A 49,514-nucleotide genomic window follows, 5' to 3' on the forward strand; every position below is an offset into this window, starting at 1 on the left:
TAGAATAACCTCCCAATCTTATATGTTTATTCTAACAATAAAAAAATAAACTGCGAAGCAAGAGCCGTACGCTCTCTCACTTACACAGTTTATTTTACACTCCCGTATATTCTATAAATAGCTGATCCCACCGAAACAAAAGACCCCTTCCCCACAAGGAAGGAGTCTTATTTGAAATATGTTACATTATCCTATTCTTTTAAACTTAGTCTCTACCTTCCTAATTCTTTAGCACTTACTCCGCCAATTCCCCAATGAGTCTTCGGTACCTCCGTAACGAGCACTCTTACATTTTCTTCAGGTGCATCCAGCGTATCACTAACGGTTTCCGTCACATTTCTTATTAATGCACCTACTTTCTCTGGTGTTCTACCTTCCATCATTTGAATCTGAATAACTGGCAAAGCACGTCACCCCTTTAACATTACGGTAGTAGTTTATTTGACAAAAAATGATACTTCTCCTAACCCACCATACTTGGCACTTACATAATCTCCTCGGGAAAGCTCTACTGCTGCAGTAAGACCACCCGTTAAAATGGGTTCTCCGGCCTTAACCTTTTCTCCCTTTTTGCTCAACATATTTGCAAGTCTTGCTACAGAATTGGCTGGATGCCCCAATACAGCAGCTCCTGCCCCTAATGCCTTGATTTCGCCATTAACAGAGAGCGTAACTCCGATAACATCTAATTCCAATTCTTCTGGACGCCTCAAAGTGGTTCCAAATACAGCACCTGCTGCAGAGGTATTGTCTGCAATGACGTCTGGCAGTGTAAAGTTAAAGTTCTCATAGCGGCTGTCGATGATTTCAATTGCAGGAAATACATATTCTGTTGCCCGCAACACATCTAAAGCAGTAACCCCAGGTCCTTCTAAGTCCCGTTTTAAAATGATCCCAATTTCCGGTTCTACCTTTGGATGAATATAGTCATCTATTAAAACCGTTTCTCCTTCATCAACTACCATGTCATCAAATACATAACCATAAATGGGATCCGTTACGTTCATTTGTTTCATTTTTGCCTCACTTGTAATCCCCATCTTAGGACCAACAATCTTTTTACCTTCTTCTAACTTCTGGCTTACTAGTTCTTCTTGTACGAGATATGCATCTTCAATTGATAAATCTGGATATAACTCATGAGTAATTTTTATGATTTCCCTTTTTTCTCTTTCTGCGTTATGTGTGTAATTGGCAAGCTCTACTATAAGATTCTTATCCATTTTGTTCCTCCTGATTCCAATTAAACAGTTACTTGGTTTTTCTGTGCTAATTCAGCAGCTACATCAACGATCATATCTTCCTGGCCGCCAACTATTTCCCGCTTTCCAAGCTCAATTAATATATCCCTGGAATCAATATTAAATTTCTTGGCAGCCCGTTCAGCATGTAATCTGAAGCTCGAATAAACCCCAGCATAACCGAGCGTCAAGCTATCTTTTGTAATCTCTTGTGTCGTTTGCATAATTGGAGCTACAACCTCCTCCGCAAGATCCATCATCTTATAGAGGTCAATCCCAGTTTCAACCTCCATTTTTTCGAGGACAGCAACAAGTACTTCTGTCTGTGCATTACCGGCACCCGCTCCCAACGCACGGACACTTCCGTCAATTCTTGTTGCACCATGTTCAATTGCAGCAAGAGTATTACCTATTGCCAACCCTAAGTTGTTATGGGCATGATAACCAATATTGACCGTCAATGCATCACGTAATGCTTTAATTTTTTCAGACACTTCATACGGCAGCATCGCACCTGCAGAATCAACTGCATAAACCGTATCTGCACCATAGCTTTCCATAAGCTTCGCCTGCTCCACAAGCTTATCTACTGGAGCCATATGGCTCATCATTAAGAATCCGACCGTTTCCATCCCTAAATTTTTTGCTGTTTCCAAGTGTTGTTTGGCTACATCGGCTTCTGTCACATGGGTAGCAACTCGCACCATTTTTGCACCAATACGATGAGCCTCCTTCAAGTCTTGGATTGTCCCAATACCTGGAAGAAGTAAGACAGCTATTTTGGAAAAGTCAGCTTCTTCCACTGCTGCTTCGATCAATTTTAGCTCATCCGTTTTTGATAATCCGTACTGGATGGTGGAACCGCCAAGCCCGTCCCCATGGGCCACCTCAATATAAGGGACACGTGCGGCGTTTAAACCTTTTGTAATGTTTCTCACTTGTTCAACGGTATATTGATGACTCATCGCGTGGCTTCCATCTCTTAATGCCACTTCCGTTATCTTTAATTGTGTCATGATTGTCCCCCTCCTCTCATCAATTTACAGCTACTTTTGGAAGACTCGTTGCAAGTTCTTCAGCTACCTTCACCGCCGCAGACGTCATAATATCTAGATTACCCGCATACTTCGGTAGATAATGCCCTGCACCTTCCACTTCGATAAAAACGGTAACATGATTTCCATCAAAAATAGGTTCGGTACGTAACTTATAACCTGGTACATACTCTTGCACCTTAGCAACCATTTTTCTAACGGATGCAGTAATTTTCTCCTCAGCCATTGATCCTTCCTCCACAATTGCATATACCGTGTCCCTCATCATGATTGGTGGTTCAGCTGGGTTTAAAATGATAATCGCTTTGCCCCTTTTTGCACCGCCGACTTCTTCAATTCCTTTTGCCGTCGTTTCCGTAAACTCATCAATGTTTGCTCGAGTTCCCGGTCCTGCACTTTTACTGGAAATCGTCGCGACAATCTCCCCATATTCCACTGGTGCAACTTCGTTAATTGCATGGATAATCGGGATGGTTGCCTGGCCACCACAAGTAATCATGTTGATATTACCTGCATCCAAATGTTCCTCTATATTAACTGGTGGGACGACAGATGGTCCGATCGCTGCTGGAGTGAGATCGAGCATTTTCTTACCTAATTTCTTAGCAATTTCTGCATTATGAAGATGTGCCTTAGCGCTCGTTGCATCAAAAATAATATCGACAAGGTCCGGATTGTCCAATAATCCATCCACCCCATTATCAAATACAGTTAGACCGATTTCCTTCGCGTGTTGCATCCCCCTAGATGTAGCATCGATTCCCATCATGGTCGTAAGTTCCAACGTCTCAGATTTCCTTAGTTTTACCATAAGGTCTGAACCAATATTTCCAGACCCGATAATGCCTACCTTTACTTTACTCATGCGAACTTCCCCCCTTATTCTGTAAAATGAACGGTTACTTCGCCAAGTTCAGCGAATTTTGCACGGAAGTAATCGCCCGGCTCTGCATCCACTGCTGCGGATAGTGCACCAGATAAAATGACTTCCCCTGCTTTGAGTCGGATATCATACGTTGCAAGTTTATTGGCAAGCCAAGCTACACATTTCACTGGGTCACCCAATGCAGCAGCTCCGACTCCAGTATTCTGCAGTTCTTCATTTTTATAAAGCGCCATACCGACATGCTTTATATCCACATCGGTAATTTTTTTCGGATTACCTCCAAGTAGATAAAGTCCAGATGAAGCATTATCCGCAACTGTGTCCGCCAACGTGATCTTCCAATCTTTAACACGACTATCCACAATTTCCAATGCTGGGACGATGACATCGGTCGCTTTCAAAACGTCTAACGGCGTAATGTTCGGTCCAGCTAAATCTTCCTTTAAAATAAATGCAATTTCCCCTTCGACTTTTGGCTGAAGCACTTGTTTAAAAGAAATAGTGCCGCCATTTTCAACTTCCATCGCATCCGTGAGATGTCCATAATCCGGTTCGTCAACACCTAATAAATCTTGCATCGCCTTTGAAGTCAGACCAATTTTCTTTCCTGTAATTTTTTCACCGTTTTGTACATTTTCTTCAATGGTGTGGAGCTGAACAAAATACGCTTCGTCAATTGTGAGCTCAGGATCCAGCGTTGTTAACGGCTGGACCCCTTCTCCTTTTTCCCACGCACTACGTAAATGTTTCACATGACTTTCTATTTTGGAAGATTGTATTGTATTCATTTTAGATCCCCCTATAGTTTCAACGTTACGTTCGTTAATTCTGTATAGAAATCAATGCTGTGTGTACCACCTTCACGGCCGATTCCACTATGCTTCATCCCACCGAATGGAGTGCGTAGATCACGTAAGAACCAAGTGTTCACCCAAACCATTCCCGCTTCAATCTGAGCAGAGAATCTAGCAGCACGCTTTACATCTGTTGTCCAAACACTGGCGCTCAAACCGTAATGAGTATCATTCACTTGTTCCAGTACTTCTTCTTCCGTATCAAATGGAAGCACTGTAACGACTGGTCCAAAAATCTCTTCACGTACACAGCGGGAATCTGTCCCTAAGCCGGTTATGATTGTCGGCTCGATATAGAACCCTTTATCTTCAAATAATGTTTTACCGCCAAGCAGGAAGTTTCCACCCTCTTCTTTTGCGATATTGATATAACTGACGACTTTGTTATAATGCTCTTCACTTACCATAGCTCCAACTTTCGTTTCAGGATCGAACGGATCCCCAACTTTCAATTTCTTCGCTGCATCTACGAATCTATCTAAAAACTCATCATAAATTTGACGTTGAACGTAGATTCTTGAGCCACAGAGGCAAACTTCACCTTGGTTGATAAAGCTTGATTTCAATGTTGTCTCAATTACATCATCTAAATCGGCATCAGCAAAAATAATGTTCGGGTTTTTTCCGCCTAGTTCGAAAGATAATTTTTTAAGAGTTGGTGCTGCAGCCTTCATGATAGCTGTACCTGTAGTAGTTTCACCAGTGAATGCAATTGCATCTACATCTTCATGGGATGTGATTGCTGCACCAGTCTCACCAAGTCCATGGACTAAGTTGATGACACCATCTGGAACTCCCGCTTCCTTACATATTTCTACAAGTACAGTCGCTGTCATCGGTGTTACCTCTGATGGTTTCATCACAACAGTATTGCCGCCTGCAAGAGCTGGTGCCAATTTCCAAGTCAGAAGCAATAATGGCAGGTTCCAAGGATTAATGAGGCCAACTACTCCAACTGGTTTACGGACGGAATAGTGGATAGCGATATCATCTTGCTGATAAGATTCATTAGTCGTCGTTGTCATGTAATCGGCAAAAAAATGGAAATTGTTCGCCGCCCGGTCAATATCCACTTTTTTAGCTAGCCAAATTGGCTTCCCGGTATCTAGTGATTCTAAATGTGCTAATTCATCTAGTCTTTCTAATATAAGGTCTCCGATTTTGCGGATAATTTGTGATCGTTTCTTCAGGGGCATGCTTCCCCATTCGCCTTTTAACGCTTTTCGGGCAGCCTTGACCGCTAGATCGACCTCTTCTTTTCCTCCAATCTGTACCGTTCCTAACACTGCTTTTGTTGCCGGATTAATATTTTCAAAGGTTTCACCACTTTTTGACTGCACAAACTCTCCGTTGATATAATGGGAGCAATCGATTGTCTTCACCTTTGAGTTGTGTCTCGTAAGTTGCATGATTAATTCCTCCTTTATTTTTTGAAAACGGATTCATATTAATCATCCGTAATTTACACTAATTGATGAAATCTATTATCTGTTCGTTACGTTCATTCTAGATGCTATTGGTGAAATAAAAAAGCTCCCTGTTCCTCTATGTGGAACAAGAAGCGAATTTCTTTAATAATTTTTATTTATTCACGCTACTGTCGTTAATTTAAACATGACAGATTTGAAGGCCGAAGTATGAATGAAGTTTCCGTACCTCTGGTTTACCTGTTGAACACATCACCTAATGTTTGATCAGAATGTTCCCCTAATCTCGGAGCAACGGTACGGATGCTTCCTGGAGTTTTTGATAGTTTTATAGGAATTCCAATATGTTTTAACTTACCTCCTTGAGGATGTTTCGTCTCGATAATCATTTCCCTAGCTTGAACTTGGGGATCTTCGCTCAGTTCCTCCAAGCTTAATACTGGTGAGACACATGCCTCAACTTGACAAAACAACTGCATCCATTCATCCTGTGTTTTAGTGGAGATGATCTGCTGTATTTCATACATCAGCCGATACTGTTCCGTCCGCGGGGCATTCAATAACGGTATAAATTCCTCTTTTTCAATGACTTTACAAAACTCCCTCCAAAACTTTTCCTCCAGGGCTCCGACAGAAATAAATTTCCCATCTTTTGTTTCGTACACTTCATAACAAGCTTTCCCACCACTTAACATCAGCTCTCCACGGTTCTCCATTTGTCCGGAAGCAAAATAGTTAGGAAGCAACGTTTGCAGCCAGGATATCACACCGTCCATCATCGATATATCAACAAATTGCCCCTTCCCAGATTTCTGCTTTTCCAACAGCGCCAGTAGAATACCTACTGTTGCGGGAAACGCTCCGCCACCTAAATCGGCAATTTGGGCAGCAGGCACTGTCGGTTTACCACCTCTTCCTCCCATGAAATGAAGCAAACCTGCATAGCTGATATAATTGATATCGTGCCCCGGCATGGAAGCATACGGACCTGTCTGGCCATAACCTGTCACTGCACAGTAGACAATTCCAGGGTTCACTTTCTTCAAGGTTTCATAATCAAGGCCTAGCCGCTCCATTACTCCAGGACGGAAAGATTCAATGACAACATCTGCTTTTTCCACTAACTTTAAAAACTGTTCTTTCCCATCACTTTCTTTTAAGTTGAGGGCAACACTCTTCTTATTCCGATTTAAAGAATGAAAGAATGCACCATCACTATATACTTTAGGCTCCCAATTTCTACCGTAATCCCCTATGTTAGGCTCCTCAATCTTGATGACTTCCGCACCAAAATCCGCTAGAATCATTGTACAATATGGCCCTGGTAACAACCGGGTAAGATCCAACACCCGGATTGACTGAAGCGGCATACGTTTCCCTCCTTCTGGTTTTAATCCAATCTCTCTATAATCGTGGCATTTGCCATTCCATGTCCTTCACACATCGTCTGTAATCCATACCGGCCACCAGTACGTTCCAGTTCATTCATCATCGTAAGCATGAGACGTCCCCCACTTGCTCCCAAAGGATGTCCTAATGCAATTGCTCCACCATTCGGATTCAATTTTGCTGGATCGGCACCAGTTTCTTTTAACCAGGCAAGCGGAACAGACGCAAATGCTTCATTCACTTCAAAAATATCAATATCATCAATAGAAAGATTCGCCTTTTTTATAACCTTTTCTGTTGCTGGTATAGGCCCCGTTAACATCAGGGTCGGATCAGAGCCGACTACCGTCCGAGCAATAATCCGGAATCGCGGTTTCAAACCAAGCTCCTCCGCCTTATCTCGTGACATGATTAATAGAGCAGACGCACCATCGCTGATTTGCGAAGAATTTCCAGCAGTAATATTGCCATTTTCTTTAAAAGCAGGTTTTAAAGAAGCAAGCTTTTCTAAACTTGTATTCTCTCTTGGCCCCTCATCATGTTTCATCATCTTTTTACTGCCATCGGGCAACGTTACTTCAACAGGCATGATTTCCTTTTCAAATCTACCTTCGTTTCTTGCCATAATTGCTTTTTTATGACTTTCTAATGAAAATTCATCCATCTCTTCCCGGCTTATATTCCATTTATCAGCGACAAGCTCAGCTGATAATCCTTGATTGATTATTTTATATTTTGATGATAGTGCTTCACTTAATTTAGTTCCTTTCATGTTCGACATCATAGGAACCCGCGACATACTCTCAATGCCACCAGCAACTACTACATCCATATCTCCACTTATAATTGCCTGCGCTGCAAAATGAACAGCTTGTTGACTGGAACCACATTGCCTATCAATCGTTGTTCCTGGAACGTGGATCGGGTAACCAGCAATCAGTGCTGCTTGTCTTGCAATATCAAAGGCTTGTTCTGACACTTGGGTAACACATCCAAGTATGACATCTTCAATAAGTTCCGCCGGAATCCCCGTGCGATTGATTATCTCCGCCAACGGTTTTGCAGCTAATTCTTCAGCTCGGATTCCACTTAAAGTCCCTTGGAATTTTCCAGTCGGTGTTCGGACTCCATCAACTATTACCGCTTCACGCATCTTTTTCCCCTCCTAGTAAACTGACATATTCCAGACGTCCAAATAAATAGGTTGTTTTTTACTTAGGTTGCATCCTGATTGCCCCGTCCAGCCGTATAACTTCCCCATTCAGCATTGGGTTTTCGATGATGCTTTTTACAAGTTGTCCATATTCACTCGGTTTACCCAACCGCTTTGGAAACGGTGTCATTTGTCCCAACGACTGTATCGCTTTCTCGGGGAGGGAAGTAAATAAAGGAGTCTCAAATAAACCCGGTGCAATCGTCATCACACGTATGCCTAATGAAGCAAGATCTCGTGCAATCGGTAATGTCATTCCTACAATGCCGCCTTTCGAAGCACTGTATGCGGCCTGCCCCATCTGTCCATCAAATGCAGCCACGGATGCAGTGTTGATAATGACACCCCGTTCACCATCCAATGTGGGTTCATTAATACTCATCTGTTCTGCAGCAAGCCGAATGACATTAAATGTACCGATTAAGTTTACCTCGATGACTTTAGAGAAATCCTCCAAATTGTGGACTCCTTTCCTGCCTAGCGTTTTAGCGGCAAGTCCGATTCCTGCACAATTGACTACTGTGTTTATGTAACCAAAATGACTTACAGCTTGGTTTAATGCATGTTGCACAATTTCTTCATCAGTCACATCGGTTTTAAAGAATAGAGTATTGTCTTTACCTAGATCCTTTACGACTGTTTCAGCCCGTTCCTCTTGTAAATCTAAGATAACTCCCTTTCCGCCATTTTCAATAACTTTCCTTATCGTCGCTTCTCCCAAACCGGAGGCCCCACCGGTGACAACTGCAACCACATCTTTTACATTCATTCTTACTCGCTCCCTTCTTTATCTTCCACATTACTTAATTGATTAATTAGTTTAAATATTTTATATTTTAACATTACCAGCAAATAATCTTAAACGCAAATACTATTCGCACATATAAAACAGCCAACTAAAAAAGGTCATTTAAGGAATCTGTCCTTAAATGACCTCTCAGTTAATCTACTTATTTTCAAGTTTTTCAATACGGATTTCTAATTTTTCTTGATGTCGATATTGTTCAACCATCCGCTTAATAAGCTGCAATTCAGCTTGGGCGGTCATGACATGGTCCTGTGCATGAATCAGATGATAGGAAACTTCCTATCATACTATTATTATAGCAAATCCGGCTGGAACATACAGGAACCTTCCCTTTTCTCGATAATAAAAAGCCAATCAGATAAACACCGATCGGCTCACAAACTTCTTTATTAAAATAATTTACCAGGATTAAAGATACATTTTGGATCAAGCGCATTCTTTATTTTTCTCATCACTTCCAACTCAACCGGGTCACTCATCGTATTAAAGTAAGCTTTCTTCATGATGCCAATCCCGTGTTCAGCTGAAGGAAGCCCACCAAGTTCGGCGACTTTCCTATACAAATCATCCAGTAGAGCTTTTCGTCTAGTCTGCCAAGTCGAGTCGTCCAATTCTTCTTTCATTAAAACAGTATGAACATTTCCATCTCCTGCATGGCCAAAGTTGATTACTTTAATCCCATGTTTTTCCTGTAACTCTTTGGTGTAATTAATCATCTCGGCAAATTTATTGATCGGTACAACTTCATCCAGCATTTCATACTCTGTAAACTGCATTAATGCGACCAATATATTGTCTCGAAGCATCCAAGCTCTATCCTCTTCTTCTCCTTTTAATGGGATGATTTCAAGTGCTTCATCTGATAAAAGTTGTACAACGGTATTTACTTTTCGATTTATCGTGTCCTCTTCATTACTATCGATTGTCATCAGCAGATAAGCTTCGCCTTTTTGGCTCTGTAAAGAAAGGTTTGTAAACTTCTCACTGTAGGAGATTGTATCCCTTTCAAATAGCTCCAAAGCTGTCGGTTCAATACCATTTTTGAGAATGGTTAAAACGCCATTTGTCGCATCCGTCAGTGTAGAGAAAGCAAGTAAGATAGATTGTTTATGTTTCGGGAGCGGCAATACCTTCAATTTGATTTTCGTCGTTATCCCTAATGTGCCCTCTGAACCAATAAAGAGATTTTTCAAATCATAGCCGGAACTGTTCTTGATATTTAAGCTGCCAAGGGTCACATGTTTTCCATCCGGCAGAACCACTTCCATTTCTCTCACATAATCTCTCGTTGTGCCGTATTTTACTGCACGCATTCCACCAGCATTCGTGGCGATATTACCGCCGATGCTTGAGTGTTTCGAACCTGGGTCTGGTGGATAAAAATAACCCTTTTCTTCCACAAAAGCTTGAATATCCTTTAATAATACACCAGGTTCCACCGTCAATGTCATCGTCTCTTCGTCCAAACCGATGATGCGATTCATATGTTTCACATCAATAATCAGTTCTCCCCCATGGATGGGAACTTGGGAGCCGGCTACTCCTGTACCTGCTCCTCGAGCAATGATAGGTCTCGCTTCTTTATCTGCATACGTTACTAAAGATATCACTTCTTCTGTTGTTTTCGGAAGTGCAACAGCGAAAGCTTCAGCAACATTTTTATACGAATAATCCATTTTGTATTCTTCAGGTATGTCATCTTTTAGAAAAAGTCGGTCTCTATCAGTAATGATATCTTGTAATTCCACTGGAAATCCTCCTTCAATAATGCTGTCACTTATTCTATAACAATATGAAGCTAAGAAAGCCACTTCAGTTTGAACTTTTGATTCGCTTTAATCCATTGAAGTATAGGGAAATCCTCAGGTACTACCCTCCCAAGGACATTTACTCTTTCGTCAGCTGGCAGATCGGTTAATGTAATTTGAATTTCCCCTTGATATCTCCTGTACCTCTCATTATCTATCGTCACTGTTCCGGCAGGTCTCTCCACTGTATGTTTCGGTTGAACGATTACATTTCCATACTGCGCATAACTTCTTGATTCAACAGCCCGAATAACATCCCTTGCAGGATCTGCACGATTAGTAAAAGATTCTGATGCAGTTTTCACTAAATTTTCATCTGCCTCTGCAGATGGAGTTCCTCGTAGAATGAATTGCTTATTCTTGTACGCTTGGAATTGCTCCAGACTCTCCTCGCTCATCCCGATATCTCCAACTACAATTTTATCCACTTCAGCCACTAACAAATCTAGATAAGCGGCAAACGGAGAATAGGTGCGATGCTTTTCTAATGTCGGCAGTTTTTCATAAAGCGGACCTCTTAATTGATCATCACCGGGGATAAAAGCCATTACGGTAATTCCTGTCTCTTTCAATTCATTATTTTTTTGGATAAAATCACTTGACCCAAGTCCTGTCTCCGGACGCGGGTAATAATTATGCCACGCTTCTACATTTTTCATATGCAGACCTTTTGCTTTTAAACGTATTAATTCATCTGAAGTAATTGTACTTGCATTTAATGCAATCCGCATCTTATGTGATAGATCAATAATTATCTCTTCATCTATTCCATAATCGATTCTTAACCCAGAGAGTCCCCAATCCAATAATTGATCTGCTGTTTTCCAATCTAAACCAAGTGAATCCAATGAATGAGGTGAAATATCAGCCATGAGCTCCATATCCAGTTCTACTGCAACTTTCCCTAGTGCTTGAAGTTGTTCTCCATACATTGTCTGGTCATCTTCTGGGATATGGAGTGATGTGAAGATACACTGAAATCCATGTTCCCTCATTTTCCTAATATAAGGTACTTGTTCTTTAATTGGTTCATTTCCAAGATAAATTGAAATTCCTAGCACTTTTATTCCTCCAAGCTTTTAAATGGAGAAAAGGAGGTTCTCTAGTAAACCTCCCAATCTTCCTATCTATTAAATACCATCTGCCATACTTTCTTTAAAGCCAAATGTATAGGTGAATATGAAACCAAATGTATAGGATATGACAAGTCCTAAGAAATATGTTAAATATTGACCATTTGTAATTAGCGGGATTAAAGATAAACCTGAAACCCCTACTCCAGAAGATGCCGTACTCATGACTGCTTGGAACGCTCCTCCGACACTAGCACCCATACAAGCTGTAATAAACGGTCTTCCTAATGGTAAAGTGACCCCGTACATTAACGGTTCTCCAATACCTAAAAACCCAACCGGTGTACTACCTTTTATAATATTTCTTAAGCGATTATTTTTCGTTTTTACATAGATTGCTAGTGCCGCACCTACTTGACCAGCACCACCCATAGCTAAAATCGTCAACAGAGCAGTTTCACCGTAAACATTAATCAATTCTAAATGAATTGGTGTTAAGCCATGATGCAAACCAACCGTTACTAACGGAAGGAAGAATCCAGCCAGTACTGCACCTGCAATTATTCCACCAGTATCAATTAGCGCTAATAACCCTTTTGTAATGCCCTCGGTAAGGACTCCGGCAACAGGTACAATAACTAATAAAGATGTAAATCCTACAATAAGTAGTGTGAATAAAGGAGTAAAGATGATATCAACTGCACTTGGAACCACTTTCCTTACATGCTTTTCAACAAAGGTCATCAACCATGCTGCTAGGATGACACCAAACAATCCACCCTTGCCCGCAGTTAATTCTTCTCCAAAAAGTGTAATGTTCGCAAGTAAAGGACTAAATAATATCATTCCGGCAATGGCTCCTAATACAGGAGTGCCCCCAAACTCTTTCGCAGTATTCCAACCGACTAAAATACCTAACGAAGCAAAGATAACGCTTCCAAATAAAAGTAATATTTGCATCCATGTCTGTTCTCGATCCACCCCCGCATTTACTGCGAAGTTGGCTGCTCCATTAATGATCCCCGAGGCAACGAGTCCCGGAATTAAAGGTATAAATATATTCCCCAATTTGCGCAAAAAGTTCTTGAACGGGGTTCTATTTTTAGCTTTCATTCTTTCCCTATCTAATGCAGCTTTTTCTTCAAAGGTTAAATCTTCATCTCCTGGACCTGCATCTTCCCCGATAGCAAGGCCCGTGAGCTTACTCATCTCTCCAGCCACCTTATTAACTGTTCCTGGACCAATAACCACCTGAAGTGTCTCGTCATCTACAACACCTAACACACCATCTACTTGCTTCAGCTCATCAAATTTCACTTTTGCAGGATCTTTTACTGATAACCGGAGTCGTGTCATACAATGAGCAACGCGTTGAATATTTTCCTTACCACCAATCTCACCCAATATTTCATGGGCCATTTTCTCTTCTTTTCTCATAGTGAACCCTCCTTATTTATTTGGCAATTGCATCGCGAACGAATCCTTTAGAACTTTCAAGCTTTCTAACCGCCTCATCATACGAGCAATCCAGTAAAATCATGACAATCGCAACTTTCACCTGCTGCTTCGATTTCTCAAAATAACGATTGGCAGTTTCATAATCAACCCCCGTCACTTCCATAATATTCCGTTTGGAACGTTCTTCTAATTTTTCATTTGTGGGCTTCAAATCCACCATAAAGTTTTGATACACTTTACCGATTCCAACCATGGACGCGGTAGAAATCATATTCAATACGATTTTTTGGGAAGTTCCTGCTTTTAATCTAGTAGAACCAGTCAGTACTTCAGGTCCTGTCTCCAGTTCAATCGCCAGATCACCGTATTTACTCATTTCCGCATTATGATTACAAGAAATGCTCACTGTCTTTGCTTGAATAGAATTCGCATATTTTAGTGCCCCGATAACATAAGGTGTTCGACCACTTGCTGCAATTCCAATGACGGTATCTTTATCCGTCAACTGAATCCGCTTTAAATCATTTTCTCCTAATTCCGCATCGTCCTCTGCCCCTTCAACCGCTTCATAAATTGCCTGGTTTCCACCAGCAATCAATCCTTGAACCATCTCCGGATCCGTCCCAAAAGTAGGAACACATTCCACCGCATCGAGAATCCCTAACCTGCCGCTCGTTCCAGCACCAATATATATGAGTCTCCCATTATTATTGAATGATTCAATCACAAACTGTACGGCCTTTTCGATATTTGACAGTTGCTTATCTATCGCTTCTAAAACGCTTTCATCTTCTTGATTCATTGTTCGTAAAATATCTAAAGTAGACATTTCATCCAAGTTCATCGTTCGTGGATTTCGTAATTCTGTCGTCAATTTATCGAGCATGACATCAGCTCCTTCCTATTATTTACACTTCTATTATATTACTTTATGAAATTTAATGTCAATATATGATTATTTTTTTATGAAATAAAATTTCATAAAATAGATAAGGAATGACTACCTCCTTAATGTGATGACATAATCTCTTGCTTCTTGATATTCATCCAACACCTTTTCACCAATCAAGTTAAAGATACAAATATAGAGTGTATCGACAATCGTCAATTGTGTCATTCTTGAGGTAATGCTTCCGATACGAAAATCCTTCTCCACCACAGGTGTTGCCAAGCGAATATCCGCCTCCTTATAAAGTGGAGATTTGTTCATATTTGTAATGGCTATCACCTTTGCCCCTTTCTTTTGAGCAATCCGAGTTAACTCTAGGACATCTTTTGTTTCTCCAGACATGCTGATCGCTACGAAAACATCCAATTCATTAACAAAAGGCATTCTGGAAAGCATGTAATGAAAGTCTGTATTAAATTCCACTTCAAATCCTAATTTAGCAAATTTGTTAAGAGCATCCGTAGCTGCGATAGATGAACCACCTATTCCAAAAAAAACAATCTTTCTAGCATTTTTCAATGTGTCCACTGCTTTTTCCAGCTCTTTTTTATCCAACGATTCCATGGTAGACTCGATGGCATTTTTATTGACATGGACAACCTTTTGGAACATTTCATAGGGGGAGTCCTTCTTTTGCAATATGGAAAAATCAGTTATATAGTCTTCCTTGACTGCCAGTTCCTGTGCCAAAGAAATCTTGAACGTCTTGAAACTGCCTATTCCAATTTTCTTCGCAAATCGTATTACGCTTGCTTCACTTACACCGGCTTTAGTCGCCAATTCATTTGTCGTCATGTTTGGAATGAGTTCTGCATGATTAAGAATATAAGTAGAGACCTTCTTTTCCGTCTCGGAAAATTGGTTGTACTGTTCATTTATCCTGCCTAATAATGTGCCTGCCATGTTTCTTCCCCCTATACGTTTGTTGATGAATAATGTCTTTCGCAAAAATTAGTATATCAAAAATACATCAGAATGGACTAAAGCAGCTAACCCAAGTTTATGCGGCCATCAATTGAACATAAACCTGAACGACGATATAAAGGATGAGGGCATATTTCCAATTGAAGCCGATCCCATTTTTAAATCCACTTAACCCATTTACACTGCTCAACGTAATTATAGGCATAATCAGCGGCGACAAGAGGATGGAGATGGCACTACCGGATGTTACTGCTAAGACAATGACTTCCGGAGGATACGGAAGATCCAATCCACTTAGAATCCCACCCACTAGAACCATAACCGTAAGTGGACCCAATCCACAAAACCCTAAAATGACTACGATAAACGGCAAAAAATATAACAGATTCAAAAATGGCACAGCAGATTGTAAACTATAAATCCCTTCCACAACGTTCTTGGCAAAAGAAGTTTGATTTAAAGCGTAAATCAGCATTCCAGACCCAAGCATCATACAAAATTGATACGTTTCATGAAAGATGTCATTTTTAATATGTGATTTCAACTGTCTTGCAAGTTTTTGAGGCCGCTTCTTATATAAGTAATACAGGACAATCCATCCCGCGACGACAAGAGGAATCAGGATGAGCAAGTCCATTTCAATGAATGCCTGTAAAATGAATATCGTTCCAAACAATGATAGGAAGAGCAAACAAAATTCCTGAAAATCCCGCTTCACTCTTACCTGCCCATGATTTGCATCCAACACTTCAGCAAATTCACTTTGCACGCCTGCCGTTAAATCAACCCCGTATTTCTTCTCCTCCAAACGAGAGAAAAAAAGAGCGATCAACACACCGACAACCGCCATGCCGAACCCTTGCAAGATGGACAAATAGAGCGAGGCATCCATGATTTCCACAACGAAAACAAAGCTCGGGATGCTTACGACCCACAAAGTAGATAATGCAAAACCACGAAGCAACGCGGTGCCTTTAAAGTTTTCCCATGCTTCACCTTTCTCGTCTTTAAGAATTTCATTGATAAAATGATACACCATCTGTATCGAGCCAAATAGAAGGAAATAAGCGATGACTTGAACGAAGGAAATCGTACCGAGATAAAACCTTCTGCTCGTGTTCAAGAACTTATTCCCTAACGAAACGATTGCTTCCATATATGGCTCTTCCCGTAAGACCCAGCTGATTAATGGAACAAGGATCAAAAGACCGATCATGTTCCGCATTTGGAGAAAACCAGACATAATCCCATTACCTAGGGATGTGTCCGAATACATTAAGATAATTATACCAATGGATACGAGTACAATCGGCATTTTCATTCTTTTTACAGACAATATGATGACAGCAAAAATAATCATACTGATTCCACTAATAGATAGGAAAAATAATAATGACTCATTCTGATAGAAATAAGTAATGAAATGCAATAATCCATACAACGTAATGGATAAACTCAATCCCCACTTTGCCAAGGCCTTCATCAGTTAAACACCCTATTTCCTGAGATGCTTCTATTGTACCCCTCCAATATCTTACATTCAAACAGAAGAGCAAACGAAAAGTGACTTCACCAGAAATATGTTCTAATGAAGTCACTTCCCTTTTAATACATTTTACGTTTTTTACTGCGCCTCTCTAGAACCCAACGCTTTAAGAAGTAGTATCCCATGATGAAAGAAAGGACAATCCCTGTTATCGTAACGAACACGACAATCCATTCAAAGAAGGAGAATTCCATGAACTTACTCCAGTTAATATTCCCACTTAAATCATCAATTACGAGGTTCATTCCATAAATTCCGGAAATCACCGTATAGATGGTAAGAATCTGAAGCAGTGCATTGATCTGATTTCCTTCTAACTTTTCTTGCTTCTTGAACAATCTGGATAATGTCGCATCCACTTCACTATAGAGCCTTTCAATATTAAATGCATTACGCAATAAGTTCGCGATTTCACGACCAGATGTATTACTGCTCAACTCTGGAAAATAATATTTTGCGGAAAAATCACTAATCATTATCGTCAATAGGTTCACTTTGGAATGGTCTTTTTCAATTTCAATCTGCGAATGTTCATGATTCAATTTCAACAGCATGAGCCGATAATACCAAAGCATGAGTAAAGTATAAAAATAGTCGCCATACATTTCCCTCAACTTTCGCTCAGCTAAATTCCCCTGTTCTTTTGTAATACAGACAAAATGAGAATCTGTTGCCACATAAAACGTATTGCTTGCCCAACGGTCATAAACATAACTTTTATAATAACGCTTCACGTAATCTTCATTTGTTGCTCCGATATACTCCTCCCCATCCTGGTTATAACCATTCAACTCACCAGCACGGTATAAGTCTGTTTTTGAGATTTCATGTTCAGGGTCACTCTGGATATAACTGACAACAAACATCCGCTCGTCCATATAGAACGGTAAACTGCCATAGTAGGTTGGAAAATCAGGTGTATGATTTTCCATATACCTTTTAAAAGGCTTCAGCAAATTATTGAAAATAAAATCTTTCGCATGATCATGTGTATTTTCATCGCATTGAATGCTTATCTCCTTATTATGTTCATCCCTTGGCACCAGATTTCGAAATTTCTCAGAGAACGTATACACTTCATTATTAGTGAGATTACCAGGTATACGGACCCGTAAATTCACTAACCCGATATGATACGGAAAAATATAAACATCCATAGAATCAATGATAAAGTCAACTTCAAAATCAGCCGACTTCAATGTACACTTTTGATCTACCGCTTTTGAAAATCTCCGGACACTGTCGAAGGCTTCCAAAGATTTCGGGAACAAAATCGATTCGATATAAGGCATAAAATAGTTCTCCATCGCGCGATGAGAAAGTTTTGTATTTCCATAGAACCTATCTTGATAGTCGTCGTTTTCCAAGTCGAAAAACAGATAATCCTCCATTAATAATCGCTCAACCAACGATTCAATCTTACCTTCCTTCAGCAAAAAAGGAGAGAGGAATTGTTGTCTCGAATCCAATACTTGAAATTCATACATACCGTTTATGTCCCCCTCACCTGTTTGGGTGCTTTCACTTCTATTTCAGAATCTATACCCCGTTCTCTGAAAAATTGAACCTGGTTCAAAAAAGTTTTTCCTAGAGAAATAAAAAAGGCGGCACCGATAATCGGTACCACCTCTTGTTTATAAGCCAAGTAAGGTAGAAATGATCCAACTTGAACCATAATAAATCATAAACTGGACGCCAACTCCAACTCCTAGGAAACGGTTAAGCATCCCACCTACCATTGACATCGCAAAGGTGACAAAAATCCCAACGATACCTCCTTCATAAAATGAAAGGAGACAAACGATTCCAATAAACATGGCGATGATGGCTTCTTGGTTGATTCGTTTCAAAACAAACACGGTCGCCTTCCTTGCAAAGTTCATGGAAAACGGATAGGCGATGACTGAAGCAATGACCATCCCAATCAACCCATAGATGAGGAAGTCCATCGGTTCCAACAACGTATGTAAGTTATGAACCGGTTCCGTCGTATATACCGGTGGAGCGTTAAATAGAGCAAGTGCCGGTCCAATTGCCACCGGACTCAGCGGAATACCAAAAGCAATCAATGGAATGATTGTTTCTGCAACGTATGTCGATTCGGTGACTCCATTCATTGTAGAAAGACTCGTCGTAGCTTTTTTATATTGACCTTTCGTCCTTGTCCCTACAAGCTCACCCATAAGGGATGTCATCCCAACCGGACTGAGTGCAAATGTTAAAGAAGATATAAATGACGTGCCACCAACCGCAGCTGTTTGTTTTTTCGTCAACACTTTAAACGGGTTTGGAAAATATCCTGCCCATGATTTCTGCTCTGGTGCGAGCTTGTACTCATTCATTTTTTTCTGTTGAATTAATGGACGTGCACTATTCGACGTCGCGAGTAAAATATCTGTCAACATCGGTCCAATTGCTATCCCTAGAAAGAAACTGATGGTGAGATTCTTGTCCAGAATCGTCATACTTGCTAAGTTCAATCCTTGAATAACTAAAGCAAGCGGCACAATAAGCAAAATGCTCACCCAACGTCCCTTTGAGAAATAACCAATTAAAACTGCTGCTGCCGTAAAGATAATCCCTGCATTTTCTTGGAAAAATGTTCCGAATTGGCTGAGGAATACAGCAAACAACAAGGCAATCGGCAAGGCAATAAACGCACCGATGATCCCGCCTGAAATCATTTTCCGCAAAGCAATATGTGGGAGCCCGATCCGACGCATAAAGTTTGCATGTTCCAGCATTGGAGCAGCTGTCGTATCACCTGGCACACCCATCAATGCAGTCGGAATGGCATGAGTTAAATGCTTGGCTAGAACTGCCGACATAAAAAATGCAAACACTGCTTCTGGTGGAGCACCAAGCAAGATCACTATCAATGTTGCTGGTACCATTACTGCAGTCTCATCAGACCCTGAAATAAGTCCAATCAATGTAAAAATAACTCCCGCGACAACCGCGAGGATTATTGCAATGAATAACACATCCATCAGCGCTTGTCCTCCTGTTCATTCATAAACATGTCATAAATACCTTGTTCCTTCATTTCTTGAGCGATTACTGGATCATCTTTAATGGACTGTCGTTCTTCTTCGATATCCAATTGAAGCTGTCTATACACTTCACTTATCTCCTCACTCGTGCTTGGTGTTTCATTCAGTGTCCGCTTCGGCTTAAAAAGGAATGTGTTAGTAAGCAAGGCGATTAAGCTTCCAGCAATCCCGAGCAATAAAGAATAAGATTGTACCATTTGTTCTGGAGCAATTTTCGGGAATATTTGTTTCCCGATAAAAAAGCCAATGAGACTAAAAGCGATACTGATGGAAATTGTTGCAATCAAATGCTTACCATAAACTGTATCACCAATGACTTCGACATATGTCATTTCATTGTTATGTTGTTTTTCTGTCATTTTTTCTACCTCCTTCTATTCGAGAAATCGGGGTGTCCATGTTTTGATTTGTAACTTTTTTCTGTTCACTAATTATGCTAAACTATACAAGTTGTGATCATTGGATCACAGACTTTAAATATAGTACTTACATGGCTGTTTATAGTCTATCCGATATCCCCTTATCTCTTACCTCTTCTTTAAATGTTTGTAACGCCCTCCAATTACTCAACAATGTTGAATATTGCGAAACTTTGTTGAATAGATAATCTTATAACAATAGAACGCACGATATGATTATACATGTTTTTGTAGAAGAATGGGGAAATTTGACTTAAAAATAACAAAAATAGCGAGGGGCAATCTTCCCCTCGCTTCTCTATATACTATTTCGTATCACAATGACGCAATGAATCATGAAAACATTAATTCGATAATCCGATCAATGTGTATTTGTGTTGTGTTCAATTGCGGTAATTCCAAATCATCTTCTTTTATAATCATTGGCAACTCGGTGCATCCGAGAATGACTCCATCAATACCGTCCCGTTTCACCATATCTTCAATAATTGCTAAGTAATGTTCCTTTGTTTCTTCGTTTACAATTCCATTTTCCAGTTCAGCTACAATTTTTTCGTGAATATATTGTTGTTCTTTTTCTGTAGGTACGACAACTTCTTTGCCCCGGTCTTCAAACGGCTTTTTGAAAAAGTCATTCTCCATCGTAAATTTTGTTCCAATTAAACCGACTTTTTTGAGCCCTTGTTTTTCCGCTTCTCTTACAGTTTCTTCTACAATACTATACACCGGGATACTCACTCTTTGGTTTACTTCATCAAATACAATATGGGGTGTGTTGGCGGAAATAACTGCAAAGTCAGCCCCTACCTTCTCTAAAGTTTCAATTGCTTCGACGAGATAATTTGCTAATCCTTGTAAGTCATCCTTTGAAATAAACTCGAACACTCGATACATATTAATGCTGTTAATGAAGAGTTCTGGGAGAACTTCTTTACTCCCCATCTTTTCCTGATACTGAGTAATAATTGATTGATAATATTCCACTGTCGACTCTGGCCCCAAGCCACCTACCATACCTAATTTCTTCATAGAATCATTCCTCCATAGAGTTATTACAATTGGAATTGCTCAAGAAGTAAATAGTGTGCAAGCTTTATATATTCCGTTATCACTCGTTGAATATCTTCCCGATCTTGATACCAGCCTTTTGCTTCAAAAGGATCATAAGGCGTAGGCGAGGAGTAAATGGCAACATCCTGATCTTTTAAAGCTTTATTAAAAATAAGGTTTGCACGATAGGAGTGAAATTTAGATGTAGTTAGAATAACCGTATTTATATCGGGATTGTCCTTCAGGTACTCTTTCACTGTCACAGCCTCGTCCTTCGTGCTTTCGGCATGCCCGGGTAAGATCGTTATATCCTCTTGTGGTGCACCTAATTCAGTTAAAATATGCTTACTTAAGTCTGCGTCTCCTGGAATGGCAATGTCCCGTTCTCCTAATAACTCCTCACCTTCTATATGAGATTCGACTAATAAGATTTGATCGATATTTCCATTTTCGTAAAGTTCGTACGCTCCAAGTGCACGGTCACCGACACTGCCCATGAGAAGCACCAAAACTGCTTCTTCTATTTCTTCTATATTATCTTCCTTCACTAATAATTCTCCACCGAAACGAAAAAATAAAAGAATCATTAAAATGAATAAGACGATGACTGTTAATATGATATATCTCTTTCTCAACATGCTCCTCCTAGTCACTGGCACAGTCTCTCTGTCCCAGTACATCAATCAAGGGTAGATCCACCCAATTTACGGTTGATTTCTCTTATTTTATCATCAGATGGCAACAGGAAGGTGAGTAATCCGAGCAGTGGTAAAAAGGATACGATAACCATGGTTTGGGTTAAACCAATGGAATCAATAAGGCTTCCGAAAAATACGGATCCTACTGCTCCCATTCCAAAGGCGAGTCCAACGATCAAGCCAGACATCGTACCGATTTTACCTGGAACCATCTCCTGTGCGTATACAACTGCAACGGAGAAACTGGATAAAATAAGTATCCCTATCACACCAACTAAAATCATAGCCACATATGGACCTACATAAGGCAATAGGATGGTAAGTGGTGCTGGAGCAAGTAACGAAAGCATTATGATGACTCTTTTTCCAAATCGATCCGCAAGTGGCCCACCTACAAACGTTCCAACCGCCCCAGTTACAAGGAACACAAAAATGAAAATTTGTGATTCGGCAATACTGGCTCCATACTCTTGTATCGCATAAAAAGCGTAATAATTGGAAATTGCACTATGATACAACGAACGGGCAAAGACCACAAATATGAGTACAATGACAGAGTTCCGAATCAATTTTGGTAGCTTCACCTTTGTTTTTGCAGTTTGTTTCTTCTTTTTATTATTCTGTTTAAAAATATGAATTTGCTGTGCATACCATCTTGATATATATGTCAAAAACAGCACAGCGATAAACGCTACTGCAACAAACCAAATCGCACCAAATTGCCCCATTGGAACGAGCACAAGAGCAGTTATGACCGGAGCGAGAGCCTGACCACTATTCCCACCGACTTGATAAATTGACTGGGCCAGTCCTCGTTTATTACCGGCAGCAAGATATGCAATTCGTGAACCTTCCGGATGGAATACAGCGGAACCTAAACCAATTAAGACGACACTGATGAGGATCGTAGGCAGATTCGGTGCAAAGGCAAGACCAAGCATTCCAAACATACTCGATAATAATCCAATGGGCAGTGCATAAGCGAAGGGACGACGATCCGTATACATTCCAACGACAGGTTGCATCACTGAAGCAACCATATTCAAAGTAAACGTAATCAAGCCAAGCTGGGTGAAAGTCAACCCGAGGGAACGTTCCAGTATCGGAAACATAGCCGGAACGACTGCTTGCAATGAGTCATTCAATAAATGAGTCAAACCGATGATGAATAATATGCTATACATTGTCTTATTTTGTGTCTGCGAAGTGATATGTGATTGTTTCGCCAAGAGTTATCGCTACTTTCTATAATATTCATTCTATTTTTATTATAGCATAAAGAGTTACAATTCTTGGAAAATATTATATTTGATAGGTTGTAATCAGGAAAAAATAATTATTTACTGAAACACAATAGTAACTTTCCGAACAAATGATACTTCTGTTGTTTTGGGAAAATAAAACGAGATTATTTTCCCGAATAAAGAATATATCTGCTGCTTCGGGAAAGCAAACCACGGTTATTTTCCCGAATAAAATTTATATCTACTTCTTTGAGAAAGCAAACTACGGTTATTTTCCCGAATGAAATATATATCTACTTCTTTGGGAAAGTAAACCACGGTTATCTTCACTGATGAAAGGTATATCTACTTCTTCGGGAAAGTAAACCACGGTTATTCGTCCGAATGAAGGACACCTCCGTTGCTTCGGGAAAGTAATCCATGTTCAGTCACCAAAATAAATAGCATTTCCGCAACTTGGGGAAATAAAAAATAACTTAGGGTGCCATCGAGCACCCTGAATCTATTATCCATAACTTTTTTAGATCGTCTTAAGCAAAAGCTTCTTCAATAGCGGGGTAAAGTGTTCTGGAAGTTCAGCAACAGTTGGTACCATAATCCGCTCTTTACCATATATATTTTGCATCGTGAATTCTTCTTTTTCACCAATTTCACCTTCAGCTAAAAACATGCCGATGACATCAATTCCATTTTTACGTGCTTCCGAGACAGCCAAGTGTGTATCGACAATACCGTTCTGATCATATCCTGCCGCTGCCGGCTCACCATCCGAGAACACGAGTAGAAACTTATTTTTCTCCCGCCTCTTCCTGAGTTCCTCAGTTGCGACTCGAATACTGAAGCCGTCACGATTATCTTCTTCGGGCTCCAATTGAAGGATTTTTGCACCGTTATTTTCATAAAGAGAATCATTATGGGAATGTATGATGTGAAAATAGTTCGGCTGATAACCTTCCTTCACCTCATTGGCATCCTCCCAAAAGCCTATAATCGCATGTGGTATATTCAATTGCTTCAACACTTCATGGAATAGAACAATGCCCTTCCTCGTCTCTTCCATCTTTCCGACCATGGAAGCTGAACAGTCTACAAGCAGTGTAAAAACCGCATCAAATTCATTGGACTCCTCATTCTTTTTGTAAAAGATCCGCGGGTTTTCATCGAGCACAACGGAAAGCAGCTTTTTCGATAAACGGCCGACCAAAAGATCTTTTCTTGGATTTGTTTTCTTATGCTCCAAGGTCTTCTTTATCGTATTGGCGAGCAAACGTTGATATCGTTCAATTTCAGCAACATAGTCACGATACAACTCTTCCTCACTAAGCGTAGGCTTCTCTGCTTCCTTGATTATTTTCACTGCGTCTGTATTTTCTTCACCATACGCATAGTCGCTTCCACTTTTCTGGTCATTCATGCCGGACTGCTCTAATGCTTCCATTTTCGAATAATCCTGTTGTTTGCTCTCACCTGAAGACCCTTGAATACTGGCGAGGGCTTGGTCCGCATCTTCTGTTTCACGAACTCCACCGCCGAGCATACTTGTCTTCGTTCCCTGCTCCAGTTCAAACTGCAAGAAATTCTGCTTTCGATTTTCATTTTTATTTTCCCGATGCCAAGTGGAGAATGTTTCATCGAAGTACTCACTTTCTTCTTTATCTACTTCGTCCACATCATCATTTACAAGCTCATCAGTCCGAGTCAGTTCATCAAATAATGTGTTCTTTTCATAAGCATATAGTTCACCGACTGGAAAAATAAAATATTCATTAATGGAATCTGCATCGTATAATGATTCCAAATGAAAAGAAATTTGTTCGCAAACTCTTGTAATATCTTTTGTGCTTTTTGCCTCGTAAACTGAATATAACATTGGTTTTAGCTGTTCAAGATTCTTTCGCGCACGTTCATTCGAACGGGAAAAATCCGGATCCGGCCGATCGGACAGGAGTAAAAGATATATCAAACAAAAAAGTTCGTCCAATGCACGGCTGCGGATAACATTCGAGGCAAGCTGTTGAGTGAAGAAATGCTGAAAATACGTTTTCCTCACTTGAAAAACAGCAGTCGTCCCTGGACGCTCTCTTTTCACGATTTCTTCCAAGCGTAAATCCTCCAACAAAGCGAAAAGCTGACTGGAAAACTTCTGCAGTCTTGATTCCTGCATGATTTTCATATATGACTGCATTGTCGGCACATCGGAATGTTTCATTGTTCCCAACGCTCGTAAATAGACATCACTTTTCAGCCCTGCCTCTTTGGTTTCCTCGTCGAGCTTTTCCCAAAACCTGCTTGCAGTCAATTTCCGATTGATGACATCAATACTCGCGCCGAAACTAAATTCAAATTTCAATTCAGCATTACCAGCTAAAACAGTCGTTAAATCCTGCAGTTGCATGAAAAAGTCGGTTCGTACTCGAGAATCATGAAAACGATACATAGTACATGCTCCTTTTTAAAATAATGTTTCAGCTAGGTTTTTCACAAATTCTCGTTCTCTCTCTTCCTCGAGTTTATCAACGATAGCCCTCAGGATTGCCCGTTTTGGTTGTATGAACCCACTTAAGTCACAAGCATCAAGTAATGCCCGAATCGATGCTGCTTCCTCCGGCAATTTTCCCTGTTCGACAGCTGTTATCAAATCACCGGATAACCGTACAAATAAATCGATTGTCCTTTCATCAGTCAAACTGGTCGTATCCTGAATTAATTTTTTGAGCTGTTCCCCTTCGATATAAGGGACTTCAATGACGATGAAGCGGTTTTTCAACGCTTCATTCAATGGCACCGTACCAATATAGCCTACGTTAATGGCGGCAATAACACCGAATCCTTCATTCGCTGTAATGATTTCATTCGTAAACGGGTTCGTTATCGTACGACGATAATCCAGAACACCGTTGATCAACGGCAAGGTTTCTGGTTTTGCCATATTAATCTCATCAATATATAAGAAACTGCCATCTTTCATTGCATTCGTTACTGGACCAGGCACAAAGTCAATCACCTGCTTATCCCCTTCGTAAGCAAGTGTCTTGAACCCCATCAAACTTTCCGCATCAAGATCGACCGAGCAATTCACGCTGAACATCGGCTGTCTGAATAAATGGGACAGTGTTTCTGCGAATTTCGTTTTCCCAGCTCCCGTAGGACCTTTTAATAAAATATTTTTCCCCATGCTTAAAGCGATAATTGCATCAGCAAGCAAATCCATATGAGGTGGAACGTATCCACCTGGTCGGATCAAATATTCAAATGAACCAGGATCCGTTCTCCTTTTTAATTCCAATTGTTCTTTTACTTTTCCAGGTAAGTCATATTTCATCATTAATTTTTACCCCATTCAAGGCAGGATTCTATATCCGTTTATATAACAAAAATCATCATGTTTTATGTACATTTCCATTATAACTATTGTTGGAGCAGCATTGAAATTTTTGGGTCTGGCAAGTCAATAAGGAACGCTGAACACAAAAAATCTACCTTGATTTGTCTATTTCAATAAACACTACCCTAACCGGATTTCATTCAGTCTCCTAAACAGCTAAAGAAATTGATTCCACACGGGAGAGCAAGTCTGTGAAAGAAGTTGCTCTTGAAGCAGGACTTAAAATCTGGGACTAAGATGGTTTGATAATAAGGAAAAAAACACAAAACAACCGGCCTATTTGTTGAGGTAATGCCTCCACAAACAGGCCGGTCACTAGTTTTACATGGTAGAATTTGCTCATTTAACAGAGGTTGTACCTGGATGTAGATTCCACCCTTTTGTTGTTAATTGAATCAGCGTTTCCGCTACAAGTGCACACTTCTCAGGAAACAGGTCGAACTTCACATGCTCTGATCTTGCATGAGGTCCGCCTCCAGGTATACCTAACCCATCCAATGTCGGTATACCGATGGCTGATGTGAAATTCCCATCACTTCCTCCCCCCACGCTTGCAGCCTTTACTTCCATTCCCAACCTTCTGCCCGCTGCTTTTGCGACTTCAAATAAGGAAATATTCTCTTCTGTCCTTTCCAGTGGCGGTCGATTCAATCCACCTTCTATGAAAATATCAACCTCTGGGTTGCTCACCGTTAATGATTCAATAGAATATTGGACTCGCCTTGCTTCTTCCATATTCCTCACCCGAAAATCGACTTCAATCTCCGCCAATTCCGGAATGACATTACTTACCGATCCACCGTTGATTTTTCCAACATTGACAGTTGTACCTTTTTTATAATCCGTGAGCCCTTCCAATTGTTGAATGATTTTGGACATTTCCAGGATGGCACTTGCACCATCTTTATGATGATTTCCCGCATGGGCACTGATTCCAGTTGTTTTAATTTTATATTCTCCAACGCCTTTTCTTTCTATTTTAAGTGAGTAACTCCGTGCAGTCGGTGGTTCCATTACAAACACTGCATCACATGTACGAGCCACTCGTTCGATAATCTCTTTAGAAGTGGAACTCCCAATTTCTTCATCACCAGTGAATAAAAATACCGGCGAAAAAGGAAGACTTCCTTTTGTTTGCAATAAAGCTTTCACAGACCAGATGGAGCAAAGCAGACCAGCTTTCATATCAAAAATTCCTGGCCCATATATCCTTCCCTGCTTTTCCTTGATTGGTAATACCCCTTTATCCCAAACCGTATCATAATGGGATAAAAATAATATACGCGGTCCAGGTTGAGCAGGTATCTCATATTTGAAATGATTTCCGGTGTGCTCCATCGGGAACTGTTCTAATTCAAACAAATCCCCAAAATGTGTTGTAAAAATTCGTTTGATCGTTTGCTCACAATGAAACAACAAATCTTTATCATGGCTAGGCGACTCCGCTCTAACCAATTCCAATAACTCCTCCTTTATCCTTTCCTTATTTGCAGTCAGATAAGGTAATATGTCATACGTACTAATTGTCTCCACTTTCCTTCTTTTAGTATTTTTCATGTTGAGATATAATTCCCTTTCCCTCCTTGAGTGGATGATGGCATGCTGTAAAATGCCCGTCTCGTTTCTCCGTAAACTCAGGCTCCACTCGCTCGCAAAGTTCCGTTTTATAAGGACAACGGGTGTGGAATGCGCAACCGGTTGGTGGATTCACTGGATTTGGTATATCACCTTCTAACAATCTCCGCTCATCTTTCCTCGCTGTCGGGTCTGGAATCGGGATGGCTGACAATAGTCCTTCCGTATAGGGATGCATCGGATTTGTAAATAAATTTTCTTTCGTTGTAAGTTCAACGATTTTGCCCAAGTACATTACAGCGATCCGATCGCTAACATGTTTTACCGCTGGCAGCCCATGGGCGATGAAAATATACGTCAGCTGCAGCTCCTTTTGTAGTTTTTTAAGTAAATTTAAGATTTGTGACTGAATCGATACATCGAGGGCCGAAACCGGCTCGTCACAGATGATCAATTTTGGTTTGAGCGCGATTGCCCGAGCAATTCCTATTCGCTGCCTCTGTCCCCCACTGAATTCATGAGGGTAGCGGTTCAGATAGGAACGATTCAAACCTACTACATCCATTAATTGGAGTACTTCATGTTCAAGTTCTACTTTATTATATGAACCATGGGTCTTTAATGGCTCAGCGATTATATCAAAGACACGTTTCCTAGGGTTTAACGAGGAGAAAGGATCTTGGAAAACCATTTGAATATCTTCACGTTTTTTCCGCAATTGTTCTGGGGGTAGCTTGCGTAAATCCACACCATCAAATATGATCTCACCCTCTGTCGGCTCAAGCAGTTGGATAATTAAATTTCCAAGTGTAGATTTTCCACAGCCCGATTCACCGACAATACCTAACACCTCTCCTTTTTGTACGGAAAAGCTGACATCATTGACGGCATGTAAATACTGCTTTTTCCTTTTGATCAACCCCCTAGTAACATCAAAAGATTTCTTCAACCCTTTTACTTCAAGCAATTGGCTCATTCCAAGTCCACCACCTTCTCACTGTGTAGCCAGCACCTGACTTCCTGCCCTTTACGGATTTCTATCAAGGAAGGAATTTCTTCCTTACATTTATTCATCACATGCGGGCACCGGTCAGCAAACTTACACCCTATCGGAAATTCGAATGGACTAGGGACTGTACCTGGTATAGATACTAGTTCTTCGTTCCATTCATGTATTTTAGGTGAACTATCCATCAATCCTTTCGTATACGGATGCTTCGGTTCTTTAAATAATGTGAACACATCCGCCTTCTCCACAACTTGCCCACCATACATCACGACTACGGTATCCGCCATTTCGGCAACAACTCCAAGATCATGTGTGATTAATAGAATCGACGTATCCAATTCTTTTATTAAATCCCTCATTAATCTTAAGATTTGTGCCTGGATCGTTACATCAAGTGCCGTCGTCGGTTCGTCGGCAATCAACAGCTTCGGGCTGCATGACAAAGCCATCGCAATCATAACCCGTTGTCTCATTCCTCCGCTTAATGCATGCGGGTACTGATCGTAAACTTTATCCGGCCTTGCTATTCCCACTTTTCGCAGCATCTCGATACCTATTTCCCTTGCTTCTTTTTTACTTTTCTTTTGATGAAGCTTAATCGATTCCGCCAGTTGATTCCCGACCGTAAACACTGGATTTAAAGAGGTTAGCGGTTCTTGAAACACCATTGCTATTCTATTACCCCGAATTTCCCTCATTTTCATCCTTGGAACTTTATTTAAATTTATGCCTTCAAAGTTTATTTCACCACCGACAATTTTTCCTGGTTCCTCGATCAATCGCATGATGGAAAGAGAGGTAACACTTTTCCCTGAACCAGATTCTCCTACAATTGCTACGGTTTCACCTTTATGAATGTTAAAAGAGACATCATCAACTGCCGGTACAATACCATCTTCTGTAAAAAAATATGTTTTTAATTGTTTCACTTCTAGCAGTATATCGTTCATTGCCTCTCCCCCTTTACTTCACCGAGCGCGGATCCATCACATCCCGTAGCCAATCTCCTAAGAAAATGATTCCTAATACAGCAATCGTGATGGCAAGCCCAGGAAATGTCGCTAACCACCAGCTTGTCGCCAAGTAATCACGGCCATCGCTCAATATCGTTCCCCAGGATACTTGTGGCGGCTGAATGCCTAACCCTAAGAAGCTTAACGACGACTCAAGAATAATCGTGCTTGCAACACTTAAAGTCGCGACGACAATAAAAGAGGATATGACATTCGGATAAAGATGTGAAAAAATAATATTACGATTTTTAACACCGATGGTTTTCGCTGCCCTCACGAAGTCCCGCTCTTTAATAGACAACACTTCCCCACGAATAATCCGAGCATATTGCACCCAATTCGTGACACCGAGAACCAGAATTAAAGTCATCAATCCCGGGCCAAATACACCAAGCATCACTAAGGCCAATAGAATATTCGGGATCGCTAAAAATGAATCGGCAAGCCTCATGAAAAAGGCATCAAGGAATCCACCAAAATATCCCGCAAACAAACCGACCAAAACACCGATGACCCCGGCTAAAACAACAGATGAAATGCCGACTAACAAAGAAACTTGTGAACCATAGATAATCCGGCTTAATATATCCCGCCCTAAATTATCCGTTCCGAGAACATTTGCCATATCTCCCCCCTCCATCCAGAATGGAGGTTTATGGGTATTTAACGGATCGATGACACTATGTTCATACGGTGCAAGCCATGGAGCAAATATGGCAACGAACACAATGGTAAGTACAATCAATAACCCAACCGTTCCCGTTTTGCTGCGTAACAGAAGTTTCAGCCAACGTTTCCATTTTGAGTTTTTCACAAGATTATTTTGCATCGGCAGCGAATCCGGCATGTTACCCACCTCCTACTTATATCTGATCCGAGGGTCTAAGACTTGGTAGAGCAAATCAGCAATTAAATTCATGACGATGACAAAGAAAGCAATGACCATCACACATGCCTGAACGATTGCCATATCACGGGTATTCACCGCCTGGATAAGTAATTGGCCAATCCCCGGCCAGGCAAAGACCGTTTCTGTAATTAACGTTCCACCGATAAGCGTTGATGTTTGCAAGGCAATAATGGTAACGACAGGAACAAGCGTATTACGAAATGCATGTTTATAGACGACAATCCCGGTTCTTAAGCCTTTACTTTTCGCAGTACGGATATAATCCTGACTTAAAGTCTCCAGCATGCTCGAACGGATCAATCTCGTCATTTCAGCAGCAATCCCAGTACCTAGAGTAATCGCCGGCAATATCAAATGAGAAAAACTTCCCCTTCCCGAGACAGGAAGCATATCAAGTGTTACGGAAAATAATAAAATCAGCATGATACCGAGCCAAAAATTCGGCATCGCTTTTCCGAGGACCGCCGCTCCAGTAGCGACTAAATCAATGGATGAGTTCTTTTTTGTAGAAGACCAGATTCCCAAAGGTATCGCAATCATAATCGCAACCAAAATCGAGGCAATCGCAAGTTCCAACGTGGCGGGGAGCCGCTCCAACACAAGTGACATCGCATCTTGGCCGTATCGGAATGAATCTCCGAAATCTCCCTGCAGCATGTTGACAACATACCTGCCGTACTGCACATAAAAGGGGTCATCCAATCCTAAGGACGTTCGCAGTGTTTCTACGGCCTCTTCTGGTGCATCTTCCGGCAGCAACAATGCAACCGGGTCACCTGCTACAAACACGAGGACGAAGACGATGAATGAAATAATAAATAATACTGGGATGATTTCCAGAACTCTTTTGATAAAGTAATTCATAAGCTTATCCCCCTTTACGAATGGGAAAAAGTGAGGTTCCCCAAATGGATTTTCATTTTCGGGAAACCCACTTCGGATTATTTCTTTGTAATCGTCTCCACATAAATCATTTCGTCCATTGTCGGAGTATAGTTGATTCTTTCACTTACTCCAATATTAATCGACTCCTGGTGCAATACAATGTGTGCAACATCTTCGGCGATGATCTCCTGGGCGCGTACATACTGTTCACTTCTTTCCTTCGGGTCCATGTTGGACATTGCTGCAGCCAACAGTTCTTCCAATTCATCATTCCGGTAATCCGTTTCTCCCTCAAATCGTGTCGCACTATAATAATCAAGCGCATTCGCTGCATCGAACATGGAATTTCCTAGACCAAGTAAGTAAGCGTCTTTATTTTCTTTCGCATTTCGGAGCTCTACGAAGTTACTCCATTCCATAAATTCAATGTTTGCCGTCACGCCAATCTGGGCCCACATTCCAGCGACCATTTCTGCAATCTCAGCATCTTGCAAATAACGGCCCCGCGGAGAATGGAAAGTCATTTCAAAACCATCTGGATAGCCAGCTTCTTCAAGTAACTCTTTTGCCCGCTCTGGGTCATAGTTGTACGTATCATATAAATGTTCCGCAAATCCAAAGTTTCCAGGTGCTACTCTAGTAATCGTCGGTACGCCGGCTCCCCCAAGTAAACTTTCCACTATCGCTCCGTTATCTATGGCAAGGTCCAGTGCTTCACGGACACGTTGATCGGAAGTAGGGTAACCTTCTGTAGATCGTAAGAAAATCATTAATGTCCGATTCGATGTTTCCTGAGCTAAATACGTGCCTTCATGATTTTCAACTCGCTCCCAGTCAGCAGGTGGAACGTTCACCGCGATATCGACTCCACCTGTCAACAGTTCAGAGACTCTTGTGGAGTTTTCAGGAATAATCCGGAAAACTAATTTATCCCAATCCGGATTTTTTCCGCCAAAGTAATCGTCATATACTTCAAATACAATCCGGTCGTCCCTCACCCATTCCACGAACTGAAACGGACCCGTTCCGATAGGATTCTCTAAAAAGTGGTCAAATCCATTTTCCTCAATATATTTGGATGGTAAGATACCAGATGCAATACGGGAAATCCGATTAAGCAAGACAGGCTCTGGTTCATGGGTGATAATCCTGAATGTATAATCATCAATGATCTCCACTTCTTTAATCTGGTTATAATTCGTGTAATCCCGTAATTCTTCCCCGTAAGCGACCCGCTCAAGAGAGTACTTCACATCAGCTGATGTCAACTCGTCACCATTATGGAAAGTGACTCCTTCTTTCAATTTGAACTCCCATGTATAGTCATCGATGTTCTCGAAAGACTCGGCCAAATCAGGAACGATCTCACCAGTCTCATTATCGCGCTTCACTAAATAATTGAACATATTCACATGAATGGCCTCTGTAGATGTATTGATATGATCATGCACATCAAATGTCACCATATCCGCTCCAATGGCAATCGTGAGAGTCCTGTCATTTTCATCACCTGTCTCAGCTTTTCCAGGGTTGGTATCTTCTGCATCACCTTCGCTATCCTTATCGCTACAAGCAACAAAAATCAATAGGGCTAACATCAACAGACCAAATAACCAAAGCTTCTTCCCCATTCAATCCCTCCTTTGGATTCCCCTTGAAATTCTTCCTTCTATCTATATGCACTTCAGATCAAGGACAGACCGTGAAGAATTCATTTGTCGACCAGCCCCTAATATCCGTCATCTGAGAACAAATTATGCTAGACTAATAGAATAAGATAGTGTATTTAGGAGGATATCATGGAACGGTTTGCATACTTACTGTCATTCGCTTTATTTCTAGCATTTCCAGGTTTTAGCCATGTACAACTTATCCATACAAAAGCGGTCGATTATTTATTCTACGAGCCGACTGTTGTCGATACTCATAACGACACGATGATGCTCGCCATTGATGAATCTACTTGGTTGCCTAAGATAGACATTGGTGAAGAAACAGATTTTCACCTGGATATCCCAAAGGCAAAAGCTGGTGGACTTCATGTAGCATTTTTCGCAGCATACACTTCTGGTTTTTATGATAATAATGCTCGTTCCATTAGTAGAACACTCGCTTTATTGAATGCACTCTATTGGACAGAGCGTAACAATCCAGATACGTTTAAAATTGCTCAAAACAGTGCTGAAATAAAACAAACTGTGGGTGAAGGAAAACTCGCAGCAGTCCCTACCATCGAAGGTGCTTATTCACTGGAAGAGCATAATGCGATAGAATTGCTTCACCAATACAATGACCTTGGTGTAAAAGCAATTGGATTCAACTGGAATTATTCCAATGCACTTGGTGAAGGAGCTGATCGCGTTTATGGTGATCCGGCAAAAACACCTTCCAATGGCGGATTGACTGATTTAGGTGCGGAAGTCGTCAAAGAAATGAACCGACTAGGAATGGTGGTTGATGTCTCCCATATGTCCCGGGAAACATTTTGGGATGTAATCCAAGTCAGTGAAGCTCCAATTATTGCATCACACTCTGGCGTCTATGGATTAAAACAGCATCAGCGGAATTTGACAGATGATGAGATGCTCGCATTAAAAGAAAATGGCGGTGTACTCAGTATCGTATTTTTCCCAGCCTTTTTAACAAATAACTCAACTGGTTACGTTTCAGACATTGTCGATCATATTGATTATGCGGTAGATATCATGGGAATTGATCATGTTGGGATTGGGTCTGATTTCGACGGCGCACCGTTGCCTGAGGATTTACAATCCGCAGAAGATCTACCTTTAATTACGGATGAACTCGCTCATCGGGGGTATAGCCTAGAAGATATCGAAAAAATTCTAGGTGGAAATATTTTAAGATTGCTCGAAGAAGTGGAATCCATTGCGGATATTAATCAAGAGGTGAAAACCGCTGGACCTGTTATTGAACCTGAATATGAAATGGGAGAAATCATCCAAACTACCACACCAGTTCTACAGGCTAAGATTGAAGATTATACAGAGCTTGATTTGGAAAGTATCAGAATCATAGTGGATGGAATACCTTATGTACCTTCTTTTGATGAAGAAACTGCAACGCTGTCACTACAGCTCGAAGAAAAGCTCCAAGAGAAATTCCATGTCGTCACGTTTGAAGCAGCCAACAAAGCTGGTGATACCATACGGGAGACTAGGATATTCTATATCAATGATTAAACAAATACACCAACATTCAGATATAGTCTGTTTGTTGGTGTTCTCCATTCATTTTCCTTCTGCGTCGTCATCTTGCAATTTATTATAATATTGGACGCTAGTCAGAGCTCCTTCATCGACCATCTTTGCGTCTTCCATCGCTCCAAAAGCGCCAGGCCTTCCGATCTTATTCATATAAGCCTCATTATTTACCACACTAAGTTTCTTCACCTTATCCATATTTTCACCCTGTGACATGTATGCTGCGCCTTGCCCAGCTTCAAACATTTTATATCCCCCCAAGTGATCAACCCTTTTTAAACAAACTTAGAGTCAACCTTCCTCTCCCTATATTGTATCCTCTGGAGGAATAAAGGTTCTGTTTGTTTGCACATAAAAAAGTGGGACATATTTTCGCCCCACTTTTAGAACACATATATGAACTTATTCTGATGAATCAGTTAATCAAAGAGGTAATGTGAAACGATCGTAACGAAAGACTTGCTGATATTCATCAGTGCCCGCTCGTCAAAATCGAACTTCGGATGGTGGTGCGGAAAGTGTGTCTTTTCATCTTCGTTTCGAGAACCTACACGGAAGTATGTTCCTGATTTTTCATTCAGGAAGTATGAAAAATCCTCCGCCCCCATGGTTGGCTGGAATTCAACAATGTTTTCTTCTTTAAATGGCTGGGATAAAACATTCCTTACCAGTTCCGTTTCTGTCTCATGATTATAGAGCGCCGGATAACCACGAAGATAGTCAATCTCAAACGTTGCACCAAATGCATTCGTAATTCCTTCTAAAATCGAGCGCATTCTTTCTTCTACTTGGTCACGAACAGCTGCATCGAACGTCCGCACTGTTCCTTCGATTCTCGCAGAATCAGCAATAATATTAAAAGCATTGCCGGCTTGGAAGACACCGACGGTCACAACTGCAGATTTTAACGGGTCAACATTACGGCTCACAATTTTTTGGAGCGCTTCGACAACGCTTGTGCCGACAATAATAGAATCAATCGTTTCATTTGGTCTTGCACCATGGCCGCCTCTGCCCTTTATACGGATTTCAAATTTATCCACAGCCGCCATTTTATAACCTGCGCCAACCGCTACTTTCCCTAAAGGTATTTCTGAGCCGAGATGGGCACCGAACACAGCATCAACTTCATCCAGAATACCTTCTTCAATCATAAACTTCGCTCCGCCTGGTGGCTTTTCCTCAGCTGGCTGGAAAATGAAAATCACCGTTCCGTTAATATGTTGTTTATAGTTGCTGAGCACCTTCGCGGTACCAAGTAACGCAGCAGTATGACCATCATGACCACAAGCATGCATAACACCAGGGTTCATCGATTTATAAGGCACATCTTTCTCATCATCGATCGGAAGGGCATCAAAATCGGCCCGTAATGCAATTGTTTTTCCAGGGTTTGCACCTTTCAAAATCCCGATCAATCCATTTCTTCCACCTACATTTGTTTTTACTTCCAAGTTAAAACTCCGTAACTTCTCCTCGATATATTTGGCGGTTTTCACTTCTTCAAAGGAGAGCTCCGGGTGCATATGCATATGTCTTCTCCAGTCTCTCATCTCTTCAAAATTCGCTTCGATTTCAGAATAAAGGGAAGTTAACTTCTCGGTTTGCTGTACGTTGACCAAAATAGTTCCTCCTTAACCATATAAAGATATATGTTATTAGTCATATATTACTATATTTCTAAGGTTCTGTAAATTATAACTATACTCTACATTTCTATACGATATCTCCGAGAAAACCAATTCTACTATACTCTTCTTCTATTATTTTATACATATTCGACAATAATAGACGATATTAGTGCGTTTCCAACAAAAATACCCTCTACCATTTTTTTGGATTGTATATTATAGTGAATACGACATAATTATTTATAATAATTAGAATTAAACTTACAAATATCTCAACTGCAGACTTATTACCTATATTCTGACATCTGCTGAGAAATTTGAAAGAATATGTTTTGCGTGGTAATACCTTTATCAATCTGATGTATTTAATAAACAGATGAAATGGGTAGACAAGCAATCATAAATGAGTCTATTCACCAATCCCACATCCACTCACATATCGAAAAATTTAGTGATTATTTCAGTAAATTTGACGAATACTTCATGAACCTACTATTTGAATCTCACATCGTAAGCGTTCACCTTTCATTAACTTTACCATGTTAACTTAGGCACCATCCTTTGAAGCTCATCTTTGAACGCCTATATATAGATAAATCCTTAGGAGGTGATGAGGAAGATTCATTGACCCTATACCTTTGAAAGGGGGTATTATCATTCTAGTTCCCATATATAACCTTAGCTTCTAAATCTAGTAAAAATCGGAATAGGAGATGAAAAAATGAAAATCAGAAAAAAACTCAGTTCAAGTATTGCTACGGCTGTTTTAGGAACCTCTTTACTGGTAGGTGGAACCTTCGCTTATTTCAGTGACCAAGTAGTGACGAACAACGTATTCGCTGCAGGAACATTAGATTTATCACTAAACCCAGAAACAGTAATCAATATCGATAATATTAAACCAGGTGACTCCATCATGCGTGAGTTTGTACTCACCAATAGCGGTAGCTTGAAGATCGACACGGTGAATCTTGAAACCGCCTACAATGTTATTGACGTCAATTCAGACAACGGCTCAGAGGATTTTGGTGATCACATCCGCGTTAACTTCCTGTGGAACTGGGATAAAGAAAGTGAACCCATTTTCCAGACCACACTAAGTGAACTTCAAAATATGGACCCGGATGTAGTCCAAAGAGACATTTGGGATCCGTTATGGAGACAGAAAGGCGGATTGGAACCTGGAGCCACGAATGATTTCTGGGTAGAATTCGAGTTTGTTGATAATGATGAAGACCAGAATATTTTCCAGGGAGATAGTCTAGAACTAGTCTGGACGTTCCAGGCGACTCAAACAGATGGTGAAGAACGCTAGAATCATATACCCATCAACTAAACAATTAAAATGATTTGGAGGATGAGTAGATTGAATACAAGAATTAAAGTATATTCATCGATTGCAGCTTTATCTATTGGTCTAGGAGCATTCTTCACCACCGGGTCCGCCTCTGCGGAAGAAGTCAAAATTAACGAAGTACATGAAACCCCTTCCTACATCATCGATAACTGGAGTGCTCCTCAGAAATTGAGCAAAGAAGAGATTGCAATTGAATTTTTGAAACAAAACAGCGCTAAATTTAAATTGAATAAAAGTGAAGCAGAAGAAAGCTTTATTATTGTCGACGAGATCGCTGATGACAGTACAGGTACCCATCACTTCAAGCTTGAGCAGGTCTATGAAGGGATTCCAGTGTACAACGGAGGCCAGACGATTACTCTAGATGAGAATGATAATGTCACTTCCTACTTCGGTACAGTCATACCAGACCTAGCTAAAGAAATGATAGAAATCGAGAATATCATTTCTGAAAAAGTTGCAATAGATAAAGCTAAAGCAGCTTTAGAAAAGCGAATTGGCACTGTCGAAAATTATGATGGCGAGGTGAAAGCTGAGCAATATATCTATGAATATAAGGACAAATTCTACCATACGTACCTTGTCACAGCTTCCACTTCAGAACCACAAGTTGGATTTTGGCATTACTTTATTGATGCGACAAATGGCAAAGTAGTAGACAGTTATAATGCTGCCCATAACGTGACAGCATTCGGAAATGGAGTGTTTGGTGAAAGGCGGAAATTCGAAGCATCATTACTTGATGGATTATATGGCCTTCATGACCAAACAAGAGGTCAAGGAGTACTGACTTTCGATAATAACCATAACGATGCTCTAGTCACCAGTGTCAGTAAGATGTTTACGGACGGAGCGGCAGTTGATGCCCATGCAAACGCTCAAATAACCTATGATTACTTCAAACGTACGTTCAATCGGGATTCTGTCGATGATAATGGACAACCATTACTTTCAAGAGTCCACGTAGGAGAGAATTGGGCGAACGCATCATGGAACGGCGTTTATATGTCTTATGGTGATGGAGATGGTGTCCGTTTCCATAATCTAGCTGCAGGACTGGACGTTGCAGCACATGAAATGTCCCACGGTGTAGTTCAGCATACAGCCAACTTGATTTACAGAAACGAATCTGGAGCTCTTAATGAATCCTTTGCAGATATCTTCGGCGCGATGGTTGATCGGGATGATTGGATCATTGGGGAAGATATTATGGCAGACGGTACCATTGGATTGCGATCATTGGAAGACCCAGCCGTTTTGATAGAGAGAAGAACGGCAGCACCATACCCAGATCACTGGAGCTTACGTTATGAAGGTCCACTGGATAATGGTGGGGTTCACATCAATAGTAGTATCAATAATAAAGCCGCATACCTCGTTTCAGAAGGTGGCGAACATTACGGTGTAGTGGTGGAAGGTGTCGGACGTGAAGCAACAGAACAAATCTATTACCGTGCCCTCGCCAACTACCTGACACGCAACTCTGATTTCAGTATGATGAGACAAGCTGCAATCCAGGCTGCAACAGATCTATACGGTGCAGACTCTGCTGCAGTTCAAGCAGTGAAACAAGCCTATAATGCTGTAGGGGTCTATTAAGAAATAAACTGTTAAGAGAATAGTAGAACGGGCTACCGGCGGCCAGAGGATAAGGAAAACGACATATAACTTTGGCCGCCAAATTTTCAAAGATAGTTCAACATTTATTCTTTACATAAAACATCTATCATAGGAGGAGGTTCGGGTGAAGAAAACAAAAGAATTAGTGACTAGTATATTTTTTGCAATGGTTGGATTGAGTTTGATTGTCGGAGGAACGAGCGCTTACTTTACGGATAGTAAAGATACGAACAATTCCTTTGAAATTGGATTAATGGAATTAGGAATTGATACTTCAAGCATTATCCAACTTTCTGATTTCATCCCCGGCGACTCGATACAAAGTGACTTTGAGTTGACGAATGAAGGTTCTATCGACATGAAAGAGATTCAGTTAATTACTTCTTACGAGATTGTAGATCATGGGGAGCCTAATGAAGGAGATGACCTCGCTGATTATATAATCGTGGAACTCATTCATCAGGAGGAAAAGAAAAGTCTATTCGAAAAGTCACTCTCCCAATTAAATAATGAGCCAACAACCATATTGGATTCCTTACCTACCCAAAGCACACCCCAGAAGTTCACCGTTCGTTTCAGTTTTCTTGATAACGGGGAAAATCAAAACCATTTTCAAGGAGATGTCTTGAATTTGAAATGGCAATTCGAAGCTATGCAAAGAGATGGAAAACATAAAGAGGAATGAGCATGACGGTTGAAAGGCGGTTTTATAAATGAGGATAAGATATGCGAAAACATTATTTCAAACATTGTTAAAGACAGCTGCTGTTTTTTATCTACTCCTCCTCTCTATTACATACGTATCCTCACCGACTGTTGCTTATATTAAGGAAACTAAAGTCGTTGAAAGCTCCATTGAGATTGGAGTATGGGAATCAGGAGATGATAGTGAGATGGTAACGGAAGAGAATTTAGAAGATGAAGAAGAAAACATGCCTAAAGATGAGGAGGATGAAGAAAAATGATTATGCGTAGAGTATTTAAGTGGTTGAGTTCAATACTTTCAGTATTATTTTATACTGCATTGATCACCGTAGGATTACTTGTCATTTCCACAGCTCTCTCAGGAGGAAAACCAGAACTTTTTGGTTACCAAATAAAGACCGTCCTATCCGGCTCAATGGAACCGGGTATTCAAACTGGTTCGATTATTATCATTGAATCCGTAACAGAAGAAGAAAAGAATAGTCTAATACCAGGTGACGTCATCACATTCTTGGAAGATCAAAATACGCTGATTACCCACCGGATCACCGAGGTGAATCAAACTGATAACAATGTTCTATACACGACAAAAGGTGATAATAATAATGCGATAGACAGAAATCCAGTACTGGCTGAAAATATTGTTGGCTTGTATACAGGGATAACGATCCCCATGGTTGGTTATGCTGTAAGTTTTCTTCAATCCCCTCAAGGCATCATACTCTGCCTTATCATTCCAGGCATATTAATGCTAGGCTATTCTATCTTTAATATTTGGCGAGTAATGAGAAGCGTAGAGAAGCAAATGAAGCCTGAAAGTGCGGAATGAGAGAATCCCCTTCTCAACTGATTAAAAGGGGATTATTTGTATCCATTTACTGATTCACAACGTTTATAGGATTTCCCTCCAAATATTTGCTTAAATTTTCAACAGCAATATCCAGCAGCCGCTGCCTTGCTTCTAGACTTGCCCAAGCTATATGTGGAGTGATGATGCAATTTTTTGCTTTTAGGAGCGGGTTATCCTCTGATATCGGTTCTTCTGATACCACATCAAGACCTGCTCCTGCAACTTTCCCTCGATTTAATGCATCAGCAAGGTCCGCTTCATTGATAAGAGCACCACGAGCATTATTAACGATGAGGACACTATCTTTCATTTGTTCAATAGACTCTTTATTAATGAAACCTTCATTTTCCTCTGTCAATGGACAATGCAGCATAATCACATCTGCTTCACGATATAGTTCTTCAAGTGTTGCATAGCGTACACTTTCCGTTTCGATGACTTTTTCTCGGGTACGATTGTACGCTAGCACTTTCATGCCAAATGCTTGAGCAATACGGGAAGTCGTTTGCCCTATTTGCCCATATCCGATAATGCCCATTGTCTTACCTGATAGTTCAATGATTGGATGATTCCAGAAACAGAAGTCAGGGCTGTTCGTCCATTCCCCATTCTTTACGGCGTTACTATGGTCTCCCGTACGATGACAAAGTTCTAACAGTAAAGCTATCGCAGCTTGAGCGACCGTATCCGTCCCATAACTTGGAATATTCGTTACTGTAATATTTCTTTCTTTAGCAGCTTCCACATCGACCACATTGTAACCTGTCGCAAGCACACCGATATATTTCAACATCGGAAGTTCGTCAAGAATTTCTTTCGTCAGTGGTGTTTTATTCGTTAAAATGACTTCAGCATCTTTCGCCCGTTCAATAATGAGAGGTGCTTCTTCTATGGAATAAGTTGTACGGTCATAAATCTCGAAATCTGCTAATTCCTGAAGTGGCTTCCAATCGAGATCTCCAGGGTTTAACGTATAACCATCTAAGATTACTGCTTTAGACAATGTTACACCTCCTTTAATTGATGATACTTATCTAATATGTCTGAATGTTCCACTATAATATATCATCTCCAAGAAGGTCTACACAACGAAAATGAGATATGTCAGGACAAGCTCCCCGCTTTCCTGCTCCCCTCTATTAACCGCTTTATTTCATCCAACTTTCCTTCATGCAAGAGCTGAACGATTTTACTTCCGACGATTACTCCATCACAATGTTCGCTAAGCTCTCTTGCCTGTTTACTTGTTGACACTCCAAATCCCGCCAACACCGGAACACGACTATAAGTCTTTAAATCTTGCAAATACGTGGTAACATGGGAGTCATGTTTTTCCCTAGCACCAGTCGTCCCAGTCACAGCCACGGCATAAAGAAACCCTTCTGAACGCTTGGCTAATTCAATTAAACGCTCTTTTGGACTCGTCATAGCAGCCAACCTAATAAAAGCAAGATCATGTTTTTGCAGTGCTGGAGAAATAATGTCTTCTTCCTCCATCGATAAATCCGGAATGATTACCCCATCCACTCCTGCCTGCTCACATTTCAGTGCAAACTGTTCCACACCAAATGCTAAAATCGGATTAATGTAAGTCATGATCACAATCGGAATGGAACGACGATCTTTCGTTTCTTGTAAAATATCCAACACAGCTTGAAGGTTTGTTCCTTGTTTTAACGCCCGAATCCCTGCTTCCTGTATCGTTGGGCCATCTGCGACAGGATCGGAAAATGGAATACCGAGTTCAATGACAGAAGCTCCATTCTCCTCAAAGAATCGGATTCTTTCCTCCAATACATCAAGTCCCCCGTCACCAGCTGTCATAAATGGCGAAAATATCTTTTCTCCTGCTGCAAGCTTTTGCTGCAAGACTAGTTCCAGTTTAGCTCTTCCCATGTTATTTCCTCCCTTTCATTTTCCACTTTTCTAAAGATCCTTATCGCCACGTCCCGATAAGCAAACGACAATCGTCTCATCGGCAGCCATTTTTTGAGCCAGTTTCATCGCATGAGCTACAGCATGTGAACTTTCCAGTGCCGGAATGATTCCTTCTGTACGTGACAGCAATTGAAAAGCCTCTAATGCTTCTTCATCCGTGACTGACGTATAGGCCACTCTGTTAATCTTATGGAGATGACTATGTTCAGGTCCAACTCCTGGATAATCAAGTCCGGCAGAGATGGAGAAGGCCTCTTCGATTTGCCCATGCTCATCTTGTAAAAGATGTGTTAATGTACCGTGCAAAACGCCAACTTTTCCGGCTGAAAGTGTTGCCGCATGCTGACCTGTTTTAATGCCTTTACCACCAGCTTCAACTCCAATCAACGAAACATCGTATTCTTCAATAAATGGATAAAACATTCCCATTGCATTACTTCCACCACCGACACAAGCTACAACTGTCTCAGGAAGTTTCCCCTCCTGCTGAAGGATTTGTTTTTTCGTTTCCAAACCGATCACCGCTTGAAAGTCCCGAACAATTTGCGGAAACGGATGTGGTCCGACTACCGATCCGATAATATAGTGGGTATCTTCGACATGATTTACCCAGTATCGTAACGCTTCGTTCACTGCATCCTTCAGAGTCCCGCTACCTTGAGTCACACCGCGAACCTCTGCACCGAGCAATTCCATTCGCTGCACATTTAGCGCCTGCCTCCTTATATCCTCCTCCCCCATAAAGACGATACATTCGAGTCCAAGCAGTGCACAAACCGTCGCTGTCGCAACTCCATGCTGTCCAGCACCAGTTTCTGCAACCACTTTTTTCTTCCCCATCCGGACCGTAAGCAAGGCCTGCCCAATCGTATTGTTAATCTTATGTGCTCCGGTATGATTCAAATCTTCACGTTTCAAATAAATCTTCGCACCGCCAGCTTTTTCCGTAAGCCGCTCGGCAAAATATAATGGAGTTTCCCGACCAACATATTGCTTCAAATAGTAATCTAGTTCTTTAATAAATTCAGGATCCTCCTTTGCCTCTTGATAAGCTTTCTCCAATTGCAGTACTGCTGGCATTAATAATTCTGGAACGAACCGCCCTCCAAATTCCCCGTATTTACCTTGTGAATTGGGCATGGTGTATGTTTTCATGCTTCTCGTCCTCCCTTTCCTTTGCTCGTTTAATAAACTGTCTTATTTTTTCTATGTCCTTCTTTCCGTCCGTCTCCACTCCGCTGGATACATCCACACCAACTGGTTTTACCTTTTTAATTGCTTGCTGAACATTTTCCGGAGTAAGTCCACCAGCTAGGATTAGTTTCTTGTTCGTTTTCCATTCATTGAGTACGTCCCAGTCGAACGTCTTACCAGTCCCACCACGAACACTTTTACTCGGCGTATCAACTAAAAGATAATCGCAAGGGTAATCATCGTGTTGGGCCAATAACTGCTTCTCTGCCGGAAGAGCTTTGATGATTTCCACCGGTAAACTTTCAGCAGTGACCGAAGATTCATCTCCATGTAATTGAATGAAATCCAATCCGACTTCACTTGCAATTTCACGCATGACAAGAGGTTTTTCATTTACAAACACTCCGACTTTTTTGACAGAAACAGGTACGTTTTTAGCAATTTCAGCTGCTTTTGCCGGAGTAATTTTCCGTTTACTCTCGGCAAAAACAAAACCGATAAAATCAGCACCAGCTTCCACTGCAGCAATGGCTGCTTCCCTCGTCGTAATGCCACATATTTTAACGAGCATGTTGCTCACTGCCTTTTGATAGAGGGATTTGCATTTCACTAAAAGTTGCATTTAAATCGTCTGATCGCATGAGTGTTTCACCAACAAGGATTGCTTCGGCTCCCACCTTACCTACTCTCTCAACATCCTGTCTTACGCGCATGCCACTTTCACTAATCAAAATCGTGTTGGGATTTGTGATATACGAAGCAAGTTTCTCGGTCGTCGCGAGATTCACTTCAAAAGTTTTCAAATTGCGATTATTAATACCGATAATCTCGGGCTGGATAGCCAGTGCGCGCTCCATTTCCACTTCATCATGCACTTCTACGAGCACCTCCAGGCCAAGATTTGTTGCATAATCATACAATTCTTTTAGTTTTTCATCATCCAGAGCCGCAACAATCAGTAAGATAATTGTCGCTCCTGCCGCACGTGCATGGTCGATTTGCAGTGTATCAATGATAAAGTCTTTACATAAAACTGGAAGATCCACTGCCTTTCGAACTGCATGCAAATCGTTTAATGAGCCATTAAAAAATGTTTCATCCGTCAAAACTGAAATGGCAGCTGCCCCATTTCCTTCATAAGTCTTTGCTTGTTCAATTGGATCAACAGTTAAGTCAATTGCCCCTTTTGAAGGGGAAGCTCGTTTTATTTCTGCAATAATGCTCATATTTGAGGAAGAAGCAACCTGCTCCTTAAATGTAGGGACAGGCTTTTCCACCTCCTTCAACAACGGAAGATTAATCAGCTCAACAAGTTCTTTTCTTTTTTGGGCAATAATTTTATCTAAAATTGTCATATTAGTACACCTCACTAGGAATTTTTTTACTGAAATCAATCAAGCGTTCTAATTTATCCAGAGCAGCACCAGATTTAATGCTTTCCCTTGCAAGAGAAATGCCTTCCTCAATGGAAACAGCTTTGCCACTCGTAAAAATGCCCAGACCAGCATTTAAAAGGACGGTATCTAAATAGGGACCTTCTTTTCCTTGTAACACGGAAAGGAGAATTTCTGCATTTTGCTTTGAATCTCCACCGCGGATTGCTTCGTTTGGAAAAACCGGCAATCCAACTTCCTCCGGATGTAGCGTCATTTTGGTCAGCTCCCCGTTTTCAAGGATGACGAGGTGATTCTCTCCTGCTAAAGATGCTTCGTCCAAAGAACCAGCTCCAGTTACAGCAACGGCACGACGGCGTCCAAGTTTTTGCAGTGATTCTGCAACTTTTAGGAGCAAATCTTTTCGATAAACACCAACAAGCTGGCTGTCTAGTTGGATTGGGTTGGTCAGTGGACCAATCATGTTAAAGATTGTCGGCACTCCAAGATGTTTCCGCACGACGGAGAATGGCTTCAACGCTTCATGGACATGTGGTGCAAATAAAAATGCAATGTTATTTTCATGAATCATTTCAGTCACGTGTTCTTTTGAGAAAGATAGTGAAACACCTAATTGCTCAAGCACATCTGCACTTCCAGTCTTACTGGAGATGCTCCGGTTACCATGCTTTGCCACCTTCAGCCCCGCACCGGCCATGACAAAGGCTGATGTTGTGCTCACATTAAAGCTATAAGATTGGTCACCTCCTGTTCCACAATTATCAATTGCAGCAAAGTCCCTTTCCATATGGAAGGAAGATTTCTCACGTATGACTTCCGCTAGCCCCGTAATTTCTTCTGCAGTCTCCCCTTTTGCCTGAAGTGCAATAAGGAAACCGGCAATTTCCGCTTGTGACACATTCCCGGTAAAACATGCTCTTGCAGCCTGCTTCATTTCTTCCAACGTCAAATTCTCTTTATTCATCAACTTTTTCAGATAAAATTTCATTTTTCTTGCCCCTTTCTCATCTCTTCTCATCTAAATTCTCTTCTTACTACTGTGAAACATATGCCGCTTCAAGCAACGAACGTGCTTTATGCAATGTTTCCTCATATTCCTTACTTGGGTCGGACTCACTGACAATCCCAGCACCCGCTTGCAGATAAGCTGTCTCCCCTTTAACGAACAAGGAACGGATCGTCAACGCCATATTCAAATCTCCGTTGTAATTGATATAGCCAATTCCTCCACCATAAGGTCCGCGCATTTTATCTTCCAGTTCATTAATGATCTGCATCGCCCGAAGTCTTGGAGCGCCAGATACCGTTCCTGCTGGGAGGCAGGAAATGAGAGCATCAATACTTGATAAATCTTCCCGTAATCTTCCTTTCACCTCAGATACGATATGCATGACATGTTGATATTTTTCAATGACCATATCAGTGGGGACCTGGATACTGTCCTCTTCACAAACTCGAGCAAGATCTTCTTTACTGAGTTCGACCAGCATCTCATGTTCGGCAAGTTCTTTTTCATCGGCCAGTAATTCAGCTTCGAGCTTCAAATCTTCTTCCACCCTGTTTCCACGTGGCCTGGTTCCTGCAATTGGATTAGTTGTAACCTCTCTGTCCACCACTTGGAGCAGGCTTTCTGGAGAAGCTCCTAGCAACTTGTAATCTTGGAAATCCACGTAAAACATGTAAGGCGATGGGTTGCTCTCCCTTAAGCTCTTGTAAAAGGAAAACGGGAAATCTGGCTTATTTTTGATTTGAGCAGTGAGCCTCTGGGAAAGTACAACTTGTAGCACTTCACCTTTCTCGATATACTCCTTGGCTTTGGCCACCTTTTCTTTGAAACTCTCTTCCGCTTCCTGTGGCAGAAATTCTGCATGTTCCATTCCTACTGATAATGAGGATTCAGTTGTCACTACCTCTTTCAATTCCTGGACACGATTGTCTAAATTCGAATCAGGTGCACCATTCGGATTTACTGCGATAAGGTAAATTGCCTCTTTCGCATGATCAAACACGATGATGTCTTTAAAAAGCATGAAATGAATTTCCGGCAATTGCAGTTCGTCGGGAAGCGGACCGCCAATATCCTCAAAGTCCCGGATGGCATCATAGCCTACATATCCAACTGCTCCTCCAAAAAAGGGTACCGGCAGATGTGTCTCCATTTTGGGAAGATGTTTTTTTAAATAATGGAGCACATGGATATCCTTCTTCTCTGTTTCACCTTTTTCCAAATGATGAATTGTCGTTTCACCAGACTGCCCAATTACTTCTTGATATGGGTTCATACCCAAGAAGGAAAACTTCCCCTTTTTCTCATGGGAGAAAGTACTTTCCAGCAGGAATTTTTTCGTTCCTGAAAGATTTTCAAAAACATGAATCGGTGTCTTGCCTTCTGCGTCGAGTTTCACATACTGATAAGTCAGAGCCGTTGAGGTCAAATTTTTCACTCCTTTAAAATTGGTAAAATAAAAACGCCCTCTACAAACACAACATAAGTGTTTATAGAGGACGTTTGCGACCGTGGTGCCACCTCTCTTTGAAAAGAAATATCTTTTCATCTTTTTCAGATACAGAAGGAATATGACGTACTTCCTTCGATATCCTATCCGTATAACGGCGGAAACCCGTGTTTTCCTACTGCAATCAGTGCAAGCTTGTTCAGAAAACCTCTCGTAAGTCCATTCAACAACCGGCCACGTACTGGATTTCCACCATCACCAGCTCTCTTTAACGTTTTTCCGGATTGCCTACTACTCTTACTCCACGATTTATTGTATTTGAATTTTTTCTATAAAATCAAAAAGGTCCCCCATCCAAAAAAGGACGAGGGACCGTGGTGCCACCTTTATAAGCTGTAAAAGCTCACTTTAACAGCATCAAGCAATCATGCTTAATACCTGTCTCATATAACGATAAGACGTAATCGCCAAAGCCTACTGCCTAACAGAGTTCGGTTTGGAAGCTCAGAAGTCCATTCATTTATTGGAAGCACACTGGTTCGCACCAACCACCAGCTCTCTTAGAGTCCCGATAAATTACTACTCTTCATCAACGCTTGAATTAATTAAATTATTAGAATTAAGATTAAGATAATTAACATGATATGTCAAGAGACTTTTTAAAGTTTTTTCAAAAATATGAGAAAAGGAGGAGTTGGCATAGGTATTTCGGCATATTCCAGAGCATTTGTGCGATTTTTTGTGCGATTTGAAGATAGGTTCTAATGGGTAAACTAACTTTAGGTAATCATACATGCAATGAGAGGTGAGAATTCGGTGGCTAGTCGAAAGTAGAGGTTCTTATATCTAATTAGAAAATGAAGCTCAGAACCTAGTCGAACGGAAGAAGTTCTCACATTTGATTAGCGGCTGAAATTCCGTGCCTAATCGAACGTAAGAGGTTCTCATATCTGATGAGAAGATGAAATTCAAAACCTGATCGAACGGAAGATGTTCTCACATCTGATGAGAAGATGAAATTCAAGACCTGATCGAACGTAAGAGGTTCTCATATTTGATTAGCAGATGAAATTCCGTGCCTAGTCGAACGTAAGAGGTCCTCACATTTGATTAGCAGGTGAAATACAGTACCTAATCAGACGCTAGAGGTTCTCACATCTGATTAGAAGGATAACGTCCTTATAATTGTGTAAAAAGGTATAAAAAAATAGGTCATCTTCCAGACCCATGTTAAAATATTTTCGACCAAGAAAACAACACATGGAGGTAGGAA

Annotated in this window: 44 protein-coding genes, 1 pseudogene and 2 other annotated features; of the genes and pseudogenes, 6 read left to right on the top strand and 39 right to left on the bottom strand. The window is 40.9% G+C overall.

Annotated elements, in window-relative coordinates:
* Nucleotides 1-212 precede the first annotated feature (212 nt).
* The 30 genes and pseudogenes from ACFSBH_RS17800 to ACFSBH_RS17945 form a co-directional block, all read right to left on the bottom strand.
* Entirely contained in the window at nucleotides 213-404 is a 192-nt protein-coding gene (locus tag ACFSBH_RS17800; RefSeq protein ID WP_379598917.1) for a 4-oxalocrotonate tautomerase, read from the bottom strand.
* A gap of 33 nt (nucleotides 405-437) precedes the next feature.
* Nucleotides 438-1,223: a 2-keto-4-pentenoate hydratase gene (locus tag ACFSBH_RS17805; RefSeq protein WP_251515181.1), complete on the bottom strand. Its 786-nt coding sequence runs from the start codon at nucleotides 1,221-1,223 to the stop codon at nucleotides 438-440.
* Between the two features lie 20 nt (nucleotides 1,224-1,243).
* Nucleotides 1,244-2,257: a 4-hydroxy-2-oxovalerate aldolase gene (gene dmpG / locus ACFSBH_RS17810; RefSeq protein ID WP_251515177.1), complete on the bottom strand. Its 1,014-nt coding sequence runs from the start codon at nucleotides 2,255-2,257 to the stop codon at nucleotides 1,244-1,246.
* 19 nt (nucleotides 2,258-2,276) lie between these two features.
* On the bottom strand, nucleotides 2,277-3,161 hold the full coding sequence (locus ACFSBH_RS17815; RefSeq protein WP_379598919.1) for an acetaldehyde dehydrogenase (acetylating): 885 nt from the start codon (nucleotides 3,159-3,161) through the stop codon (nucleotides 2,277-2,279).
* Nucleotides 3,162-3,175: 14 nt separating this feature from the next.
* Complete coding sequence (locus ACFSBH_RS17820) at nucleotides 3,176-3,970, bottom strand: 2-keto-4-pentenoate hydratase (RefSeq protein WP_251515155.1); 795 nt, start codon at nucleotides 3,968-3,970, stop codon at nucleotides 3,176-3,178.
* An 11-nt stretch (nucleotides 3,971-3,981) separates the two neighbouring features.
* Nucleotides 3,982-5,445, bottom strand: a complete 1,464-nt coding sequence (locus ACFSBH_RS17825) for an aldehyde dehydrogenase (protein WP_251515152.1) — start codon at nucleotides 5,443-5,445, stop codon at nucleotides 3,982-3,984.
* A gap of 254 nt (nucleotides 5,446-5,699) precedes the next feature.
* On the bottom strand, nucleotides 5,700-6,833 hold the full coding sequence (locus tag ACFSBH_RS17830; RefSeq protein ID WP_251515148.1) for a CaiB/BaiF CoA transferase family protein: 1,134 nt from the start codon (nucleotides 6,831-6,833) through the stop codon (nucleotides 5,700-5,702).
* A gap of 20 nt (nucleotides 6,834-6,853) precedes the next feature.
* On the bottom strand, nucleotides 6,854-8,005 hold the full coding sequence (locus tag ACFSBH_RS17835; RefSeq protein ID WP_251515144.1) for a thiolase family protein: 1,152 nt from the start codon (nucleotides 8,003-8,005) through the stop codon (nucleotides 6,854-6,856).
* Nucleotides 8,006-8,063: 58 nt separating this feature from the next.
* The gene (locus tag ACFSBH_RS17840; RefSeq protein WP_251515142.1) at nucleotides 8,064-8,834 is read right to left on the bottom strand and encodes a 3-hydroxyacyl-CoA dehydrogenase; all 771 of its coding nucleotides are present in this window, start codon (nucleotides 8,832-8,834) and stop codon (nucleotides 8,064-8,066) included.
* A gap of 177 nt (nucleotides 8,835-9,011) precedes the next feature.
* A pseudogene (locus tag ACFSBH_RS17845) lies at nucleotides 9,012-9,146 on the bottom strand (PTS lactose/cellobiose transporter subunit IIA); the annotation flags it as partial.
* Nucleotides 9,147-9,262: 116 nt separating this feature from the next.
* Nucleotides 9,263-10,621 (bottom strand): FAD-binding oxidoreductase, encoded by a 1,359-nt coding sequence (locus tag ACFSBH_RS17850; protein ID WP_251515140.1) that lies wholly within the window; start codon nucleotides 10,619-10,621, stop codon nucleotides 9,263-9,265.
* Nucleotides 10,622-10,671: 50 nt separating this feature from the next.
* Entirely contained in the window at nucleotides 10,672-11,742 is a 1,071-nt protein-coding gene (locus ACFSBH_RS17855; protein ID WP_251515138.1) for a DUF871 domain-containing protein, read from the bottom strand.
* Between the two features lie 69 nt (nucleotides 11,743-11,811).
* Nucleotides 11,812-13,191, bottom strand: coding sequence for a PTS transporter subunit EIIC (locus ACFSBH_RS17860; protein ID WP_251515135.1), 1,380 nt, complete (start codon nucleotides 13,189-13,191; stop codon nucleotides 11,812-11,814).
* A 16-nt stretch (nucleotides 13,192-13,207) separates the two neighbouring features.
* Nucleotides 13,208-14,098, bottom strand: a complete 891-nt coding sequence (gene murQ, locus ACFSBH_RS17865) for an N-acetylmuramic acid 6-phosphate etherase (protein ID WP_251515132.1) — start codon at nucleotides 14,096-14,098, stop codon at nucleotides 13,208-13,210.
* 114 nt (nucleotides 14,099-14,212) lie between these two features.
* Complete coding sequence (locus ACFSBH_RS17870) at nucleotides 14,213-15,064, bottom strand: MurR/RpiR family transcriptional regulator (protein ID WP_251515129.1); 852 nt, start codon at nucleotides 15,062-15,064, stop codon at nucleotides 14,213-14,215.
* A 97-nt stretch (nucleotides 15,065-15,161) separates the two neighbouring features.
* Complete coding sequence (locus ACFSBH_RS17875; RefSeq protein ID WP_251515126.1) at nucleotides 15,162-16,568, bottom strand: hypothetical protein; 1,407 nt, start codon at nucleotides 16,566-16,568, stop codon at nucleotides 15,162-15,164.
* A 122-nt stretch (nucleotides 16,569-16,690) separates the two neighbouring features.
* Nucleotides 16,691-18,118: a hypothetical protein gene (locus ACFSBH_RS17880; protein WP_251515123.1), complete on the bottom strand. Its 1,428-nt coding sequence runs from the start codon at nucleotides 18,116-18,118 to the stop codon at nucleotides 16,691-16,693.
* Between the two features lie 147 nt (nucleotides 18,119-18,265).
* Nucleotides 18,266-19,621 carry a tripartite tricarboxylate transporter permease gene (locus ACFSBH_RS17885; RefSeq protein WP_251515119.1) on the bottom strand — a complete coding sequence of 452 codons (1,356 nt, stop codon included), beginning with the start codon at nucleotides 19,619-19,621 and terminating at the stop codon, nucleotides 18,266-18,268.
* Complete coding sequence (locus ACFSBH_RS17890) at nucleotides 19,621-20,043, bottom strand: hypothetical protein (protein WP_251515116.1); 423 nt, start codon at nucleotides 20,041-20,043, stop codon at nucleotides 19,621-19,623. The genes ACFSBH_RS17885 and ACFSBH_RS17890 overlap by 1 nt, the downstream gene beginning before the upstream one ends.
* Before the next feature lie 393 nt (nucleotides 20,044-20,436).
* Entirely contained in the window at nucleotides 20,437-21,132 is a 696-nt protein-coding gene (locus ACFSBH_RS17895; protein ID WP_251515113.1) for an aspartate/glutamate racemase family protein, read from the bottom strand.
* 23 nt (nucleotides 21,133-21,155) lie between these two features.
* On the bottom strand, nucleotides 21,156-21,788 hold the full coding sequence (locus ACFSBH_RS17900; RefSeq protein WP_251515110.1) for a YdcF family protein: 633 nt from the start codon (nucleotides 21,786-21,788) through the stop codon (nucleotides 21,156-21,158).
* 44 nt (nucleotides 21,789-21,832) lie between these two features.
* On the bottom strand, nucleotides 21,833-23,035 hold the full coding sequence (locus tag ACFSBH_RS17905) for an MFS transporter (RefSeq protein ID WP_379598937.1): 1,203 nt from the start codon (nucleotides 23,033-23,035) through the stop codon (nucleotides 21,833-21,835).
* Nucleotides 23,036-23,615: 580 nt separating this feature from the next.
* On the bottom strand, nucleotides 23,616-25,532 hold the full coding sequence (locus tag ACFSBH_RS17910) for a vWA domain-containing protein (protein WP_379598926.1): 1,917 nt from the start codon (nucleotides 25,530-25,532) through the stop codon (nucleotides 23,616-23,618).
* A gap of 15 nt (nucleotides 25,533-25,547) precedes the next feature.
* Nucleotides 25,548-26,420, bottom strand: a complete 873-nt coding sequence (locus ACFSBH_RS17915) for an ATP-binding protein (RefSeq protein ID WP_251515103.1) — start codon at nucleotides 26,418-26,420, stop codon at nucleotides 25,548-25,550.
* A 399-nt stretch (nucleotides 26,421-26,819) separates the two neighbouring features.
* On the bottom strand, nucleotides 26,820-28,037 hold the full coding sequence (locus tag ACFSBH_RS17920; protein WP_251515100.1) for a M20 family metallopeptidase: 1,218 nt from the start codon (nucleotides 28,035-28,037) through the stop codon (nucleotides 26,820-26,822).
* The gene (locus ACFSBH_RS17925; RefSeq protein ID WP_251515098.1) at nucleotides 28,024-29,031 is read right to left on the bottom strand and encodes an ABC transporter ATP-binding protein; all 1,008 of its coding nucleotides are present in this window, start codon (nucleotides 29,029-29,031) and stop codon (nucleotides 28,024-28,026) included. Before ACFSBH_RS17925 ends, ACFSBH_RS17920 begins: the two co-directional genes overlap by 14 nt.
* A complete protein-coding gene (locus ACFSBH_RS17930; protein ID WP_251515095.1) occupies nucleotides 29,028-30,014 on the bottom strand; it encodes an ABC transporter ATP-binding protein in 987 nt (328 codons plus the stop codon). Before ACFSBH_RS17930 ends, ACFSBH_RS17925 begins: the two co-directional genes overlap by 4 nt.
* Nucleotides 30,015-30,027: 13 nt before the next feature.
* Nucleotides 30,028-30,924: an ABC transporter permease gene (locus tag ACFSBH_RS17935; RefSeq protein ID WP_251515092.1), complete on the bottom strand. Its 897-nt coding sequence runs from the start codon at nucleotides 30,922-30,924 to the stop codon at nucleotides 30,028-30,030.
* A 12-nt stretch (nucleotides 30,925-30,936) separates the two neighbouring features.
* Nucleotides 30,937-31,851 (bottom strand): ABC transporter permease, encoded by a 915-nt coding sequence (locus ACFSBH_RS17940; RefSeq protein ID WP_251515089.1) that lies wholly within the window; start codon nucleotides 31,849-31,851, stop codon nucleotides 30,937-30,939.
* Between the two features lie 77 nt (nucleotides 31,852-31,928).
* Nucleotides 31,929-33,503, bottom strand: a complete 1,575-nt coding sequence (locus ACFSBH_RS17945) for an ABC transporter substrate-binding protein (RefSeq protein WP_251515085.1) — start codon at nucleotides 33,501-33,503, stop codon at nucleotides 31,929-31,931.
* 168 nt (nucleotides 33,504-33,671) lie between these two features.
* On the opposite strand from ACFSBH_RS17945, the gene ACFSBH_RS17950 reads away from it, so the two are divergent.
* Nucleotides 33,672-35,075, top strand: coding sequence for a dipeptidase (locus tag ACFSBH_RS17950; protein ID WP_251515082.1), 1,404 nt, complete (start codon nucleotides 33,672-33,674; stop codon nucleotides 35,073-35,075).
* 48 nt (nucleotides 35,076-35,123) lie between these two features.
* On the opposite strand, the gene ACFSBH_RS17955 is transcribed toward ACFSBH_RS17950, so the two are convergent.
* Together ACFSBH_RS17955 and ACFSBH_RS17960 are read right to left on the bottom strand one after the other, a co-directional pair.
* The gene (locus ACFSBH_RS17955; protein ID WP_251515079.1) at nucleotides 35,124-35,342 is read right to left on the bottom strand and encodes a hypothetical protein; all 219 of its coding nucleotides are present in this window, start codon (nucleotides 35,340-35,342) and stop codon (nucleotides 35,124-35,126) included.
* Nucleotides 35,343-35,515: 173 nt separating this feature from the next.
* Nucleotides 35,516-36,649 (bottom strand): M20 metallopeptidase family protein, encoded by a 1,134-nt coding sequence (locus tag ACFSBH_RS17960; RefSeq protein WP_251515194.1) that lies wholly within the window; start codon nucleotides 36,647-36,649, stop codon nucleotides 35,516-35,518.
* Nucleotides 36,650-37,448: 799 nt separating this feature from the next.
* Between ACFSBH_RS17960 and ACFSBH_RS17965 the strand changes: the two genes are divergently transcribed.
* From ACFSBH_RS17965 to sipW, 5 genes are all read left to right on the top strand, one after another.
* Nucleotides 37,449-38,042 (top strand): CalY family protein, encoded by a 594-nt coding sequence (locus ACFSBH_RS17965; RefSeq protein WP_251515076.1) that lies wholly within the window; start codon nucleotides 37,449-37,451, stop codon nucleotides 38,040-38,042.
* Between the two features lie 42 nt (nucleotides 38,043-38,084).
* Nucleotides 38,085-39,683: a M4 family metallopeptidase gene (locus ACFSBH_RS17970; RefSeq protein ID WP_379598931.1), complete on the top strand. Its 1,599-nt coding sequence runs from the start codon at nucleotides 38,085-38,087 to the stop codon at nucleotides 39,681-39,683.
* 145 nt (nucleotides 39,684-39,828) lie between these two features.
* Nucleotides 39,829-40,389 carry a TasA family protein gene (locus ACFSBH_RS17975; protein ID WP_251515070.1) on the top strand — a complete coding sequence of 187 codons (561 nt, stop codon included), beginning with the start codon at nucleotides 39,829-39,831 and terminating at the stop codon, nucleotides 40,387-40,389.
* A 28-nt stretch (nucleotides 40,390-40,417) separates the two neighbouring features.
* A complete protein-coding gene (locus tag ACFSBH_RS17980; RefSeq protein ID WP_251515067.1) occupies nucleotides 40,418-40,669 on the top strand; it encodes a hypothetical protein in 252 nt (83 codons plus the stop codon).
* Nucleotides 40,666-41,238 (top strand): signal peptidase I SipW, encoded by a 573-nt coding sequence (gene sipW, locus ACFSBH_RS17985; RefSeq protein WP_251515063.1) that lies wholly within the window; start codon nucleotides 40,666-40,668, stop codon nucleotides 41,236-41,238. The genes ACFSBH_RS17980 and sipW overlap by 4 nt, the downstream gene beginning before the upstream one ends.
* Before the next feature lie 46 nt (nucleotides 41,239-41,284).
* Here sipW and ACFSBH_RS17990 read toward each other — a convergent pair whose 3' ends face one another.
* The 7 genes from ACFSBH_RS17990 to trpE all read right to left on the bottom strand — a co-directional run bounded on the left by ACFSBH_RS17990 (nucleotide 41,285) and on the right by trpE (nucleotide 48,220).
* A complete protein-coding gene (locus ACFSBH_RS17990; RefSeq protein ID WP_251515060.1) occupies nucleotides 41,285-42,262 on the bottom strand; it encodes a D-2-hydroxyacid dehydrogenase in 978 nt (325 codons plus the stop codon).
* Nucleotides 42,263-42,363: 101 nt separating this feature from the next.
* Nucleotides 42,364-43,155, bottom strand: a complete 792-nt coding sequence (gene trpA, locus ACFSBH_RS17995) for a tryptophan synthase subunit alpha (RefSeq protein WP_251515057.1) — start codon at nucleotides 43,153-43,155, stop codon at nucleotides 42,364-42,366.
* A gap of 30 nt (nucleotides 43,156-43,185) precedes the next feature.
* Complete coding sequence (gene trpB / locus ACFSBH_RS18000) at nucleotides 43,186-44,352, bottom strand: tryptophan synthase subunit beta (RefSeq protein WP_251515056.1); 1,167 nt, start codon at nucleotides 44,350-44,352, stop codon at nucleotides 43,186-43,188.
* The gene (locus ACFSBH_RS18005) at nucleotides 44,318-44,962 is read right to left on the bottom strand and encodes a phosphoribosylanthranilate isomerase (RefSeq protein WP_251515055.1); all 645 of its coding nucleotides are present in this window, start codon (nucleotides 44,960-44,962) and stop codon (nucleotides 44,318-44,320) included. The genes trpB and ACFSBH_RS18005 overlap by 35 nt, the downstream gene beginning before the upstream one ends.
* Complete coding sequence (gene trpC / locus ACFSBH_RS18010) at nucleotides 44,952-45,746, bottom strand: indole-3-glycerol phosphate synthase TrpC (protein WP_251515054.1); 795 nt, start codon at nucleotides 45,744-45,746, stop codon at nucleotides 44,952-44,954. Before trpC ends, ACFSBH_RS18005 begins: the two co-directional genes overlap by 11 nt.
* 1 nt (nucleotide 45,747) lies before the next feature.
* Nucleotides 45,748-46,773, bottom strand: coding sequence for an anthranilate phosphoribosyltransferase (gene trpD / locus ACFSBH_RS18015; RefSeq protein WP_379598939.1), 1,026 nt, complete (start codon nucleotides 46,771-46,773; stop codon nucleotides 45,748-45,750).
* 46 nt (nucleotides 46,774-46,819) lie between these two features.
* Nucleotides 46,820-48,220: an anthranilate synthase component I gene (gene trpE, locus ACFSBH_RS18020; RefSeq protein WP_251515051.1), complete on the bottom strand. Its 1,401-nt coding sequence runs from the start codon at nucleotides 48,218-48,220 to the stop codon at nucleotides 46,820-46,822.
* 63 nt (nucleotides 48,221-48,283) lie between these two features.
* Nucleotides 48,284-48,555 (bottom strand) — a binding site (T-box leader).
* Nucleotides 48,556-48,598: 43 nt separating this feature from the next.
* Nucleotides 48,599-48,843 (bottom strand) — a binding site (T-box leader).
* Nucleotides 48,844-49,514: the final 671 nt, after the last annotated feature.

The sequence above is a fragment of the Oceanobacillus luteolus genome, assembly GCF_042678205.1.
Taxonomy (GTDB): domain Bacteria; phylum Bacillota; class Bacilli; order Bacillales; family Amphibacillaceae; genus Oceanobacillus; species Oceanobacillus luteolus.

Excerpts from the sequence above, each read along its gene's own strand:
- ACFSBH_RS17805 (WP_251515181.1), bottom strand. The coding sequence starts at position 1,223 with ATGGATAAGAATCTTATAGTAGAGCTTGCCAATTACACACATAACGCA.
- dmpG (WP_251515177.1), bottom strand. The coding sequence starts at position 2,257 with ATGACACAATTAAAGATAACGGAAGTGGCATTAAGAGATGGAAGCCAC.
- ACFSBH_RS17815 (WP_379598919.1), bottom strand. The coding sequence starts at position 3,161 with ATGAGTAAAGTAAAGGTAGGCATTATCGGGTCTGGAAATATTGGTTCA.
- ACFSBH_RS17820 (WP_251515155.1), bottom strand. The coding sequence starts at position 3,970 with ATGAATACAATACAATCTTCCAAAATAGAAAGTCATGTGAAACATTTA.
- ACFSBH_RS17825 (WP_251515152.1), bottom strand. The coding sequence starts at position 5,445 with ATGCAACTTACGAGACACAACTCAAAGGTGAAGACAATCGATTGCTCC.
- ACFSBH_RS17830 (WP_251515148.1), bottom strand. The coding sequence starts at position 6,833 with ATGCCGCTTCAGTCAATCCGGGTGTTGGATCTTACCCGGTTGTTACCA.
- ACFSBH_RS17835 (WP_251515144.1), bottom strand. The coding sequence starts at position 8,005 with ATGCGTGAAGCGGTAATAGTTGATGGAGTCCGAACACCGACTGGAAAA.
- ACFSBH_RS17840 (WP_251515142.1), bottom strand. The coding sequence starts at position 8,834 with ATGAATGTAAAAGATGTGGTTGCAGTTGTCACCGGTGGGGCCTCCGGT.
- ACFSBH_RS17860 (WP_251515135.1), bottom strand. The coding sequence starts at position 13,191 with ATGAGAAAAGAAGAGAAAATGGCCCATGAAATATTGGGTGAGATTGGT.
- murQ (WP_251515132.1), bottom strand. The coding sequence starts at position 14,098 with ATGCTCGATAAATTGACGACAGAATTACGAAATCCACGAACGATGAAC.
- ACFSBH_RS17870 (WP_251515129.1), bottom strand. The coding sequence starts at position 15,064 with ATGGCAGGCACATTATTAGGCAGGATAAATGAACAGTACAACCAATTT.
- ACFSBH_RS17875 (WP_251515126.1), bottom strand. The coding sequence starts at position 16,568 with ATGAAGGCCTTGGCAAAGTGGGGATTGAGTTTATCCATTACGTTGTAT.
- ACFSBH_RS17880 (WP_251515123.1), bottom strand. The coding sequence starts at position 18,118 with ATGTATGAATTTCAAGTATTGGATTCGAGACAACAATTCCTCTCTCCT.
- ACFSBH_RS17885 (WP_251515119.1), bottom strand. The coding sequence starts at position 19,621 with ATGGATGTGTTATTCATTGCAATAATCCTCGCGGTTGTCGCGGGAGTT.
- ACFSBH_RS17890 (WP_251515116.1), bottom strand. The coding sequence starts at position 20,043 with ATGACAGAAAAACAACATAACAATGAAATGACATATGTCGAAGTCATT.
- ACFSBH_RS17895 (WP_251515113.1), bottom strand. The coding sequence starts at position 21,132 with ATGAAGAAATTAGGTATGGTAGGTGGCTTGGGGCCAGAGTCGACAGTG.
- ACFSBH_RS17905 (WP_379598937.1), bottom strand. The coding sequence starts at position 23,035 with ATGTATAGCATATTATTCATCATCGGTTTGACTCATTTATTGAATGAC.
- ACFSBH_RS17910 (WP_379598926.1), bottom strand. The coding sequence starts at position 25,532 with ATGTATCGTTTTCATGATTCTCGAGTACGAACCGACTTTTTCATGCAA.
- ACFSBH_RS17915 (WP_251515103.1), bottom strand. The coding sequence starts at position 26,420 with ATGATGAAATATGACTTACCTGGAAAAGTAAAAGAACAATTGGAATTA.
- ACFSBH_RS17920 (WP_251515100.1), bottom strand. The coding sequence starts at position 28,037 with ATGAAAAATACTAAAAGAAGGAAAGTGGAGACAATTAGTACGTATGAC.
- ACFSBH_RS17925 (WP_251515098.1), bottom strand. The coding sequence starts at position 29,031 with ATGAGCCAATTGCTTGAAGTAAAAGGGTTGAAGAAATCTTTTGATGTT.
- ACFSBH_RS17930 (WP_251515095.1), bottom strand. The coding sequence starts at position 30,014 with ATGAACGATATACTGCTAGAAGTGAAACAATTAAAAACATATTTTTTT.
- ACFSBH_RS17935 (WP_251515092.1), bottom strand. The coding sequence starts at position 30,924 with ATGCCGGATTCGCTGCCGATGCAAAATAATCTTGTGAAAAACTCAAAA.
- ACFSBH_RS17940 (WP_251515089.1), bottom strand. The coding sequence starts at position 31,851 with ATGAATTACTTTATCAAAAGAGTTCTGGAAATCATCCCAGTATTATTT.
- ACFSBH_RS17945 (WP_251515085.1), bottom strand. The coding sequence starts at position 33,503 with ATGGGGAAGAAGCTTTGGTTATTTGGTCTGTTGATGTTAGCCCTATTG.
- ACFSBH_RS17950 (WP_251515082.1), top strand. The coding sequence starts at position 33,672 with ATGGAACGGTTTGCATACTTACTGTCATTCGCTTTATTTCTAGCATTT.
- ACFSBH_RS17955 (WP_251515079.1), bottom strand. The coding sequence starts at position 35,342 with ATGTTTGAAGCTGGGCAAGGCGCAGCATACATGTCACAGGGTGAAAAT.
- ACFSBH_RS17960 (WP_251515194.1), bottom strand. The coding sequence starts at position 36,649 with ATGAGAGACTGGAGAAGACATATGCATATGCACCCGGAGCTCTCCTTT.
- ACFSBH_RS17965 (WP_251515076.1), top strand. The coding sequence starts at position 37,449 with ATGAAAATCAGAAAAAAACTCAGTTCAAGTATTGCTACGGCTGTTTTA.
- ACFSBH_RS17970 (WP_379598931.1), top strand. The coding sequence starts at position 38,085 with ATGAGTAGATTGAATACAAGAATTAAAGTATATTCATCGATTGCAGCT.
- ACFSBH_RS17980 (WP_251515067.1), top strand. The coding sequence starts at position 40,418 with ATGAGGATAAGATATGCGAAAACATTATTTCAAACATTGTTAAAGACA.
- sipW (WP_251515063.1), top strand. The coding sequence starts at position 40,666 with ATGATTATGCGTAGAGTATTTAAGTGGTTGAGTTCAATACTTTCAGTA.
- trpA (WP_251515057.1), bottom strand. The coding sequence starts at position 43,155 with ATGGGAAGAGCTAAACTGGAACTAGTCTTGCAGCAAAAGCTTGCAGCA.
- trpB (WP_251515056.1), bottom strand. The coding sequence starts at position 44,352 with ATGAAAACATACACCATGCCCAATTCACAAGGTAAATACGGGGAATTT.
- ACFSBH_RS18005 (WP_251515055.1), bottom strand. The coding sequence starts at position 44,962 with ATGCTCGTTAAAATATGTGGCATTACGACGAGGGAAGCAGCCATTGCT.
- trpC (WP_251515054.1), bottom strand. The coding sequence starts at position 45,746 with ATGACAATTTTAGATAAAATTATTGCCCAAAAAAGAAAAGAACTTGTT.
- trpD (WP_379598939.1), bottom strand. The coding sequence starts at position 46,773 with ATGAAATTTTATCTGAAAAAGTTGATGAATAAAGAGAATTTGACGTTG.